Here is a 51,701-nt window from a genome sequence, read left to right on the forward strand (position 1 = left end):
TGGGGTAGAGGAAGAAGTTTTAATTGTTCCTGTAACATCAACATATTTGTCAGAGGCAGTGATGTAATATGTAGCACCTTTAGAGTTCTTAACTTTATATTGATACGCAGATCCGACTTTAACTTTCTCAACAACTGTAGGAAATCCAATGCCTTTATTTACTGTGCCGACAACATCTTTATCTTCCCAAGATGGTTTTGAATAAAAGCGAAGACCGTCAACTTTTGATTTTAGTGAACCACTTGCTGCTGATGAAGAGGAAGGGGAGGAGGTTGTTGGTTTAGTTGGAGAAGCTTTTGAAACAGATTTGCCTGACATTTTTGCCTTTACTCGATTTTTAAAGTCTACAAATTTTTGGCTATTAGATACCCATGGTGCAGGGCAATTCTTATGGGTGATGTCATAATGACGAACAATATCATCAATAGGATCTAAACCAAACTTATTACACAATTCAACGAACACATCCTCAGTTCTTTCAACTGTTTCCGAATGGAATGAACCGTCTTTTTCAAGGCACATCTCAACCCCAATAGATAAGAAGTTAGCGTTAGGTTTCAGTGCAGCTACTCCTCGATAAGGATTTCCGGCACTATCTCTTTGCTGAATATCATTTGCATGGTAAGCTACTTCATTTAACGGAATAATACAAATTGCTTCGGTTTTATCAACGAAAATGTGAGCTGATGCATAAACTTGCGCATTGCTGAAGTATCTTCGGTGATTGTCTGCGCCGGCACCCGGATTGGCTGTATAGTGTAGGACGCATTTTTTCACACCATTTAACTTTAAACCAGGTCGAGTATACTTGTTTACTGGAATGTAATTGTTTGTATAAGCTGACAAATAACATCTCTCCTATAAATTAAATTTGAGCACAAAAAGAGAGAAGGGGACAAAACCCAATCTCTCTTTATCTCACGTATGCTCTTGTTATCTCTGTCTTTCAAGTATGTATTTTGAATAAAATCTATATTTTATCTAGAACATAACCACCTCCTAAAAGGTTGTATTATGAGTTCTTAAGCACTGCTATTTCTTCTGCTTGTTCTTCAACCTTAGCAGAAAGCTCTTGAACTGCTTTTATTAGAGGTGCAATAAATTCAGTGTAGCCAATTGACATTACATCTTCGCCACCATTAACTTCATGGTGTTGGAATCCTCCGAAATCCACTCCTGTTTCCTTAATAAGGCTTTCTACTTCTTGGGCTATTACACCATGATGATAACGATCTTTCTTTTTGGAACCATCTTTTTCAAGCTGGATAACATTATTGTCTTGATCAAAAGTTACATAATCGTCCCGAATATCCCATTTATAATCAACAGGTCTGAGTTTTTTAATAAAATCTAATCCCAATACAGTGTCTCTAATATCAGCTTTATCTCGCAAATCTGACCTGTTTTGAAGCGGATTGAATGAATAAGGAGTTGCGTCGCCATTACCTAGTTGAATTTGATTACTCCCTGATACTCTTGAATTAAATCCGATACCAGTTGAATTTGAAATGTCTTTTAATTCTGCGCCACCTGTCATAAACCTTAAAGCACCGTAGCCTAGAGCTGTATTGTTTGTACCTGTAACATTGCTCGCAAGTGCTAAGTAACCAACTGCAGTATTTCTATCGCCACCATTTTTAGAAAGTGAGAATCCGCCTAATCCTGTATTGAAGTTTCCGCGAGTTGCTTGATACATGCTTTTAATTCCGACTGCAGTATTATCGTAACTTTTAGATACAGATGTAGTTGTACTGTACTCTTTCATTAACAAGGTACCTGTTTCGGGAGTTGAGGCTTTAATATTTGTAGATACTGTGAAGGTGTCTGTGGTAGCGCCAGTTACTGTAAAATATATTGCTTCTCTATCGTTAACTGACAATAAAACTTTGTAACCAGACTTCAGACCATGTTTTGGCATATTTACTGAAATAGTTTGGTCACGCCATTCATAGGTTCCATATAACTCTGAAATAATTCTTTCATTTCCTTCAAAAGAAACACCTTTTTCAAACGACTCCATAGCATAAGCGCCTATAGCAGTATTGCGATCTCCTTTTTTGAGTTCTTTTGCAGCATTTGCGCCAATGGCGGTATTATCATTTCCGTTTGACATCGATAAAGTGTTTAACCCTACGCCAGTTGAACACACAAATGATTGAGGGGTGTTGTTAACAATAGAAGAACCGTCGAGGTCTAGAGGGGCATAGCCAGACATTGAACCAGCGCCTAAAGCTACATTCCATTTACTATGTTCATTTGTCTGTAGGGCATTTCTACCCATGGCAATATTTAAATAACCGTCTTTGTTAAACATTAATGTGTGATCACCAATGGAAACATTTCTTGTGCCAGGAAACTTTTGTCCTTGAACACCATTGGAGGAAGATTGACTTTTCTGTCCTATTGCAATGTTATAAAAACCGTATTCATTAGAACTTAAAGCGTTTAAACCAACTGCAATCGAGTTTTTAGAATTTTGGCTGGCAGCAAGCATTGCATTATCACCGATAGCAATTAAATTATGCCCGGCTACTCCAGTGTATTGATCACCAGGCTGGAAGTTTTTTGCTGCATTGCGCCCAATAATAACATTTGAATTACCTGATTGTATGATAGAAACGTAACCGGAGTAGAATGTTTGGGGGCCTATCTTGAAATAACCATTAACATATTTATTTTTTCTTGGAAAGGAAGAAACAACATAGGTTTTGCCAGCTAAATCAAAAGTTTTATCCTGATAATTTGACTCAATCTCAGAAAAGACAGTTGAATCATCAGTAGCACCGTCACCTTTCGCACCTAACCAGGTAATATTTATCCCTCTGTAGTTAAATTCATTTATAATTTTTTCAGATAAAGAGCTTCCTTCTGCTTTAATACTATCAACATTACCAATCTTATTGTCTGTTGTAATGAACTTTTGATTAATATCATCAGCTGTGTATCTATTATTATTTGATTTTAAGCCAACAGCATCTACAGGTATCCATTGTTCTTTCTCTTCATCGTAATACCCCATTGTATTTACTGGAATTAAATTATTGCTCAATGTATGTGTCCTCCTTTATTCCTTACGAATCCAAATCATGCTACCATCAGGTGTATTCACCGATGTCTTTACTCGTTTTCTTACAGGAGCATTGTTCGTCCTAAGCCATATTGTTCTTATGTTATAGGGTTCAACATAACTGGAAACTACATCGTAACCATCATATTGATCTGAAATACTAATATTAATCCAGTCAAAACCGTCCCAACGATATTCAATACCGGTTTCTCTAACAGTAACAACCCATCCAATTTGAGGATTTGGATAAGTGTCCATTAAATCTTGATATGTATAAACCATCGGCAAATATATTTTTCTAGTGTTCTCAACTACATACTCATAATCAGAAGTTGCTTGTCTACACCAGTTTGTTATTTCGATACATCGTTTTGTTACTCGTTCACACTCGGCGATTCTCTCATTCATCCGTATTATTGCATCTTCAGCATCATCAATAAGTCCTTGCAGAGTCTCTACAACCATGTTACCTTGACGTTTAATCCAAATTCGAGTGGCGGGGAAGAAGGCAGCACCTTCACCACTATAATTAAAGGTGAGTGATTTTCCTTCATTTGAAGCATTAAAAAAGACAACTCCCATAAGGTAATCAACCTTAAAATAATTGTCTTCAAGTTCACCATCTTCAATTTCTCGCCATTCCTTCTCATCTCCAATAACTTCCACGCGAAACTCTCTGTTAGGAATCTCAGTTAGGAGTGCTCTTCCGTTGTATACAGTTAATGTCTCGCTATAAGTCAGATATGGGTCTTCAACAGAACCTACTCTCTTTTTACTTAAAATTGGGTCATTATATAGTTCAGCAAAATCAGCCAGTTAAATCACCTCCATTAATTTTGTTGGTATGCTTCCCAGATATATTTAACGTTTAATTTATTTCCTCTGCAGTTACTATCTGAGCCTGTGAAAAAAAGGTTGTTTCCCAAAGCACCATAACTTAAATCTCCTCCAATAAGGGAAAGTCCAGTTGAAGTAACTTGATAGGCATAGCCCCCCAATTGACTTTCAATTACTAGCTGACTGTCTTCAGGTGAAATCGGGGTTATTTTGACTAGATCTGGAGTAAAGGAGAGGGGGATTTGTTTACTTGGAGTACCGTCTCCTATATAAACACCCTTTGCGAACTTAGGAGGTAGGGGGATATTATCAGCTAATGCATAATCTGATGCTGCTCGTCCACCTAACAACTCTGCATTACCGTCTATTGAACCACTAATAATTCCTAATTCATTGCGCACTGGTATCGAATTTGGTGAGGTGGTTGTAGATGCTTTAAAACCATTCAAGGAGTCTGCTGAACCTGCAGATGAGACAATCCATTCTTCTCCGTTATACAGTTCTTGTTTATTGTTCTGGGGATTGATCCAAATTGTCCCTGTCTCTGGATCTTCTGGCTTAGTTTCTGTGGAGATTGTATAGAGACCATTAACTTTTCCATTAAGACTTCCTTTAACCTCAACCGAATTAGAAGGGAGGTAGGGGTTCTCTGAGGGGAATTGGGGTTGAATAATGTCGGAAAGTATACGTCCGCTGCTATCAATAGACGCTTCAACAGTCCGGTAGGCCTGAATTCCAAACGTATAATATTTATTTGAAACCTGTCCTGTAAGGGTTGCAATTCTCTTATCATAGCTAACTGATAGATATTGTTCAGATGACATCTTTGATCCAAATATATAGGTGTCTGAAGATGTATCTGAGTAACAGTGGACAAGGAATCCGTCAATATTGTACTTTTCCTCTTTAGAATTTGGGAACTGCCATTCAATGGAGATATCAACCGATCCATTATCGTTGACAACATGAGTTATTGCGGTTCCGTTATTAAGAATAGTTGGATTTGCCACAGGAGATGAGATACGATCATTACGTGCATTGTAATTAACAAGAAGTGTATCATAATCAATTTTTTTCTTATTAAATTCAGTGGATGCTTTCTTAGCTGTGTACAAAGTATTAGCAAATTCCTGTTCCAATGATCTGGCTCTTTTCCCGTTTGAAAGTGTAACCTGTATACTCTGTTGATCAAAATCGAAAGTCATCCCTGAAAGGGTTGCTTTGACATCGGTTCTGAAATTCTTATTAACTACCCTGATTATATCTCCGAGATAAATTCTATCCCAAAATGCCTTTTCGCTATTAACATTAAATAGGTTTACGATGTTCGTTCTGATATCGACAGGGGGAGCGTTTCTATTGCTCAGTTCCTCTAACCCTTTTTCATAAAGCTCTGTCTCATCAAAGATACTGTCATTAGCCCAATCATCTTCAAAAATAAAATAAGACAGTTGCCTCTTAAGTTCCTCACCAAGAAACTTGTCCATCGATAAACGGTCTTTTAGTTTTTCTATTTCCTGAGATATGTTTGTGATTTGAGAATTTATTCTAGATATTTCAGCTTTTTTGGCGGTAACCTCTAATAGTTTTGCATCTCTTTGTTTAATAAGATCTTTTGTGTCGTCACCGGCTTTTTTCGCTACGGTTATCTTATCTAAAATTTGCTGTAGCTCAATGTTTTCAAGAGTGAAGAGTTTATTTTCTTGAGTCGTTTTTTGGGTTTCTAAATCCCTTTTTTGGTTTAAAAGGAGGCGGAAAGAAGAGCCTTCTTTATTGACAAGTTCATTATAATCCAAAATCGCATGACATAAATCATCATCCATGTAATCACTGTGTTTTATTACATTTCTGTTTTCATCACGTTTAAAAGGATATAGAAAATAAGAAAAATCGTCCAAGTAACTCTGTCCAGTAGGGTTTACCGAATTAATCACAATTCCGTCTTTACCTGTGATGTTTAAACGTGTTACGACTTCATCAATATCAATGGTATCTTCCATATCAATCATAAATCGTTCAGGGGAGAATTGGACACCTTTGTACTTGGATACTGTTTCTTTCTTATAAAAAGAGACAGTGTTCTTTACAGTGTCGAAGACTGGGACTGCCTCAAAAGTTTCCCATATTGTTTTTAAAAACTCATATCTTGTTGAAGTGACATCAAATGATCGTCTTTTTTCATTAAATGAAGGATCAATATAACCGATATTGAGCCTTGTGCCTTTAAGACAATCAGTGGCCACTTCCTGTAGATTCTTTGAAACTCCTTGATAAGACCTTATTTTGTTTTTATGAAGGATGTATGGTAGTCCTTGACATCTAACTTGTATTGTTTGCTCCTCATTCTCTGATTTTGTTAAACCGGTTATCACAAACCATTCAACTCTGTTTAAGAATTCTGCCTTGATAAGATACCACTCACGCATTAGTTTTGCCACATGGTTGGGCTTCATCAAAAAATTGTACCTGGCTTTGAGTGGAATATTAAAAGATAGATCATTTAAATCAGCAAAGCTTAGATTAAGAGATACATTTGAGAAATCCGAAATATTAGCGATTTTCTTTTTATTTGGTTTTGCTAAAGAAAGGAGGATTTCGCCTGGTTTAAACTTATTTAACAAAATACATCCTCCTATAAATATTTGTATCGGTATTTTAATCGAATATAGCACTCACCATTTATTTTAATTCTGTTTTTACCTCTTGTTAAAATCACATACTCTTCATTTACTTGGTCATAACATTCATAACCCGAAACACTTGAAGTGATCAATTTTTTATTGGAATCAACATGGATAACTTCATGATGTTTTATTCCCGTAAACTTCAGAGGTGTTCTATATAAAGTTAAGTTCTCAACAGTTATGTCACCGTTGCCTATCTTCTTAAATTCAAGCGATAACGGAATGTCGATATCCCCTATGTTTTCAATTTCAATATTTTTAACACCTGAGGTGACATCAAACCAATGAGTTATTGTTTCTTGCCCATATTTATAGGGGAATACCTTCATTGTGAGCTTCACATATCCATCGTTAGAACAGTTATGAACTAAATCTGTAGCGTTTATTGGTAAGGCAAAATAAATTATGTCTAAATTTCTACTAAAAGAAAGTGGTTTATAATCATCTACATTTAACCAACGAGCAACTCTTCGAACATTTTTTTCATCTAGATGGTTTTCTATGTAAAAATTCAAAGGGATCTCATACGGCTCAAGTTTGACATTGTCTACATATGGTTCTGAAGATAGCCTAGTGTATGTTTCATTTACTGTTCTATTTGCAATAAACGACTCCTCTAAAAGTCCTCCTTCTGTATTTACATTTACGGCTCCTAATTCATAAGAAGGGATATTATTGAACATAAAGTATTGACTTTCTCTAATCATGAGTTTCCACCTCAAGTTAAGTTAAATAAAGAGTCTGCAAAAGCAGACTCTTACATGCTACCATTTAGTTTTACAACTTCGTTTTTAATGCTTTCAAACATAGATCTCGCTCCCGATTCTCCTCCCATTAGCTTATCAATGTGGAAAGTATTTGTTAGATTAATTGTTTTATCTCCAGAAGAAGCAATTGTTTTTGAGGGGATATCAATCTTCTTTAAATTCGGAATTAAACTGTTTGATAACATTGATTGATTAACGTTAGGAACTAATGAAGGAATAGAAGTAATTCCTTTTTTAATAAGGTCTGCTAATTTTACTCCTTGACCCCATTTTGGAGAATTGTCCACAGCGGTTTCACGAACAGCTTTTACCGTATCAAGGATGTTGGCTGTGTCAGTTTTATTTAAGATCAGTTCTTTGTCATGTAGGAATGCAAGCTTACCAGCACCTAATCCTGTTCCAGTGTATCCTCCAGAAGCGAAAGAGGATACTTTTTTACCTGTCGTGTTGCCTTTGACAGCAGTATTCAGTGCATTAGATGCTTCTTTGAGCTTATCAATCAGGTTGTTTGAGATACTCTTTCCAATGGACTCCATATTACTATTAATAAACTTAGAGAACTCATTGAGCTGCTTTGCGATATCGGTGATTTTCCCGTTCATAAGCTTATCCTCAAGATTCTTAAAGGCTCGTTCATCATTTACAAGATCATCGTATTTATTGTTGATTGACTCCTCATCTTTTTCGAGCTGATCTTGGAGTGCTTCTTTCCGTTTGTTGCTTTCGCGATCCTTTAGAAAATCATCAAGGTCTAACTGTTCTTTTTGAAGCTGTTCAGTTAGTTCTTTGACTTTTGACTTTCCGAATTCAGAATCATCAAGAGAGTATTGATTAATTTGGTCAGTCAACTTTTGAATACTGTCTTGTCTTTCTTTTAATTCTTTTTGAAATTTAGCCTCGTCATCAGTCTTGTCTATCTCATCAATCAAGTCTTGAGTCGCTTTCTGATGCGCTTCTAACTCAATATCCCGCATTTTTTCGTACATCTCTTTGTAGATGGATACAACTTCATCAGCCAATGATTTATAGATATCCTTGATCGATTTCTTGGTGTTATAAAGCTCAAGGTTAAAATCTTTCTGTTTATCTTTCCAGTTTTCGATTTCTTCAGTGATCTGTTCCTGGATGTCAGGGAAACCTTTCGCAGCTTTCTTTTGCTCTTCAAGCTGTTTGATATATTTTTTGGCTTCCTTTTGTTGTTGCTGAATAAGCTTTATCTGTTTGCTATAGTACTTAACCTTGTCTTCATCTTCTTCAGTCATTGATATTTTATTATCAACATCTTTAATTTTCCCTTGGGTTTTAGAAGATGACTTTTCAATTGACTTGAGTGTCTCATCAACTTTAGATTGGACAAGTTGTTTCTGTAACTCACGAACCTGGTCTTGAACAGAAATTAAATCTAGCTTGGCTTGTTTAAGCTCTTCTTGAAGCTGTGCACGTTGAGCAGAGTTCAATGCTTTATTTGTTTTTATTTCTTTTTGAATCCAATTAACTTTTTGTTGTTGGATTTTAGCTTGCTCTGCCACAGCTTTTTTCTGATCAGAGGTGTATTTTCGGAACTCCTTGCTGTCAGAAGTGTATCGGTTAGCCATTGATTCATCTTTAGCTATCCGAACATCAAAATCCCCAATTCTTTTATCAAACTCATCGAGTTTGGATTGAACTAGTTCATACTGAAGTTCTTGAATCTGATCATTGACTGAATCGATATCTCCTTGAAGGGAGAGAAGATCAGATTTAGCCTGGGCTATCCCTTGTTGCCGTTCTGCCTCAGCTTGTGACGCATCTGAAATAGAAGTTCCAATACCTTGCATGTACTTTTCAGGGTCAATAGTTTTTCCGTTTTGCTCAATTTGTAGATGAAGATGGTTCCCAGTTGAGTTCCCTGTGCTACCAACTTTACCAATAGTTTGACCGGCTTTAACTGATTGACCTGTTTTAACAGAAGGAGTGTTAAGCATGTGCATGTACTTGGCAACTGTTCCATCATCCTGTTTAATAACAACCCAGTTACCTGCAGTTTTACTGTAGCCAGCAATTTGGACTTTACCACTTTGAAGAGATTTAATTGCTGTACCTGCTTTTGCAGCAAAATCAGTTCCTTTATGTGGGGAGGAGCGGAGACCGGATTCCTGTTGTCCATATTTGGAGCTTACCCTAAAAGCGCTATTATTTGTATAATAGCTGGCGATTGAAGAAGTGGCAGAGGAGAGGGATTTGCTGTAGTTGGTCATGATCTTTTTGACGTAATTCTGTGTTTCTTTAAAAGGAGGGATGCCACCATATTTAATTACGTTACCAGGCCCAGCATTATATGCAGCCAATGCTTTTTCAACATTACCGCCAAACTTTTCAAGCTGTTGGGCGAGGTACTTTGTTCCACCCATAACATTTTGATAAGGATCGTAAGCGTTATTTACTCCTAAGCTTTTCGCTGTTGCTGGCATCAGTTGCATTAATCCCATGGCACCTACACCAGATCGTGCTTTAGCATTAAACCCTGATTCTTGCTGAATTACAGCTGCAATAAGGGCAGGGTCAACATTGTATTTACTAGCTGCTGAATTTATGTAGCTTGAATACTTGCCTGAATATGAGCCACCAGTTGAAGTAGAGGTTCCCCCAGATGAAGATGTAGTGGTTACAATACCGTATTGAGCAATGTTACCGGATTTAATTTGATCTTTAAGTAGCTTAGCTTGTTCCTGCATAAGCTTTTTCTTTTGCTGGAGTGCTTTAATTTCTTTCTTAATTGCATCTCGATATTTCTGAGAGTATTTCGGATAATCATTGACCTGCTTGTTGTACTTGTCAATCTCAGCATTAACTTTTTCTAATGCTTCCTTGTATTTATCAACAACATACATCGAAGTCTTGGTTTCTTCATTGGCTTTTTCTTGTTGATCTGTCCAATTCTCTAACGATGTTCCAGCTTCAACAAGTGCCTGCTTATTCATTTCTTGTGTACTGGTGGCTTCTTCAGATGCAGAAATATAAGATTCTAAAGCTGATTTAACGCTTTGCATTGCTTCAATTTGACTATTGGAGTATCCACCAGGTTGAAGCATTTTCTCTTCAAGCTTCTTAAGTTCTTTTTTTGCATCTGCAACATTATTAATTGACTTAACTTCTAGGTCAGAAAGTTCAGCCTCAGAGATATCAAGCTTTCGTTCTTTTCGTAGCTTTTTCAGGCTGTCAATCCGTAAGGTATCAGCGTTTAAAGTTTTGATAGCGTTGTTAACTTCTGTTTTCATCAATTTGTTGCTATAGGTAACCATGTCGTTATAAGCATCAAGTTTAACTTTTCTTTGTTTGATGACTTCATCACGGTTAATTTTCACAACGCCGTTTTCGATGCTAATAGCCTTGGCAAGTTCCTTATCTTTTTGAATAAGGGTATTAGCTTCGTTTGCAGAAATACTTTTACCTTCAGCCATTTTTTCCAGAAGATCATTGAGAGGAGCCACTTGATCTTTGGTGTTATTGAAAATATCCCCATTTAAGGCATCTTGAACGGAATCAAACTGCATAGCATCTGACATTTCTTTAATAGCTGCCTTAATATCATCGACACTATTTGCATCCAGAGCTTCTTTTAGCTTCTTACCAAACTCTTCTGCCTCGTTACCTGCTTCTGCCAGCGTCTCACCCAAATCACCAACTTCAGATTTGACGGAAGATAAGCTCTTATCTCCATCTTTTATGTTCTTCTGTGCTTTGTCGAAGCTCATTTTAAAAACATCAATAGAAGAATCGGATTTGGAGTATGTTTCTAAGAGACTTTGAAGATCTTTTTTTGCATTATCGAAAGCTTTTTCATCACCTGAATCTAAAGCTTTTTGCATTTTTTCTTGAAGCTTTCCTAAAGAAGAGGAGAATTTTTCTAATTCTTCAGGATCTAAATCGTCTTTTAAGTTCAGTTTGTTGACAACATCACTAATACTCGTCTTTAAAGTATTACTGATATCAATTGAACTATAAGCATTTGCAATTGAAAGGACGCTATCTTTAACTTTAGCATTTCCACTCTCAATGTCAGATTGAGCTTTGAGCATACTTTGTTTAGCTTTATCAGCTGCAACCTTATAGTCATCGTCATCTGCAATGAGATCCCATTTAGGTCTACCTTTATCGTTGTATTCAGCTATTTGTTTATACTGCTTTAATTCATCCTTAGACTTTTTAATTTCCTTAGAAGCGTCTTCGAATGTTTTCTTTGCGCTGTCTCTTGTTTCTTGTTTCTTTAAAGCCAAATACTCTTTAGTATTCTCAATTGCTTTTTCAAGTTCTTTATTTGTCTTAAGAATTGCATTTCCTTGAGAATCATAGCCTTTAACTAATGCAGGGAAAGTTTGTGCTAATTGCTGAGTGACTTGAAGGTATTCTTGCTCTTCATCTGAAGTTAAAGATCTTGACTCTTTAACTTTTTGAAGCTCTTTATATTGCTGTATTAGTTTATCAGTAGAGTCTTTATTGGTCGTAATTGCTTCGACATTGGTTTGCTGGCTCTGCTCAAAATCATCTTTAGCTTTTTTAGCTTCTGCAAAAGAAGAAATTAATGATTCTAGCGCCCATCCTAAAGCAGCAAACGCACCGCCAACTAATGTTGAAACAAGCAACCCTCGAAGAGCAGTTTTTAGAACTCTTGAGGCGACTGCTGCACGAGTCATACCAGCTTCTAGCCCAGCAGTTGCTAAAGTTTCTTGCCCCATTGCACGTGTTCCCAAAATTAGGGTGGTGGCTAATGTGCGGGTATTTTTACTGAGCAAAAGGGTTGCAGTGCTTACTGCAGCTAAAAGGGGAGGTAGGAACCCAACTGATTTGATTACTCCTGTTGAAGCGTTAAGCAAAGAACCTGCTGCTTGAGTAAATTCAATTAATCCATCGCTAATAAAAGCATCTGAAGCTGCAATAGCAAATTCAGTAAAGTTATTTTGAAGCTTATTTACCCTAGCTTGTAGACTATCTGCATACTTTTGCTGCTCACTCCAAGCACTTCCTGTTGAATTAGCCGCAGTTTTAGCCGCATTCTGAGCAATAGAGAAGTTGTTCATCATTGCATTAAAACGGGATAATTGATAAATACCAGCTACTCCAATTGAAGTATTTTGTTTCTGAGCATCAGAAAGTGTATCCCACTTACCGGCAACTTCAGTTATTAAATCACTTGCTGATTTAGCTTCTCCACTAGCTGTTTTGACAGAAATACCGATTTCATCTAACGCTTTAATTGAGCTTTGATTATTCCCAATTCGTGCGAAAATTGTCTTTAGAGAGTTGCCGACGATATTCCCTGATTCACGTGTTGTACTAGCGATTGCGGTTGTGTAACCAATAAGATCATTTAACTCGACCCCGAATGTAGAAGCAGTTGAACCTGCTTTACGGATAGAATTCGCTAGATCGAGGGTTGTAACAGCATAGTTATTATCAACCTCATTTAATTTATCTGCAATTGATATTGAATCATTGGCTGCAATATTAAAGTTGAGCATTGCTGCCGTAAGAGTATTAACTGTATCATCGGGAGTTAAATCGGAGACATTTTGAAGAACTTGAGCAGTTTTCGTTAACGTGGAGAGTTCACTTTCATCGAAGCCCATTCTCCCAAAATCGCCTGTCATTTGGAGAATATCTGTTATTTTATTTGAAAGTGTATCACCTAAGTCAATAGATTCTTGGAGAAGTTCATTATATTTATAGTCAGGCTCATTCATAACACGGCGAATATTTGTCATGAGAGTATCAATTTCAACAGCCTGGGATACCATTTCTTTAAGGCCGGAGATAGCTCCATAGAATAAAGAACCGGAGATTAAATAGGTGGACATGCTTTTGAAGGTTTGGGTTAGTTCTGCTCCAAAAGAAGAAGCTTGATTAGCAGCTGCTTGAGCGCTGGAGGCTAATTCTCTAAATTGCATATTCAAGCTTTGAATTTGTGATCTGATATTATTGCTTCCAGTGCTTACATTAAGACTATTTACTGCATTCAAATAATCTTGAACAGCTTGTCTATTATTAGACCCCATTGAACTACCATACCGTGTATTGAGGTTTTGGACATTCACTTGTGCCTGTCGCTGATATAATTCAATGGTTTTCTTTAATTCGTTGTTCTTTGCAACTGCCGCAGATTTATCGTCTAGCATCCTTATCTTATTTTGCAGTGCTTCAATTTGTTGAGCGGATTGAGCTGTGTTTATTTTTCGGCCAAGAGATGAGATGGTCGTATCAGTAACAATCCCTTGCTGTCTAAGCTTCTCTAGATCTTGCTTAAGTTGCTCAATTGCTCTCCTTTGTTGGTCATAATTAGTTGTAGTTTTTGAAGAGGTCGAATTAGTTTTAGGATCAGTTGTATAAACTATATCATCGAATCCGTGGCGATTTTTCTGCACAACCTTTGTTGGTTGTCCTTGCAGATTTCTCTGCTCGGTCTTTTTTTGAACCTGACCTAGTTTCTCAGTGGCCTGTGTAAGCTTGTTAACCTCTTGAGTTTCTTGCTTTAGAGCAGTATTGCGATTATTGATTATTTTTGTTTCACGTTGAAGTATCTCACCATTTTTCTTATACTGCTGGGTGAGCTTTTCAACTGATCCGTCAGCATTCTTAATTACTGTTGAGGTTTCTTTAACTGTTTGATTATAGGATTTTAGGTTTTTTTGATATGTATCGACAGCAGAGGAGAATTCTTGAAGAGCTTTTAAGGTTGTAGAATCAATATTAGTATTGAGCTTGAGGGAATTGAGTTTCTTTTCCAGAGATTTAATTTGCTGATTTAACTGTTCGACAGTTTTGGATGAGGTATCAGCTTGTGGGGTTAGTATAATTTTGAGGTTTTGACTCAAGTAAGAATCACTTCCTTTCAGTAGGGGAGAGGACAAAGAAAAAAGCCACTCAGTTATTGAGCGACTTTGTTTGCTTTCTTAATAATTACATCCATAACACCATGCCAATATTCTGCATTCTTAAGTGCTTGTTGAATGATATTGCTATCTTTCTTATACCCCTGAGTATTATACCCTTCAACTTCTTGTGTGGGGAGAAAATCGATGTAATGGATAGGTTTACTTAGGTCTTCAACAGTAATCTTTAGAGTGACGGATTTGACCATTTCATTTTGTATTGAAGAGGCAGACAACCCTCCAAGTGCAGCCCCAATGCCTCCAGCTAACAGGCCTCCAGCTACGATTCCCGATTTTGATACTTTAGAAATTATTTGATTGTCCAAAGCAATTTCGGATTCAATAATATTAGAAAAAGGGATTGTGTATTCTTCAATATGTTCATCTTTATTAAGATGATATATTTTCACAAGGAATTCTGATTCCTTAAAAGCAATTTTAGTTTGATAAGTATTAAAGAAATTGTCTGGATTAAAACCACCGTCGAAGTGCTTAAGTTTTTGCGCATTTTCTTTTAGTTTATCTATATTTTTTTGGGCTTTAATTTTATAGGGTTCAAGTGCTAATAGGGCTAATCCTGCAATTATTAAGCAAATTCCCATGCCTCTCCAGCTATCCATTAGCAAAAAGAAAAGACAGAATAAAAAATAGCCACCATAAGCCATTAACTTATATCCCATTCAACCACCGCCGGTATCATTTTCCTACATTATATCACTGTTTCCAGTCATGGAGAACTATATAAATGGAAAGTGAAATCATTGGTTCTTTTCTGATTTTATCTGAATGAGCAGTTCTTTAAGATAATCTGCAGTTGTAGCATTTTCTTTATCTTTTAAAATATTACGAAGTGTCCATAAGCAAATTATGATTGTGATTAATACGTAAATTAATGCATTCAATCGGTTTCCCTCAGTAATTTTTGATAGATTCACACCAAATAATACTTGAAATCCTATAAACGATGTTCCCAAAATCAAACTTCCAATTCCCCAAGTTTTAGATGGATCATATTGCGATTTTATTCCTTCCATCCTTGCAATGGCAGATGATAATTCAGACGGGCTTAAAGCTTTTATTATTTGGACTTTCCTTGCATGTGTATGATAATCTTGTCCATTAATAGGGAATTCGTGCTTGATAAACTTTATTAATTCTTTGGGATTCATCTCAACCAGATTGTGTTTTAGTACTTTTTATTTAACATTTTCATCACCTCTCCATATTATCGACGAATATGTAAAGGATTTTAATGGAAATTAGATTTCCAAGGGTACGTTTCTCTAATTCTCGATGCAAAAGTAGATTTGCCTAATAGCTAATTTTAAAATCACTTTGTCTTTATAGGGGGAAAAAGTGATTCTTTGTTTTATACATAAGCAAAATCCCTCAAACGAGGAATCTTGATTCTGAATAAAAGAGGGATTTTAACTAAACAAATATTTGATTCTTTTCTTCTTCAAAATCCCGTAAATCATAGTGCTTGATTGTTGTTGAGACATCTTCATGATGAGCTACATATTTGCTTATCAATTCAATTTTGATTTTCTTAACTTCTAGGAGATAAGTGATGCACGAAGCTTTAAAGAGGTGGGGGTTTATACGTCGACCAAGGATATCTGATAACACATCAGAGCAAAAATAATCAGCCCAAGACTCTGACATCTGTTTAGGCTCTCCGCCATACTGAGTAGTGAAGAGGTATTCATGATCATAGCCACGTTTTTCATGCCATAAACGCAGGTACTCCAGTGCTTCTGTGTTAATCATGTACTCAAGAGGTTTTCCTTCACCTTTACCTTTTCCAAATACCTTATGACTCATCACGTATGACTGACCCTCTGGAATAGGGTAATCTAATATTTCTGTTTTTAACTGTATGAGTTCTGCCCTTCGCCCGCCAACATTAAAGGCAGTAGCAAGCCATGCCATCCCCAAATAATTTTCGTCCTCTTTTAGGGCGTCCATCATCAGTTTATAGTCATCATATGTAACTTTAACTTTTTCATATGTAGTGGTTTTTGGAATAGCTGGCAGCCCACGAGTGAAGTTTCTGAATTTCTCATAATTATGATCATCTTCTGCAACAACATTTTCGATATAATTATTTAACGAGGATACACCGGCTTTTTTTAAAGCAATCCCACTTGAAGACATCCCACGATTCTTTAAGAAACTTTGATACCTAATGAAATCACGCTTTGAGATCTTATAAAGTTTTTTCCCGTTAAGAGAGGTATGTACCCACCAAAAGAATTGGCGAAGGGAGGAGTAATACTGCTTTCGTGTTTTATTTCTAAATGAATGAGCATCTAAAAACTCTTGAGCCAAGCTTCTGTGCTCTTCGTCTACTTGCTCCCACATTGATTCCGTGACCTCGGGGAGTTTTATTGCTCGAGATCTGAGCATATTCTTTTCAATTGATTTGGCCATTAATTCACCGCCATTAGTCTGTTTTAATTCCATCTGCTTTTAAATCTTTTTTTAGCGCTGCAGTTAATCGTCCATCTTTTAGTGTCTCAGAGGTATTCTTCATAAAAGGACGAGGTTTACCGTAGCCATATCCATATGAATCAGGGTATGAATAACCTTGACCGGTTTCAATGACTGTAGCAATGTCTTTTCCATCATCATTTCTAATATTGTCCAATGACACCCCGTTACTTTCGTTGGTGGTTATAAAGGCATCTTTAACTTGTCCTGTGCGTTCATAAAGTAGGGGATCATATGCACCGTAAACATCTTCATCAATGTGCTCTTGTCCTGTTTTCACCATAATTTGTTTCACATTAGAGGAAGACTTATGAATTGATTGAATTGCAGCTTGTTCAACCATAGCTTTGATATCTTTAATTGTTTTCGCCACTAACTTCACCAGAACCAGTCTCTATTTCTTCTACCTTTTCTAGAATAAGTTTGTTGATTTCCTCTTTGCTCATAGTTAACAAGTCATCAGTGATTTTTTCTAAAGCTTTTGTTGCATCTTTAAGCTTCTTCATACTTTCTTTTGGATAACTGTTAATAATCATAGGGAAGAATTCGGAATCCACAAGCTTAAGGTACCATTTAACTTTATTTTTGATGTCATTTGGAATCCCCAAATCTGAAAATTCTTTTACAATTGAAAAGAATACCCATTGAACAGTGTTGATTTTACTAAAATCAATACCTTTATCTTCGGCTTTTTGTTGATCAGAGATCATTTCAGTTAGCATTTTTGTTAACCGAGAAGGGGAAAAGTATGGGTAGATGAATACATGTACATCATCGGTTAACTGGACTTTTTCTTTCTTGTCATACTTATTGACACTTTCCTCAATTAAACTTAAATTCAATTTTTTTGATGCCATTTAATATCCTCCTTTTATATCCTCTATAAAGCACAAGACACCTGCCAGATAAATTCTTATCAAATTACTGTTCTATTGGACTCGAATCAGTAGGAGCGTAGGGCTCTCCAACTATTTCTTCATATTCCTCAACAGTAATAATATTATTTGTTACACCTTCTTGTAGCTCGTCTTTAGATACATCATTATATTCATAGGCTTCTTTTACTTGAGAAACTGTTGCCCAATCTTTACTTAAAGCAATAACCCAAAAATTACTCAAGTTGCTACCCCGCCTTTCAGCGTTTCTATATCAGACTGCATCGTAGTTATAGTTCTAGCTTGTTTTAAAATAGTGATTCTTGCCTCTGTTAGGGATTGACCTAAGATATCAATATCTGAGGGCTTGATATCTGAATTTTTTAGGCTGTCGATGTAATCTTTGTTTGCAGATTCAACCCATGACTGATCCTCAATACTGTATTTAGCTAGATATAGACCAGGTGGAGGGGGCACTTTTGTGCAATTTATTGGCAGTTTATCAGATTCTTCGTATTCGACAGGTTCAAGATATAGGTGCGTTTTTGGATCATATTTATAGCAAACAACTGTTGTCAAGGTGAAATGTCACATCCTAAATGTAGTAGTGTATATTTTCTAGATTTACAATGCCGTTAGCTGTATTCTCACCTGAGTATAGAATTGAAACATAGCCTGAAGTTTGAGAATACGCTTTTGCTACCCCAGCTTCATTCATTAGTCCAGTAGCGAAAACTATATTTGATAAAGAGCGAGAACCTGTAGGCATTGTGAAAGCGGGGATAAAGTTATTAGCAGAAGTGCCAATTGTACCTCCTTGAATAGCGCCTCTAAATACTACATGACTTCCTATAATTGCATATTGAGGAGTTCGATCACTGTATACAGTCCACCCGTTTTGAAGCGTAAGGTTCTTCCATGTTGGAGCCAGTTGATCTTTTGTAATTATTTCTTTCCAACCTGACCAAGTGTTGGCTCCGTTCATCGTTTGTGTAAATTTTTTATTATCAAACCATCTCGTAGCTTCTTGCACTATAACAGTATCTGACATAGCTATTACTACAATTGTATGAAAACTTGCTTCACTTGGAGTGTTTACAAACTCTTTGCCATAATAAATTCCTGTCTTTGTAAGAGTTCTAGTATCTACTCCTGAACCGAGATTTGTTCCATAGCCGGAATCTGTTGTAAGCTTCACTAATTGAGCACCATTCCACTTGTTTCTTTCTGAAGATGAAATATGAACAGTTGAGTTTCCGATGTGAATATCAAATTCAGATTTAGTTGCTTGCTTATCATTTGTAAGGTTTCCTAGACCAACTTGTGCAGCAGTAACAGCATGAGGATTAGCTTTATCAGCAGTATGAATATCTACGTATGATTTTGCATCACTTAATGCTTTATCAGCCTTTATTTGTGCTCCTGAAGTAGTTTCTTTGGAATTCCATGCTTCTCTTTCAGCAGTTGATACATGAAGACTTGTATCTTTGACATGTGAGTCAAACTCTAACTTGGTTGCCTGTTTATCGTCGGTAACATTAGATAACCCAACTTGGTTTTTAGTAACCTGATGCGGATTATCAAAGTCTTCTGTGTGTTTTTTTAGCTCGAAGTTTTGATATTCCATAAAATCATTGACGGTATCAGTAAGCTTTTCCTCGTGATCGACCATGTGTTTTTCAGTTTTTGCAGTGGCTGCTTTTAAATTATTAATTTGAAAGTTGTTTTGTTTCAATTGTCCAGCAAATTTACTGTTGCTCATTTAGCTCACCGCAATTCCTTTAACAGATACATCACCGTTTACTGCTATAACCTCAAACAATACTTTAAATACTCCGCCAATATCGAAGTCCCAGTATTCATTTGTATTTAAAGTACTGGTTGCTAGCTGTAAGTCTGTTTTGTTAGTTCCACTTAAGGGTGTTTTTTCGCCATTTTCATCAACTGCATAAAATTTTATTTCACGTGAAGTTGAGGAACCAGAGATCTTAACAGTAAGTTCCCGAAAATGATCCACTGCAAATTCTTCACCTTCAGACGGGGCAGTTGTTGCTTCATGAAAAGTAAATGAAGTTTTGTCTGGAATTGTGGTTACGACATTTTCAGTCGTTTCTGTCAACAACTCCACCTCCTTAATTTGTATAAAAACTGTCTTTTATCTAGAAAAATAAGAGGGGAGGACTTATTCAAAAAGCCCATCCTCTTGTAGCTTATTCCATATACCTTCCCAAGCTGGGGTAGAAGAAGGGGATGACTGAAGCGAACTTAAAGGTTCGTACTCATTGAAGTCGCCTTCAAAGCGTTGCTTGAAATCATCAACACTGATATAGGAACCATCTGATAGCAATAGGAATTTTTGTTCCAAACCATCAAATTGTTTGAACAGACCACATACTTCATCAAATGTCATTATTCCATCCCCCAAACAACGATTTTTAACCCAGTTAGATCAACTGTACCGGCTGCTTTAACTGTCAGATGTATTTTTGGAGCAGTGAAAGTTAATTGTTTTTGCAAAGGGTAATTCTGAACAAAAGCAATGCTGTTGAATAGAACAGAATTATCGTTACCTGATGTAGTTGCAGAATAAAATGGGATGTTTTTCGGTACGGAATAAATACTTGCTAAAACTTTGCTGTTTGAGCTGTCTGTTTGAGTTGTGTACATAGCAATACCGTAAGTTCTGAAAACACCAAGTGAATCGATTAGATCAACTGTATAAGACTTAGTTGCACCTGTAGCTACAGTATCAGCATCAGTAACAACAAATTCAGAATAGGATTTTTGAACTTGGGTTTTAATTGCTGCAGTGTTTTTAACCAAAACAGGGACAGAAGCCGTATTAGCTATATTTACATCAAGTGATGTATTGGCCACATTAACATTAAGAGGCTGGTCATTATTAAGACCAACCTCCAAAGGGACAGTGGAACGTTCAATTGATACAGCAGTTATGGGATTACCTGTCCCATCATCTTTTGCAGAGGTGTATTTATCACCGTCCTGGTTTAAAAAAGCAATAATAAACGCCTCCTTAATTATTCAGTTGTTCCGCCAAGATCTGAGCTTTGAGTTGAACCTGTTGTATCCTCAACCGGAGCTGCAGTATTTTCATCTCTACTTGCTTCGATTACTACAGCCATTTCGTCTGTATCTGTATCTGCTAATGCTTCAAACTTAATTTCTGGTGCTAGAGCATTTCCATTTTCTAATGACATTTCAAATTCCCCTGAAGGAGAAACGTTAGGGAACTGGATATAGATGTCACTGTAAACTTCTTCTGTATCAGGATTATAGGCAATAGTGCGATATTCAACTTCATATCGTTCTGAGAACTTGCTGGCTTTAATGGCTAAACGTCTACCGACTTTTTCAATTTGATACACAGCTGTTAGTTTGTCTTTAGCAGCTGCAAATGCTGTTGGAATTGTATATGTACCATCAGTTGAAATAGCAATCTTATATGTTAAACCTTTTTTGTTATAGAAAGTTACATCACTTACAGGTTTTCCTTTTAGAGTAACTTTGTTTGTATCATCTACAATCAGTCCATGTTCTCTATCGAAAACCTTTACTTTTGTTTCTTCCTGAATTGTTTCACCCTGTGTCATTGCAAGCCATTCTAAATCAAAGAAAGCATTTTTGACAGTTAGGTTAATTTCCTTCTCAGATTTAAGAATGTAAAGTGGTTTATTTCCGATTCCACCTCTGAGTTTTTCTTCAGAGATTGCTTGGGAGAATGATGCTGTTTGTGCCTCGGCTGTGAATACAAGCTTACCGTCAGATTTTCGTTTGAAATAAACGTCAGCTGTATCTTGAATAACTGTTTTCATCTAATTGTTGCCTCCTTAAATAATAAAAAAGACAGCTATGCGCTGCCTTTACCAAAACCTTTAGTTTGTTTCATGAAACTTTCTCTACTTATGTAATGCTTTTCTTCTTCAAATAAGTCAATATGTTTTCCCCAGCTTTCCATGTGTTTGGCTGCATCAGGTGAAACGGTCGCAAACAGGGTGGAGGTATCGTACTGTTTGAATTGACCTACTCTGTAGTAAGTCATGTATAACTGAAACAGAGTCATTTCATTTATATCTTTGTACAAATATCCGGTGTGAGTAGCAACACTACTTATGATGTCTGCCATATCAACCATATCTGATTCCTGACTTTTCACTCTTTTGCTGCGCTCGTTAGCTCGCTGTATCTCTGGGTTAGAGCTGATTTTTTCCTCTTTTAGACAAGACATTCTCAAGACCAATTCTCTTAGGGCTTCGAAGTTTTCCGGTGTAAGTTTTTCTAAAATTTCAACGCCATTAAAAACTGTGCTAAATATTACTTCATACGCTTCTTTAAAATTCGGAAGGATACTTGTAATTTCAAATAAAGACAGTTTTTTAAGTTCGGCAATAAGACCATCTAATTGGCCAAATTGATTATTTTCCTTTTTGCTGTAAGTATAAATAATCTCTTTCTTAGACATCTTAAACCAGCTGAGGTACGGAGTTAAAAGTGCATATTCCTTAACTTTTATAAATCGACAATCGCCAAATTCAGTAGGGATTGGCTCACCGGTTATAAAGAATTCACTATCAATCATTTCATCGCCCCAAAGGTATAAATTAATTTATATCCGAGGTAACCATCAGGAGGATTAGTGATTAGCATTCTTTTATAAGAGTTTGTCTTACCAATGCCAGCAAAATTCTGATTGAACAAGAGCTTATTAATTCTGTCATTAATCTTAAGATTTCTAAATTCGGTTTCTTCAAAGGTGTTAATATGGGTGAAAACATCAATCATCAAGTCTTGATCAAGAAGCATCGCACTTTGGTTGGATGGTTTTGGTAATGCGTTCCCTAAATAAACACACATTCTACATAATGGTGAATCCGATAGATCATCTGTTTTAGGTGCTCGCTTGAATATGGTATTGATTATAGCGGGAGAGTCATTTGTGGAGTCATAATAATTTTCGAGTGATTGAACATCTGGATGAGAAGGGGAGAGAGGATCAGTTTTGTAATACAAGAGCCGATTCAGTTCAACATCATCCATAACTAATCTGAAGACTTTTGTCATCTGTTCAACAGTCATGCTCATGTCTTTTCACCAACTTTCTTTTTGGCAACCAATTTTATTGTTCCGTGGTCTCCATAAACTTTAGAATAGTCTATATCATCGACTTGATAATCTTCGCCAAAGAAGGAGAGGGTAAGTCCGATTTTTAATTTTTCATGAACAAGATAAGGAATTGTAATGTTTGCTTGACCATCTGGAAGATTTACCGCCAATTCAGTGCCTTTTATTGAAGTTGTCCTTTCGAATATGCAGGGGACTTCAGTTTTTTCACCAGGTACTTTTTCATAAATTGGCTTACCAGTGATTTCGTTAATTTTGCCAGTATCTATTAGCTTGTCTTCTGAAGTAAGAAAAAATGATGTTCCACATATTTTTATCTCAGCCTTTTTGTAAATCTTATTACTGAGAGGGTGGGAGGTGATGAGCCATGTTTCATCATTAAACTTAACAACTCCGCCACGATAAATGTCAGCAATTTCACCTAATATATATCTTGCAGAACCATCGCCACTAGAGTACTTAGAGGTGATCATTACTGTTTTTTCGATTCCATCTATTGTGACTTTTTCAGATTCAAGCCCCTTAAGGCCTTGTTGGAAAATAAGCTTACCATCATGAAGAAGTTTATTATTAATGTTAATCTTGTGGTAATTACTGTAGTCCTTCATTCGAATCACCGTCTGTTACTAAGTTATCCCTAAGTCTGCTTAATTCACCACTTACTGTTAAAATGGTGTCCCTGATTTCTGTGAGTTGAGGATCGCTTAGCAGCTTTTTATTAAGGTATTTCTCCAATTTGAAGAGGACTGAATTGTTTCTCTTACACAGTTTATTGCAAACAATATCTAAGTCCTCAAGCTTTATTTGTCCATCTTTATGTGCCGATTTAACTTTAATTGCACTCATAGATAATCCACCGCAGCGTTCAATATCAAACGTTCAATTTCGTTTTTCTGATCTATTACACTTTGTTTAAGGGAATTGAGTTGTGTACCAAAGTTCTTGATTCCCACGTCATTCGTGAAGGGCTGCCACGTATTCTCAAACAAGGTCTTTTTATTTAACAAAAAGATGTATCTCAAGAAGTGTGCAATAATAAGCAGATCGTCCTCAGATAAATCTCTATTTACAGTTTCTGTTGAATCATCAGCCTTTAAATTGTCTCTGAGCCTGTTATTGAAATGAAGTATTGCATTTCGAATTGATTGATAAATTTGTTCTTCTGTTTGAGGAACATCAAAATCAGATGTCTCGCAGTTGTTTAAAAAGGTTTCCCATATTTGATCATAAGATGTCATAAAAAATCCCCCCTCTTAGTCAAAGAGAAGGGAAGGATCAGCGACTCCCATCCAATCAGCCAAAACTTTCAATTTGCCTGCAGCAATGTCATCGCTAAATTCTGAAGCAACGTCAATAATAAATTGCTTCTCAGAATCCACTGTGATTTTATCGAGCTTATTTTTTAGTTGAGCAATATTTCCCGATTTAATCATCTTTTCAATTTCTTCTTTGGTATGGATGTTATTTTTATAAGCCTCCGACTCAACAATAGAATCTTTAATTTCTTTGGTTGTCTCATTATCTTCAACAATAACTAATTCACCTTTATCGAAACAAACGCTGTTCATTGTGAGCCATTCAACAACTTCTTTTGGAACTTCTTTAATATCAGCCTTCCCATTTTTACTTCCAGCCCAAGTGTATTGTTTATGTCCACCATCGCTGATATACCCAACAAAATAAGATGTACTTCTGTATCGTGCTAACTTAATTTTTTCAGTCAAATTTATATCCTCCTAAAAAATCCTCATATTTTGATTTAGATAGATACTGCAGCTTGTTCTTCAATAATTCCGATTGCTTCTCCAAAAAGAAGGTTAACAGACGCATCTTGAACAATTTTCATTTTGATTCTTTCATCTTCAATGTCTTGTTCTGTCAATTGACGCAGTCCACCATACTCAACAACAGAAAATGGTTTTTGAGAAACGCCGCCGGCAAACATATAGCCTTTGTTGACAGGAAGTTCGACTTTACTATTTGTATCATCTGTAAATGGGTTAGTGAGGTTAACAGCAGTTGTTCTGCCGATTGTAGCTGGATTTAGGGCAGTAAGGAGCTCTCCTTTTACTTCTTCAGTTAAGAAGTTCTTAAACGTGGAGTCTGTTCCTTGTTGGAATGCGAAGTAGTCGATAAGAAGGGTATCAGCTACGAAGATAGGTTTTCCACCATAACGTTGAAGCACAGAAGCTACTTTGTTGTATTGTTGAAGAGTAAGGTTTGAGCCTGTTTGAACATTTTTTGCAGGGATTTTACCAGCTGTAATTGCGCTTGCAGTTAATTGATGGATTTTATCGAGGTACAAACGGACTTTAGCATCTGCTATATCATTCACCAATTTATTGAAGTAAACAATTGAATCTGTTACGAGATCTAGGGGTTCATAATAGAAACCTGTTGACATAGTTTTCGGAACAGCAGGAACTGTTTCTTGTCCTTCAACACGAACTAAATCAACACCAGAGCCTGTAGCAGACCAAATGACTTTTGCCTTATTCTTTTTCGGAATTTTAATTTCTTTAATATTGCCTCGTTTTTCTTGTTGGACATTGGCCAAAAGGGAGAGAAGCTGTGTTACTTTTGGTTTCGCAATTTCATCTGCTTGTTCAACGACAAGGTTATTAAATTGATGGAGCATGGAAGGGTCAGGTGTAGTACCGCCATCACCAAACACTTTCTTAATGTAAGTTTGGATATCAGCTTGGTCTGTACCGTCCATTTTGTTATTTAATACACGGCTAAACAAGCCTTTGATTTTCACAGTATCTAATTTCATTTAAAATACTCCTTTTATTGAAATTTATTTGTTATGTACTAGGCCTCGATTACTTCAAGGCGAACAAGTTTTTGTCCCATTGTGTAAACAAGGTCATCTTCATTATTTACAACGAGGAACTTAGCAGAAGAATCAGCATAATCCTCATGAGGTGAAGCAGGATCACTGAGAATATACTTTTGAGTAGCAATATCAAAGTGAGCTACTTGACCTTGTTTAACCTCAGTCACTGCTGTATTAAATGAAAATGCAGAAACATCAAAACGAGTATAAGCTGGCTCAAGGATAACAATTCGAGCATGTTCTCCTACACCGTTATAGAAGTCTCTCATTGATTCACCAAGATAGCGTGCTTCAGGAGATGCAATTAAATATGCTTTTTTTGTTTTATCTGATAGTTTCGAAGCTGTTCGGTTCCCCTCAGCATCAAAACCAAGTTCAACAAGCATAAAGTTATCAATGTCTGAACCAGTCACTTTTGCACCGTGAGCAACTGTTTTGATTTTTAAAGAATTCAAGTTTCCAGTAGTATGATTACCTACTTCAGTAAGGGCTTTTTGTAATCTTGTAGCCATATTTTATTCCTCCAAGTTTAAAATTTATTGTGAAAAGCGTGATTCAAAAGAGTCATCGTTAGGGATTAAATTTTCCCGTTTACTTGAAAATTCTCTAATGGTTGTATTTGTTTCAGTAGGAACACTAACTAAATCAACTAACATTGTGTTAAGTTGTAATACAGCTTTTTCTCCTTCTTCATCTTGTTTAACCGAAGCATGGATAAGGTTTTGTACTTCTTCTGTACTGAATTTTTCCTCAGCATTTAAAGCTTCAAATTTCGCTTTATAGAATTCATTTTTCTCATTTAGTTTTTGCTCTAATAAAGTTTTCTCGTGTTTTTCTTTATAAGGCTTCAATTGTTCCACTTCAGAATTTAATTGCACAAGCTTTTCACTAGCAGTGTTGAATTGCTGTTCAATATCTGCCTTATTCTTATTGATTTGATTTACTTGTTTCGTTAAATCTTTAATCTGTTCATCTTTTTGGTTAAGTTGTGTTTGAATAGGTTCAGGAACAACTTCCTCCCAGTTACGTGTCATGAACACCTCGGTTTTACTGTCAAAATCAATTGAAACAGTATCGCCTGTTCTTGTGTAATTGAACTTAAAGTATTTGTCGTAGCTATTTTCATCTGACCAGCTATACACGTTTACGATGAAATATGCATCATATACATCTGCAATATAAGATGCTGACTCCTTGTCAAGGGTTGGATCTAATTGGTTATAAAGAAGTGTTCGAACATCAGAATGAGACAATTCAAACACTTTTCTAAACTTATTCATTTTTTCACCTTCCTCATTATTTTGTCTTGTAGCTGCTTGAGCAACTAATCTTTCAAATTGTTGAATTTCATTAAAGCTAAGAAGTTTGGAAGAATCATAAGCGGGGAGGACAATGTCATGCTCTCCTCGTTTCTCTGAATTTAAAATAGCATGACCTTCGAAATAGATAGGGGACTGTAGGTGTTCAATGCCATCTTGCATAGTGTAATTTGAATAAAGGATCTCACAACTTGTATTAATGTTAATACCCCGACCATACCATTCAAGTAAGAGTTCACATGCATCTTTAAATCGGGAGTTCCAAAGTATTGCATCTGCTGCCAATACTTCTTTTTTACCTTCTGGAGTTTCAATTTCAGTTATGTATCCCTCAGATGTAAAGACACCAATTGGAGCAGTATCTCTTTTTACTTCAAGTTCTCCGTGCTTGTCTGTGTCTAGATAAGCTTCATGAGTTCCCATTGCATCTGTAGAAGTATTTAATTCATCAACCTCGTAATATTTTGCAACAATCGGTTTATTAATTATTGTTGAAGCAGCTTCAAGAGCAACATCCTTAGAAATTACTGCGTTATTGTGAGAGACATCGAAATCAAAAATGACAAAGCAACATGACAACTTTGTTGGGTCATCTGATGTTTTAATCTCATTCAATTGAAGTTGGCATAGTTTTTTCTTTTGCTTCTTTGTCAAATAATTTCACCTCCCTTCAAAAGTGAAGTTTTAAATAGGATTGTCATTACCGTTGGATGTGGCGGACTTCACTGTGTTGTCGTTGTTTTTATTTCCTTCATTTGGGCGACCTGATTTATTCCCAGTGAAGGTATATGAAGTTTGATAAGGTCTAATTTTTTCTTGGAGTTTCAGTTCTTCGGTTTCATATAGAGTTTGTTCAAGGTAACTTTCCCAAGACACTCCTGCCAAATTATCAACTACGTGCTTAATAGACCAACCTTTATCGTTTAGTTTAATTAAGATGTCCATTTTTTCTTTAAGAGTGAGCGGCTTGTCTTTATCGTAATTCATATAGTAATTGTCTTTTTGGGCAGCAGGCAAAACAAGGTTGAATAACTTTTGATAAACCTCTTGTTCAATATCCTCCATTAAAACGCCAATACGCTTATAAAATGTATCCAAGTTTAACGACGAAGTTGCATAGTTACCCCCATCACCATTTAAAAGGGAGCCGGATAAGCCGTAAGCAGATTGAATGTCGCTATTGATATGGTCAAACTTTGCTCCATCTAATCCATCTGCTTTAACATCTGGAAAGTTGATGTCAGCAAAGTCAGGGATTGATACTACAGTTACTCCATCTTTTTGGTTCTTCTCTAAAGCTGCTTTAACTCCACCATGAATTTTTTGTTTAACTGCTTTAGGCAGCTTCATGTTTGTGTATTCGCCATTACCTTTATCTGTACCAATGGTTAGAACTGCAACAGCGTTAATAATTTTATTTGCAATCGATCTTTCAACATCTTTAAGTTTCTTTTTATGGAGAACGTCATATAGACCTGGGGTAACCCAAGATGTTCCCAATCCTTGATTTCTTTTTAGCGTCCCTGTGCGTAGTGGAAAAGTTCTTTCTTGTGGCAATTCCTTAAATCGGTATTTCTCTCGATCTTTCATGAAGTTTTCATAATCGCTTTGTTTAATATAAGGGGAGAGGCTTTTTAACAATTCATTTCTGTGATCATCTTTATATTTAGTGAACAGCTCCATGTCAACTACACATACCCAGTCCCCATTTCTCCTAAAAGAGGGGAACACATATTTAATCTCATCAAAGATAAACGGATAAGGACTCTTAGCATCCCCAAGCCATAAACCAACAAGAGTACCAGCTGTAGCTACTTGTTTTAACAGATCCCTAGTAAGTCTTTTATGTTTGACCTTATGTAAGGATTTATTCAGAAGAGAAATGTGCTTATCTGAAGACTTAACTTTATTAAAGGAGTCAATTTTATAGTTGAGGGTAGGAAGGGCTTCTATCAATTCAAACAATTGGTGAATCTCTGCAGTCGAGATATAAAAATACTCAGCAAGATCTTCAATTTCCTCTTGAAATTGATCGGGGTTAGAAAAATAATTCTTTAATTGTTCGGCCTCAATTTCCGTAACAATCCCATTGGAAAACATATTTGAGATAAAGCCGGAAGCAAATGTAGAAGTATAAGTTGAATAGTCATTCAGCATTTGCTTATACTCTTCTGATTCAATATCAACTTTGTTTAAGGTTACCATGTTTCACCTCATTTCTTTAAAAATAGACAAGTTCATCATCTATGTCGTACTCTGACTTTTGAAGGTTTTCACCTTCTAAAACCTTTGCGAGATAGTTGCCATAAGCTAAGGAAGAATACCTATCCTTTCTTTTCCCTGACTTTTCTTTAATTCTGATATAACCGCCCACAATATCATGTTCAAGGTTAACTAATTCGTTAACCAGTAACGTAGTTTGGATGTATGGTGTTTTCATTCGGACTTTATCTTCAATGCTTGCATTTTGATACCCTGATTTATCCGACAAAAAGTCACTGCCTTCAATTTCACTAATGAGTAATTCAATATTAGAACTTTGAAGGTTTACACGTAGAGTTGAAGCGATTTCGTGGTTCAATTTACCGTTGGCCTTAATTGAGAATACAACAGGAAGTGGATTAGGAGTTTTGGCTCTTTGTCTCATTTCCTCATCGTTAAATGAACACCATGCATCATATTCAACATCTCGTTCTTCATCGTAGTTAACTTTAGCCAAGGCATCATAAATCGACATACCGTTGCCATGAGTATCAAGTGCCACATAGCTAGCTTGAAAATCCTCAAATAACTGTTTAATTCTAATTGCTTGATCGTCTGTATGATTACCTTCGATTGTCTCTATGTATGGAACTTTACGTTGATACTTGTCTCCATTGGGTAGGAGTCTAATGCAAGTAATTACGGTATTATCGTTTGCTTCTCCCCCCATAAGCGCAACGTCAACGCTTAAGATTCGCACTTCGCCGTCTTTTAGCTTTTCTTTGCGCTTGTTTTTATGAATAGAGTAATCAATATTCTTTATAGGATAGAAGGGTTTTTTTAGTGTTCTGTTTTTAGTAATATCGTTCAACTTAAATAGGGCGTTGGAGTTTTGCCCATACATTAGGTTTTCATATTCCATCATAAAAGAGACTTCATCAAAATCAGAGCTTTCACGTTCTTTGTTGATCCGTTCTTTAGAAAGAAGACCGTGATAAATAGAGGTTAGATAGTCCAATGAAAATATCATTGTATCTCTACCTTTTAGCATTGCATCCCTTGCTGCTTTCATTGACTTCCACATCCAATGAGACGTGTACCAAGCAGAAGAAATGTATACTTCAATATTCTCTTCGGTTAGATGACGGTATTGTTCTTTCTTTAGGTAAGGAGGTTGTCTGTAAACGTTTAGGAAGGGTTTTAAAACAGTCTTTAAGATGTTTTCATCGATCATGCGGAATTCTTCGAGGATTAGGATATTGCCGCGATAGCCACGTGAATTTTCACTTGAAGTAACAGCTTCAATTGTTGATCCGTTATGAAAAACAACCATTGCTTCATTTGAGGAAGACCTTATTTGTTTAATTTCACGGGCAAAATTAGGATACTGCATTAGTTCTTTCTCAATTTTCTCAGTGATTATCAATTTTGCCTGTTTCTTCACTCCAGATGCAATAACTACTTTGGTGTTTGGATATAAAACACATCTTGCACAAGCAAAAATGGCAATCATAAAAGATTTAGATAAACCCCGAGCAGCGACTAGCATAAAAAATGTATTCAGGTTCATGAAGAAAATAAGAATCTTTTGAAAGAAGAAAAGGTCAATTTCAAAATAATGCTCTACAAAGCGATGCATATTTAATCTATAAAAGGTTGTCCATTTTTTCATCTGATTTCTCAAGCGATCATTTGAGCTTTGCTTTTCTTTAACTTTTGATACATTCGTGGTTTGTTCTAGGTGGTTTTGCCCCTTAGAGGCTTTATTTCTTTTGATTTGAAAGTGTCCCATTAATCATTCACATCGAAATCTTTAGAGATATTAAAGATATTTTTAAAAGGTCGAACAAACCATCTTTGAATATATGTGTTGAACTTATCATAATCCTCGTATTCTTTTTTATGCTCGAATGCTTCACATGGTTCAGTTTGCTCAATGGTCTTAATCCATAATCCATAAGAAGACAAGCCTTTGTCATCATTTGCTCCTGTGGATTGTATCGGCTTAATGTTTCCGTCATTGTGCAACTTAGATGACAACTCTAAAAGATCTTTGTACTGCTTTATACTGCCGTTAGCCAATTCCTTATCTGCCTGCAAATGAACTTTTGCTATATTTCTATAAAGGTTAACTTGCACTGGAGTGTCAGTTGCATAGTTTTCGCTGTAAGAGCGATAAAAATTGTTTAGATAGTCTAAATCTTGTTTAGAGAATCCCTTGCCCCAAATTTTATCTTCATTGACGTTTTTAGGTTCTGATGTATCAACCTCCTGATTCGGATCATTAAATTCGCTATCTGCCCAAGTTTTCGATTTGTAATCTTTCATTCCGATATTTTTCATATAAGTTCCTAACACATTACCAGATGATTTTTTCTTAGACTCTGATTCGTTAACAGCGGAAACCCACAAGTCATAAACAAATGGACGGTCAATCATTCTCAAGATGTTTTGCACATTCTTTAAGTTATCTTTGTCTTTTTGGAATTCATTTTGGAGACAGTTCTTACATACTGACAGCTTGCCGGTTGCAGAATTGAAAGGAGATTCCGAGATATAATATTGATTGGCGTTTTGTTCTTTGCCGCAGCATGAGCATTTTATTTTTTCAGCAGACATATTTCACCTCCATAAAGTTAGTTGATGTAAACACGTTTTATAAAACGCCCAGCAATAGCGCGGAAGGGGAGAACCGCAATCATCACTGGGCGTTCTAAAAAGGTGCTTAAACTAAAGAAGAGAGGATTTCATCGTGATGAAATCCTCCTTTGATCTCAATTCCTAATTTTTTAATTGTTTTGAGTTGATCTTTAGTAACAGTACAATCGATATAAACACCATTCGGAAAATGATTACCTTCTAAATAGTCGGCTGAGAAAATAGTACAACTAATGCCTTTTTCTTTAGCCAAGTCTTTATAAATCTCTTTATGTGCACCTACAAGTAAAGGGATATTATTCTCTTGTGATAACCTAAGAAGAAGAGTTGTTTTGCCTTTACCTCTCTGAGAATCATTTACCAGCAGCATTTTGGGTGCATTTTTATGAAACTTTTCTTGTAGTGATTTATCAACGTCATTAAATACAACTGAGAAATTAACCCAATGACCACTTAATTCGTTAAAAAAATTTTTGTCTTCATTTGATTTTACTCCTTCTTATTAATTCAATATGTAATCGTACTGAATAGTCCGACCTTTACCAGATTCATAAATTGATAAGTTTGCTCCAGCTTTGGCACCTGTCATTAAGCTGTCACTGTATTCATCGGAACCCATTACAGAAGGGAGTTGTATAACTTGGATATTATGAGTGGCTGCTTCACCTACAGTGAGCATGTTTCCGTGGTGGAAGTGGGAGATGTACATGTAATCGTAGAATTTTCGTTTCATCTGTGAGATGTCACGAATGGCATTCTTTTTGTTTTTAATCTGGTGTCCGTGACAAGCAACAATTTCAAATTCAAGTAATTTAAAATCCACAATTCCTTCGTCGTATAAAGGAACTTCAATTCGCTCATTGTCTTTGAGTACGTCATGGATATAAGTAGCGATAATACGCTCTACATCTTCTTTAGGCATTTCCGAGCGATTTGTATTATGTAATCTTAGTTCAGTATGATTTGCAGAAGGGATATGTATGTACTTAATTTTGACGTGCTTAGAAAGCTCTAAAAGCCATTCAGCTTTGTACCTAGAGTATTTAATCACTTGGTCAATAAACCCGTACTGAAGGGCAGTTAATTGCGATACGCGCAATGCCATACCTTCAACACTGTCAGCACCATTTAACACGACCAGCTCATCTAAATTTTCTTTTTGAATGTACTCAACAGTTTCAGAAAGAATCTGATTCATACGCTGCAAATAAATCTGTTCGTTGTATTCATTGTTGTTGCTTTTAAATTGCTTCCCGAAGTGTTCATCTCCAAACCCTAGAACAGCAGCTCTTTTTCTTTCGCTCTTATTTAATGGATAGAAGGAAGGGGGAGGGAGAGTGCCTACTTTCTCAATTGCTTCAGTTACATTTTCATATAGCAGCTCTGTTCGACCTTTGACACGTGTGTTTTTATGTATTTCATGCTTTACAGCTTGAAGCTTTTTTCTCTCTTCCATGATTTCAACCTTTTTCAGTTCCAATTCAATGAGAGAATTATTTGATTCAGCTGACTTTGCTTTTTGGTATTCAACTCCTTCAATGAAGTTGTTGAACCATTTTCTATAAGCTGATTCGCCTTTAGATTCGCCGGTTTCTTTGTTGATTAACTCTTTGATTTCTTCCCAGTTAAGATTATAAATGTCTTTATTAGAGCAGATTCTTATTTTCCATTCTTTAAGGTTTTCATCTGAGTGACGCTTCGTTTGAATAGGATCAATCATTCAGTCACCGCCTTACTCAGCATCTTTCACTGGTAATTCATTTTCTTCTTTTATTGTGATTGAAACATTTTTTCCATTAAACTCGGAAAGAATTTCTTTAAAATCATATGTATATTCATCATCTTTTGTTTGTTCGATAACTTCCATTACGTCCATATCGAAAAAGCCTTTAACATTAATTTGATGTACTTTTTTGCTTGCCATTTAAATTCCTCCAATAATTTTCTATTTACGTACAATAAGCTCCTTCGGAAGCCCGATGATCCGAAGCATCGGTAACCTCCGAGAAGGGGATATAAAGGAGATGAAAGATAAGTCGGATAGGCGTTGGGGAAACGCCCGAAGGAGATTATTGATAACTTTCGTACATATGTATTACAGACCCATTCCAGTTATCAAGAAGCACTTTGTGTGGAAAAATAATCCACAATAGGTATAATGAAGTGTAGATGAAATTTGAAAAAGAGGTGTTTTTTTGTTAGACAAAGTTTTGAATGCCTTTATTATAATAGGTGTTTTGTTGATAGTTGGAGCGGTTACTGTTTTTAAAGATTTTGAATATCATCAATATCTTCGTTTTGGTGGGGCAGCATTGATAGCTTTTGGCTATATGTTTGGTTATGATAAAGTAAAAGCTACAACAAAAAAGAGTAAATGACTTTTAAATACTATTGTTCTAGTTATTTTCTTACCCCCCCCATCTTACCTACAACAGTAACTCGCGTAGGAACGTAAGCCTTCGGATCAACAGGGAAATCTGAAAATAACAAAAGACGTCATTATGACGTCTTCAGGAACTCCTTGTACAGCTTGGCACATGAGTTAAATTATTGGAACAACAGAGAACAGAGTATATTTTTGATTAAAATATCACTAATAAAGGTTTGCGTCCGTAAAATCGTAAATCTCGTAATTCGTAAGCTGTAAAATAATCCGTTTCCAACCTAGGAAATAAATGAGTTTTGGTACTACAGTTTAGATACGCTCTAAACTAAAGCGGCTTTCTACTTCTCTGTTGTCCAAGCTGGGCAGTTTTACACCCAGCTATCAAGATAAAAGTGATTTTACCCTCATAGCTAAGTTAAAACCTTAGCTTTTATAGATACTTATCTGCAGCTTCAAACTCAATTTCATAATTATGATTAGCTTTTTCAATAGAGTTTGAAAGACGATTAGCCATTCTTTCTAACTTTAATCCTTTAGTTTGCATCTTGTCAGGATCAAACAAGGCTTCACGATAACTAATAACATCAGAATAAGAATTTACTCGTTCAGTTTTCTGAGAACGACCGTAACTTTTGAGTTTATTCGCTTCACCTCTAAGTTGCTGTGCTAATTCAAGCGCTTCTGTGATCGATAATTCCTTTTCATCCCACAAAACTTTTGCATCCAGGTTGGCTTTAGCGATTAGTACTACCAATTCACGATAATCTTTTTTAGTCGATTCCAGCTCAGCTGTGATTTGGTCTACAGTTTTTGTTGGTTTTGTATATTTTTCATCTTTATCATGTTCAACATATGCAACACTATCTCGTTCCTGTAACAGTTCCTGAATACGTTTTGAGATTGCATTTCTTAAAGGTAAAGCTTCGAATAAAGCGATTTTTGACATTTATTATCTTCTCCTTTAGACATACATCTTTTATATTCTAATAGATTCTTAAATAAATTGCCAATAAAACAATTTTTATCCTTAGTTTTAATCAAAAGTACGAAAAGGTAAGACCCCTATAACCCTTTTCAGAGACATTCCTGTCTTTTCTTGTCAGGTCACACACCTTATCTACATACAATGCGTGTAGATCGCCAGTCTCTTATTTTGCACAGTTTTCTCTGACCTGTGTAAGGAGGTATGTGCGTGGGAAAATAATGCATAGTCCAAAAAGGGTATCAGGTTAGTTCATTGCTTGGTCAATGTTATTTAAAGTGAATTTGCTTATAAATCCCAAGTTTTTATGTTGCCTGCCAACGCTCAGCGCCCGAAGTCTGAGAATGAATATAATCCTTTTCTGTGAAATGGGAGTGGTGATCAAGCGCTCAAAAACCATTCCACTTATTTTACGAGTATAGAAGACCCGCTCACCCGGAAAAATTTTGTTGACCGCATAATAAGCATCAAAGCTTACAAGGGCATTATTTAAAGGGAAGGGAGACGCATCTACCTTCCCTAAGTGTAAGCCGAAGCAGTACACCGCAATTAATATTCAGGCTACATGTCACCCATAGTAAGACTGTGATGGGATTCACCCTACATAAAAATTTGAGTAGCAAAGGTCTTACCGACATGTTTAGCCCGATAATAGCCATTTACTTGTCTCCTTAAGATACAAACATCCGAGTTAACCTCGCACCCTCATAAATGACTATTATCCGACTAGCTGCAATGACCAGCCGCAGTTTTGTGTCAGAATGATACATAAAATAGGGGAGTAGATATTGTTTAATCGAGAAAAGCTAGTCCACACAGGAGAGGAATCTCCACTAATGTTCATTCAAATTAGTCTGTATCTTCATAAATGAACATTAGTCGAGAACTGATATCCCAAACATCAGTAATCAACTAATTATTGACGGCACCTCCATGCCACCAATAAACAACTCTAATTAATTAACCCGGAGATGAAGATAAGCGAAAAGAGGGGAGGTCGACAATTTCCTCCATAACTTCTAACTCTGCCACTTTTAGGAGCATAAGCTCTTTGTGACAAAGCGTGCAGGTAGCCTTTCCTGTCGTCCTCATTAACTGATTATTTAGCTTTGACTGCGTCTTTAAGTGCTTTTGCCGGCTTAAATGCAGGTGCTTTTGTAGCCGGAATATCAATTTCCTCTCCTGTCTGGGGATTTCTCCCTTTACGAGCTGCACGTTCACGAACTTCAAATGTTCCGAAACCAGGAATACTTACTTTTTCTCCACTTTTTAATGCCTCTGAAATAGTGTCAAAGACTTTTTCGACACTGGGAGCTCCTTCTTTTTTAGATACCCCTTGTTTTTCTGCCACTTTAGCGATTAGTTCTGTTTTATTCATAACCAATTTCCTCCTAAGTAAATTTAAATTTATTCTAAATGAACAATAAAGATTGTCTTTTATATAGACGGGGGGAAACGTACTAGCCCTTTTATGTGGAAATTAGCTTTCTGTCTCCCTTATGACGATTATCTCCAAAAGTGCTCTCAACCCAGCAGCACCAAGGGATAAAGGCACTTTTTTGTTGAAGTTTTTTCGGTAAAATCGCTGTACACCTTGGGGGAGTAAGGCTCAAGGCACTTTCTAACGGTGGTTATTTCTCTTTTTGTTATATTTTTTGTATTTGTCACGTTCTTTTTTCTTTCCACAAGACTGACAGTACTTCGCTTTGTTAGATGTTGGCTTAAAAGCTTTTCCACAAATACAGCATCCTTTAAAGGTCTTTAAATTATGCTTAATATTCTCCAGTACAATATCGCCAAAGCACTCCCATAGTGTCGACTTAAATTTACTTTTTTTCTTATATAGATGTTTTACCAATACATCTGTAATAAATCTGTCATCATTATGTATTTCCAATAGTTTTTGTTTGATAATCTTATAGACATAAAGTTTTTGTCCTGGTTTAATGTCTTCATCATTCATCAGCCATTTCTTGTTCTGGTCTAATCGTTTGTATTCACTAATAATTGCATCGTCCACTTTAATCTCCTTGTTCTTAAGCAGGAAACGATAATCGAACTTTCCTGCAACAGCTGCGAAATTAATTCGGTCGGATGGGATCATTGAGTCTAACTTATTTACTGTACTTTCATTAATGGATTCTACGCTATGTTCTTCTTTATCCTTTGCATTGATGAAGAAGTGGGGCACTTTATTTTTTATGTAATCTTTGATTTTCTCATCAACGTGATCAGGGCGGGTGGGCATGAATAAGGTTTTTGCAAAATCGATAGTAAAGTTATTCTCCATGCATAACCATTTGATAACGTCCAGGTTTATATTGTCACTGTTCCATATCTTAGTGATATTATTACTGTACTCCCCGATATTGATCCCATAAGCAAGAGTTAGTGCTTCATAGATGTTTCTACTATTAATCTCTTGTTTCTGGGCTACTGACATTTCATAATACAAAGGAACGATGTTCTCCATATTACGCTTGGCAATATTGACGATTAGCTCATCAGAAATAATTAAGGCCTTATCCCCGTCGTTATCAAACTGCAGCAGTTTCGATATCGGATCATGAATGCTGGTATAAACACCTGGCGTAATGAACCACTTTTCATATTCCTCATCTTTTTTGTTCCACCTAACACCATGCTCTCTGAATAGATGAGGGGAGCGGAGGATATCAATGTGTCCTTCATCATATAAAGAACAATAAACATTGCTGCCGGTAAGAAGTCCTTTTGGATTCTCAATTCCAAGAAACAGTCTTTCACAAAAAGCATATAGATCTGGGCACAAATACGTATAACGAGCGTCACTGACAAGTAATTTTCCTGATTTGGCGTCCTTAATCATACTCTTCTTCTTATTCTTAATGATTTCTTTGGTATGATCATCATTTAACAGCTCTGGGTATATTAGTAGAGCTTCTTGAAGGCTTGTCTTATGTTTATTTTTCTCGGTAGCACCCAAAACTTTCATCATGGTTTCTTTATCAGTGCCTAATTGAGTAATCTCTCTAACAGTCTTTGAGCTGATTTGTTTCAATTCCTCATCTGTGATATCAGTGAGTGTTTGTAGCATCTGGTAAGTTAGTTTTCCCTCAACAGAAGGATCTTCTTCATTTAACTTAGCTCCGAGACATCCATACTTTTTAAATTTATAGCGATAGTCATCCCATGAATCATAGTACTTCCACATCTTAAACTGGCTTTTCGTAAAAATAATTTGGATATCATCTTTAATAATGTCCCATTCTTTACCGTAGACGTCCTTAACTGTAAACGAACTGTGTTTTTCAGCAAACTTTCTAAAATCAAATGGAACTAGTAGACCCTTAACCCAAGGCAATCTGACCATAAAGCTTTTCTGGCTCAAACTAGGAAGCATCATTCCACAACCATCTGTATGTTCTATAGGAATATCCATAATCTTGCGAGTGATTTCATATGTATCACGGTCAATATAATCAACCAGGCTGGAAACGTTTGTTTCTAAGTCATTTACGACAATTGCTTTATCAATATCAATTTCCCATGGACTACTTGCGCTATTAGATAAGGCCATGTAGCTATTCCATTTGTTTATGCTGCTTCCACCTTGAGCATTGATTTGCTCCACACTAAGGCCACAAGTTAAAGCATTTTGATACTTATCTAAGGTGCTTTGTTTGATAAAACAAGATTTTTTGGTTCGTATTTGACCGGCACTGCTAGTGAAATAAACGTATTTCTCATTGTTATGTATGAATCCTTTATCAATAATGTCCCTTAAAATTTGAAAGTGATAAGTTTGGACAACCATGATCTCTTCAGAGAGAGAGTTTTCTTTGATTCCCAACGTTCGAGTTAAGACTGAATCAAATAATGAAATCACATTATTATCTTTCAGGGAATCTGTTCTAAGTGTCCTTATTTGATTATGATTGTTAAAAGCGTTATAAAGATTTTCTTTTAAAGAAATAATCCTTTGCGTTATGTACTTCTTATGTTTTTTATCAACATGTTCAAGTTTTTTGAGATGATCTCTGTACCTATATGATTTTAAAATCTTGTTATGTAATTTGTTTTCTTGATCATTATAAAAAGCAGAAGTATCAATACTGTAAATATGTACTTGCTTATTTAGACCGTCTTTTTTTCCTTTCAATAAATTCTCCCCTTATTACTTTTATGCATATTTTTTATTTTAATAGTCGCTTTTTAGATACTTATGTACAAGATTTTTGTATGTATAGCTCTGTTTATCGATTGTTCCGAAAAGTTTATAGTCCTCATAAAGAATGTTTTCTTCTTGTAAAGCAGTTCCTTCAATAATAGTAGTCTCTAAAAATCCAATTAAATTACTAAACATGTACGTTACTTTCTTTGAATCCTTTTGCATTATCTCACCTCCTCTTATGAATTTATTATATACATATTATTTGTCTTTGTCCATTATTTTTTCGCTAGTGTGTTAACGGCTCTGGAGATGGAGTGAATATCGTAATCTAAAAACATGCCTATCGTAAAAAATATTATAGAGTTCAAAAAGCCAGTAAACGTAAGGGTATTTGCTGTATCGAAGGGTGATTAGGGGATAAACGATCGTAAAACATAAGTGAGAGTAGGGGGAAGTGGTTGTATTATCTAAATATTGAAGAAATCGAGTAAATTTAAAGAGGGAAAAACGTTGATACAAAAGGTTTTTACGATAGCGATTACGATGTGAAAAAGGGTGATTTTGAGGGGGAATTAGGAAAATGAAAATTTGGATAGGGTGTGGAAATGGAAGTGCTATGGGTACATTTGTTCCCTTTATTTTGCCATTAGATGTAAATATACCCCCATATATTGGTATTGTAATACGTGTATAAGGTACATTATACGTGCATTTCATGACTTGGGTAGGTCTGCAACAGCGCTAACATAATTCCAGGCTAAAAACAAGAATAAATTTTAAAATAATAAATTGATTGGCAATTTAAAAATGAATTTCCATTCATTAAAAATAATCGTATTTATAACGAATCCGAGGGAATCGAAGACATAATTTATTCTTATCCACTTACATTACTATATCATATCTTCATATATAACCCTTGTATTTACTGACCATCTCAGCTTTGAAAGGTAGTCAGCAACTTGTCTTTAACTAAGGTTCTCTTTTTCAAATCAACATCTCCTTTTGTTAACAGTTTGTTTCTACACTGTTAACAATTAAAGAAACCTTTAGTTTCTTCCGATATATTTTATGAAACCTTTTGCTTCTTTTTGTTTACGAAACTATTTGTTTATATAATAATTGTCAAAGTGAGGAACCTACTATGTTTGGAGAACGTTTAAAAAAATGCCGTACCTCCAAAGGATATAGCCAGCAACGGATGGCAGATTTCTTAGGAGTTACGAGACAGGGATATGGAAAATATGAAATTGGTAAGGCTGAACCTGATTTAAAAACCCTTACTAAATTAAGCAATATATTAGGAGTATCTACTGACTTTCTTCTAAAAGGCACACATGCACAATTTGACCTCGATGAGATCTTAAATGATCCAGAGACTTTAATTGCTGGATGTAATGGAATGATCTCGGAAGAGCAAGCTAAAGAGCTACTGTATTATCTTTTAAAAAAAGAGTTCGACGAACATTAGTAGCTATTCTTAATTCTTTAATTCTTCTGGTAAAACATTTGTTAAACATTTATTAAACAAGTGTTTAACAAAGTGTAAAAGTTAAAGTTTTGCATCCCCCAAAAAAATAAATATATCAAGGGTTCATACGGGGTTTATACTATAAAACAAATTGTTTAACATACATTAAGTTAAACGAAAGATAAAGAAAAAATAACTGAGTAAAAAGGGGAGCTAAAATTGTTTAAAAAATTGGGGACTTTACTATTAATCACTTCACTGATATTGCTCGCAGCATGCAAAAATAGTGAAGAGTCTTCTACATCATCAGAAGACACAAACAATGCAACTGATACCAACACATCAGAAAGCCAAGACATCTCTACTAATGGACCTGAAAAAGTTGGGGATGTATATGAAATTGAGAGCGGTACAGCCAAAGTAATGGCCATCAGCAATAAAGAAGCCACTGCGAAAACTGGCCCGATGCAAGTAACTGTAAAAAAAGTAATTGCCGCTGTGGCCAACGAACAAACACCTTATATTGAGGTTCAACTTGAAGCGGAAAATACATCAGATAAAGTAGTTTATTTCGGCCTAGATGATGCAAAATTAGCAACAAGTACTGGGGTACAAATCAATGAGGCATCTACTGTCGAAAATGAAGATTTTCTTGGAGAGTATGTGGGGAAAGTAAACGATAGTGGATCTGTATTTTATATTTTTGAAAACGAAGAGGATATAAAAGATTTAGATTCAATTCGGCTGAGATTCAATCTTCCGGTTGATGAGGACGCACATGCTTTAGATGACGATCTTGATTTAAAAATTAACTTAGAGCATTAAAAAGAAGCCCTATTTTGGGGCTTTTCTTTAGAAATCAAAATCGAACATAGGTTTGCATTTCGTTAGTAGGAGGCTTCACCTTGTATCATTTATCACTTCTTGAAGAAAGAATACGGACAATTTACACCGGTATCGGTATTAGCGATCCGGGCTCATGGGACATAGAACTAATTGCAGATAGGTTAAAAATAATAGTTCATTATAAAAATCAAACTTCAGTAGCAGTAAACCTGCTGGGAATGGCTTGCATTATTCTTGATTCACGAATATCCAAAAAAGCATCTCTTGTTAAATATTCCTAATCCAGTCATCCAGTCATCCAACCTAATCACACTCTCTCAAAATCAATCTAACGCCTCTCTAAGCCTTAATAATCAATTCCCAATCCAATTGCATTACTGTTCACTCAAACAGCACACAAGGCATCTTAATACCATCCATCAACACATAAATAACTTACCGCAAATATAAAAAATATGTATATAAAAATCATGAATTATGTTATAATAGAGTCATAGGAAAGGAGGTGTACATAGTGCTTGAGAAAGTGGGTATCATAGTTGCTTTCCTCATATCTTTAACGGTTCTTACAATCAACAGTCTAACAATAGTTGAGAAGATAAGAAACCTAAAGAATGGGGCAAGCAAAAAGAAAAAGCGTATACACAAGCGGCTCCGACCAAAGAGACAACGCCAACGTATACGCCGATGAGAGCTAAGCTAAAGGGGAATGAACTTCTCCTTTAGTTCCTACCCATATTATAACATGATCAAGCACATTGCAAACATGAAACGATTCTCATTATGGTTTACCCATATCACTTTCATTGGCTTATTCTTAATGTTTCAACTCATTAAGGATTACTTCAGCAGCGAAGCACAAACACTAATCAATACAATCTTTGTAGTCACATGTATCATTGCCATACTGTTATGGATCATCTATTTTGTATTCCTTAAACTAAGAAACAAGTCACGCTAATCATATAGGCCTCATGGTATAATTAAATCATTGAGGTGAGATGATTGGAGAAAAAATTCCTGGATGCTATTCAGCAGTTCACTAAGGAATTGGAAATGCTCAAGAAAGATATTGACTCCATCAAGAAAACAACTGACAGAATTAATTCAGATCTTTTAGAGTACAGAGAAGAGATAAGCAAAGTAAAACAAGATGATTCAGTATTTATCATGCAGCAACATAAGGATAATTAAATATGCGTTATAAATAAGGGAGCGGTAAGGCAATTATCGTTCCTTATTTTTCGATACAAAACTAAAATATAAGGAGACTATATGGGAAAGGTTAAAGTAATTGATTCTATTATGGGTAGCGGTAAAACATCTGCAGCAATTGACATGATGAATAATTCAGGGACAGATGAAAATTTTATTTTCATTACACCGTATTTGGATGAAGTGGATCGTATTAAGAAGAGCATAAACAGTAAACAAATTTATGAGCCTAAAGTAAAGAAGAAAGGTGACAAAACACAATATAAGTTTGAGTCATTTCATGAACTTTTATCTCAGAACAAAAATATTGTTGCTACACATAATCTATTCAAAAATGCTAATGACGAAACAAAGGAGCTGATCCTTTCAGGCAACTATACATTGATATTAGATGAAGTTATGGAAGTAGTTGAACAGTTACGCGTTAAGAAGCATGATCTTACTACACTATTTGAATCAAAGTTAATATACGTTGAAGACGGATTTGTCAAATGGAACGAAGAAAAAAAGGACTATGAAACACGCTATGATGATATACGTGATATGGCTTTAAACAATAATCTGATGTACTTTAAAGACAATATATTGATTTGGAATTTTCCTGCAGATATATTCAAGTTGTTTAAAGAAGTTTACATACTCACTTACATGTTTGATGCTCAAATACAAAGATATTATTATGATATAAACAATATCAAGTATCAAAAATACGTTTCTGAATTTATAGATGGGCAATACAGGTTTACAAAACATAATACTGAATATGAGAGTATTCTAAAGGCTCAATTAAGAAATAAAATAAAAATATATGAAGGTAACTTGAATACAGTTGGCCAATTGGATTATTCATTATCATCTAATTGGTATAAAAATAAATCACCGTATACGATCAAGAAAGTAAAGAACAATGTATTCAATTACTTTAACAACATTGTTAAGTCATCAAGTGATGAAGCTATGTGGACGACTTACTCAGAACATAAAAACAAAATAAAGGGGAATGGATATACAAAAGGGTTTGTATCATGTAATGCTAGAGCTACCAATGATTTTAAGCACAAAAAACACTTGGTGTATACAATAAACAGATACGTTAACACTGTTCTATATAATTATTTTAAAGAGAAATATCAAATATCAATTGATCAAGATGCATTTGCATTATCCGAATTAGTACAATGGATTTGGAGATCTGCAATAAGAGATGGGGAAGAAATAACATTATACATACCCTCATTAAGGATGAGGGAGCTGCTAATTGGATGGTTAAATGGGTAGTTAAAGAGAATAAACCTCTTAAACTCTAAAAAAAACTCAATAATACCAAGGGTTTTCCCGTCTAAGTCTTTAAGAGAGACAAAAATAAATTAAATAATAAAATAAGAGAATGGGGGTGCTGCTAATTGTTCAAAACGGTTCGTTCCTCACCTGAACAATTTTTGCTCACACCACCCCCAAACCCCCTCATGAGCAATTAATATTAACACTATAACAAATACAAAAAATATGTATAAATGTATTGATTATTATAGGTTATCAAGATATAATATAATTAACAAATACAAATAATATGTATAAATATAATCAAAGAGTGGAGAGGTTGAAAATGAAAGCAGATTTTTATGCAGATATAGAGATTTTGGAATCTGGCTATATTTATTTAAATAGCATTAAAGATGAAGAGGATATTATAAACTCATATCAAAACCATGTAGGTTTTGTGAAAAAGATGGGAACGAGAACAGAATGCTTAGAAGGTTTTAAGAAAAAATACATTTATTTAAACGTTAAATTTGATGGAAGAAAAGGCGTTAAAAATGAAGATGTGATGGCGGAGCTTGTAAGAAAAGATCTTGCCTTAGATACAGGAGCCAAATCTATTTTTGGAAATTTTTATAAGCCTACAGAAAATCTGTTGAAACTTTTGGATGAACAGCTTAAGCAAAGAAAGCAATTGGCGGGAGTTGCTTAAGTTTATTCCAAGATAAAATGCATATTTTAAACAGAATGGAGAGGTTAAAATGAAAGACAAAATGAAAATTAACCACACAAAAGCACTAGAAGAATGGATGTTAAATATTAAAAAAGGTAAGGAATTTATTCATTTTTTACAATCCAATAATTTGAGCGAGGATGATGTTACAGTAAACACTGAAGGTGAAGTAGAGGATTCAAACGGCAACATCTTTAAAGATATAAAAGTTATCTCTTATGAAGATTTCCTTTTCCACTTTTGGAATTAGAGAACAAGTTTTTACATTTATTAAAGAATCAATAAAACAACAATCCATAAACAGAATGGAGAGATTGAAATGAAAGAACAAAACAAAAACACTTGGGGACTAGCTTTTTATAAGCTTAATCATGAAAAAAATGAAATTAATCAATTATTAGGATTGAACTTAGGTACAGAGCAGAAAGCAAAAGAAGTATTTGATCGGATAAAGAATGAATTTAAAAAGAATGAAGGTAAGCCAGACTCAATTATTGATTTGATTGATGAAAATTACAATATTATTGAAGATTATCCACTTACCGAAAATCAACTTGTCACTATTGCTTCATTGTTAGGGCATGAGATCAAGCTATAATCCTTGAATAGAATGGAGAGAAAAAGTTATGGAGATTAAGGTAGGACAATATTATGCTCTCGAAAGCACAGAAGAAGGAAGCACAGAAGTAAATATAATTAAAATCTTACCAAACAAACCTAATATGCTAGATGTCTTTGTATGTACGGAAACATTGTATATCAAAGATGGTCAAGTGTGTAATCTTTATACGAATGATTGGGTTAAAGATTTAATTCAGCGTGAAGCTACCGAAGATGAAATTCAACTGTTTAAAAAAACAAGAGAAAAAATGGGTAACCTAAGATCATGGTGGGAACTTGTAAGTTCTAAATAAAACAACAATTTTAATCAGATAGGAGAATATAAAATGACAGAAGAACAGCTTGATTTATTGGTTAATGATTTAAAAAACGATAAAGGCGAATTAAGAAATTATATAACTGAAGCTTTACCGGAAGAAACTGAAGAGCAAATCGAATTATTAGTTGAAGACTTGGACGGCAACCCTATGGAGATTAAGGAATTTATACTTAACACGTTAGAAGGTTAATTTACAAGGTGACAATTTCACCACAGAAAGGGATTTAAATAAAACAGCAGTTTTAATTAGATTTTCTTGAAACGACTCTTTATCATCGTAAATAAAAAATGTAAAATTTACCTATAGGCTTGAATTGTCAATGATATTTTGACATTCACTTGCTTGGGGGGAAGAGATTTGAAAAATAAACTTGAAAAATTGCTGCTTGAAAAAGGTGTATTGGAATCTCATATTAAGGAAATGAAGGAAACTGCAAATATAAGTGAGTATCCATATGAATTGTATTATGATGTAATTGAAGAGAGCGAAAAACTATATAGGGATGTTCCACTAAATAAAATTAAGAGTTTAGGGTTCAGGGGAACCAGTGGTGTATCTTGGTTTGATCACGCATGTTATAACGGTACAGATAATATCGACATCGGCCGGTGTGAAAAAGCTTTTGGATACTTGGAAAAACAAAGTCTAGAAGAATTTCACACCTATTATCAACACTCACCAGTGGAATTGATTCATTATGAAGATGATGACTTTTATGCTGTTTACGGTGATGGAACCCACCGTACAATTTGGGCCAAGATAACAGGATCTCCAACAATTTATGCTCTTGTAACTAGAGCAAGAAAGAATCCTTTCTTATATAAATCATTCTTAAGATTTAAAGAGTTAGAATCGCAGATTAATATCTATTTTGAGGAGAATGACCTTAGTTGGGGAGTTAAAAATAATCAATATTATTCAGAAATCCTTTACAAAGGGGTCACAGTAGCATTTTATTCTATATATCCGCCTTACTCATTTAAACGATCTTCCTACAGTCTCAACGATCAAAAGTTGGATACATGGAATAACCAATTAAATGAATTGAGGATTGAGTTTGAAAAAAGTTTTCGATATAGAAAAATTCTTCATAATATTATGAAGATGATACCCGGAAAATTAGAACACAAACTTTTTTCTTTTATTGAAAAGATAAGTGAAAGTTGGTCTGCAGCTGATGGACAGGTAAGGATTATAAAACAAGGATTCGATATGTATTGTATTGATAAAAAATTAATTTAAGTAAGTTGCTTTAAAATATGTACAATAGCATAAGAAATGGCGAAGGACTTAAGGAGAAGTCATGAAAAAGTTAATAATTATATGTTTAGGTATTATCGGGGTATTTCTTATAGTACAGTGTAGCCAATTTGACAACAATATAAAAGTTTATGTGGATACTCAATTAGAGGAAAATCATGAAGATGAAAATGAAGGAAAAAGTTATTATGACAATGATTCAAGTCAAGAAAGTGAAACACTTAATGACAATTATTTAAGTCAAGAAGAGAATGAGGAATATGACATTTACGCATATGATTTAACAACTAGAGAAATTAAATCACGTAATGGACAAGACGAATATGTTTATGGAGGTAACGTGATCTCCAGTAATCAAGCCGAAAGTTATGGTTATCACACAACACCAATAACTAAGGAGGGAGATAAAACATTTAAATTTTGGAGGAACGATGTGGATTTTATTCCGGAAAAGGGCGAGATAGTTCTGGTAAGATTTCCTAAGGGTAATCATAAAACATATATTGATATCGAGCTTATTTATAAGCCAACAGGAAAACCTAATGGAGAATGGAATTGGTGAATAATTGCATATAAGCATACGGGCTAAGACTTAGTTCCTTTTTATATTTAATTCAAAATCTTAAAACAAAAGTAACCAAATGTGAGGACTATTGATTAAATCAAATTTAAAGCCAATATTAGACGAAAGAAAGATCAGTATCCGAAAGCTATCCAGAGATATTGATCATGAGTATCCGACCGTCAGAAAGCTTTATAAATGACGAAATGGAGCGGTATCCTAGAGAGCTGTTGGATAAGGTATATACATACCTAAACATCGAGCTGCAGGAATTGCTGATATTCGAAAAAGGTCATAACCATATCGATCGCTCAGGATGAAATGGTATACTAAAGTTACAAGCATAGGAAGTAATTACAATTTTTCTAGGTCTAAATAAAATCGTACTTTTATTAGAATAGTGGGGTAATTCATTTTGTTTAATATGAATCTGTCATTTTTAAAGTTTGTTAAACAAAATGTTGATACAAATGAATATGAGATAACTTGTCTCATTAAGAAAATGGAAAAAGAAATTTTGAATTTGCAAAAAGGCATTGAGTATTCCAACAGTATGAATTATTCATCTTATAAGCTTCTGGAAGAACCATTTGTACAGGGTAGTATTGCAATGAAAACCACTGTGAACGGATTGTTCTCAAAGAATGATATAGACATTTCACTCGTTTTCGATAAAGATGAAATCGATAAAAGTCCTGTTAAAGCAAAGAAGGCATTACTTTCAATGCTAAGACCCTTTGTTAATCAATCAGAAACAAATATTGATTACCATACAAATTGTATCAGATGTGTTTATAGAGATGGCTCGCATGCAGATCTTGCTGTTTACAGAAGGTATAAACTGAATTCAGGTGATGCTGATTACATTTATGAACATGGTGGTAGTAAGTGGAGATTTTGGGAACCAAGAAAAATTGTAGAGTGGTTCCATTTAAAAAATGAGGAGTCAGGTGGTCAACTAAGGATTATTGTGAAGTTGCTCAAAATGTTCTGCAAATCCAGAAAGCACTGGAGAATGCCTGGTGGAATAATCTTAACCATTTTGGCAGTTGAAAACTATAGAGCAGTGGATCGAATTGATGAGGCATTTTATATAGTGATGCGAAACATCATAAAGCGTTTAAAGAGAAACAAAGAAATTTCAAATCCTTTAAATCAAGGTCAAAGCTTAATTCGTAAAAAAGAAGAGGAAGTTAAGGTGGAAAATTTGTACAAAAGGTTATTCGTCTATGTGACCAAATTGGACGACCTTTTTAAAGAAGATTGCACTTGCGAATTAGCCAATACCTTATGGGGTGAATTTTTCAACCATCCTTATTGGAATCAAACGCAACATAATAAAATGTTAGCTGCAAAATTTTAAATAAAGTCGTTCTTTTAACTAACGATATACCAAAAGACGGATAAATACCTTCACAAGAGGATTGCTAATAAAACTAATTATAGTAAGGAAAGGGGAATGCAGGATGTATGAAAAGGTAAAGAGACTTGAACCGACCACAGACACTAAAAGGAGGCTATATTTAACGTCTGGAAACCAATGCGCGTTTGAAGGTTGTAAAAAGATGATAATAAGCTCTGATGGAGAATTATTGGGAGAGATCTGCCATATAGAAGCAGCAATGCCGGGAGGCGAAAGATTCAATCCAAAACAAACCAATGAGGAAAGAAGAAATTTTGATAATTTAATGATGTTGTGTCTTGAACATCACAAAATAACTAACAATGTTGATAAATATCCAGTTGAAAAACTTCAAGAAATGAAAAAAAATCATGAGATAAAATTTGCAGATGCCGTATCAAAACTAGAAAGTTCTATAGAGGATCTTACAGAAAAGCAGACTATCAATTATTGTGAATCCCTAGAGGCGGCAAATAACATTTTAGAGTGGGGAAATAATGAAGAAGAATTAAGCGAAATGGTCATTATAGTTAATAACCAAGCAGACACATTAAAGAAATTGGTGCCAGACACACGCAGTGTCTTTTCTATAATGATAGAGAGGTCTGATAGCACCGGGTTTTCAGCCGTGTTTTCAGTCGAAGAAGTTCGACGTGTAGCTGGGCTGTCCCAAGATGAATTATTTCATCACTATAAAATGTTAACTAAATATAATTTAATTGATGAAGTTGAAGAGATGGATGGTGATTATATATCTTCTTTAGAAACAGTTGACGGATGGCCTTTGTGGACAGACATTAAGAATTTTTGTGATTCAGGAAGTAATTCAGTTACGGTTAACGCAATTATCAATGATTTGAATTTTAGTCTTTTAGACTAAAAAGCAATATAGATTGAAAGTGAGAACACTTTAAGCTGTTGATATTCCACAAGGGATCGTAATTAAATCTGTTGCTGAAGGTAAAATCGTTGGAAAGGATCACGATTTTTATTGGATGTTTTATTACTTTTGAAGCAAAGGGGAATAAGCATGACAATAACTATATATAGTCTTTTAGATGACAAACTTCCGTTAATTAAAAATGTTATTAGGATTTCAGAAGAAAGAGAAAAAAGCACCCAAGATTATAAAGAAAAAGAGGTTGAATTATATAGATTATTAGGGCGTATAGATTTTGAGGACTTAAAAACAATTCAAACTATAATGTATATTGGACGAGAACTTAATGGGGACGTTTATAATTCTACACTCGACAGTTTTATGTCAATGAGAAATTCATTAGGTGACAATCCGAATAACAAAGATAATGATGCATATTCTATAGCAACTAAACGTCCCTTACACAAGTATTTAAAAAATGGATTGTTAAGATTAGGATTTTTGGAATTCGAATAAAACTTCAAAAAAGATTAAAGGAGAGTTTATGTGAAGATAAGAAATAATATTAATCAAAAATTAAAGATTAGAATAAATAAATGTATTGATTTACTTGATACTGAATATAAAAATTTGAATTTCACTTTAGACCCGTATTTATCTGCTAACAGGCTAGAGTATGAAAGGAAAAACAAACCTGATTTATCAGAGGAAACCTACGAGCAGATATTAAATGGTAGGGAAGTGGTTAGCGGTATAACTTTAGGTGAAAAAAAGAGGATTAAAATATTCCTGTTCATTTATGAGAATCTCGAAACTGATGCTAATGAGGTGCTAGGGCTCATAGGCAATATATATCATGAAATTCGTCATGGATGGCAGATCGAACATGAGTTGTTTGATGATGAAATTGGTATTACTAAAATTGACGGTAACTTAGAAACTTATTTTGGACAGGTTGCAGAAAAAGATGCGTACACATTTCAATTAGAACAGATGCAAAAGAATGCAAATAAAATACTCGGAATATTCAATATTAATGACCGGGTACAGTACTATACCCTTAAAGAAGAAATAATGGATATTATAAATCAATAAAACTACGATTTTAAAGGGAAATGTGAAACAAACGGAGGTGTTGATTTGACCCTCAATCAAAAAGCGTTAGAAAGTTACGCTTATACATTGGCATTTTCAAGTTTGTCATATGGTCTAATCTTTGGTCTATATATATTTGTTTACTCTGGTTTTATGGCAATTGCGCTAGTTACTATTGGCATCATAGGGTTTTACGCTTTAATCACTTACTTGGTGTTTGCTGTCCCTTTGCAAGTGTGGATAAGAAGAAGGCCCAGAAAATTCAGTTTGAACAATTTTTTAATTTATATTGCAGTAGCCTTTTTAGCTGTGTTTTTGTTCTGGTTTGTTGATTATCCGCCAAATGCTCTTACTGTATTCAGAAGCTTAAATTATTACATTATGAGTATTGTTGCAGCTTTCATTTATTGGTTTTGGGATTCCATCTTCCTCCATTAAATTAAATCATGAATTTAACACCGTTGACAACAAGTAAGAAGACTGCTGTTCCAAACAATAAATATCCAGACAGTTTTTGTTTGCTTAATAGCGCTTCAACACCGACTAATGATAAAAGGGCTGCAACAAATAATTGCGCAACAATCAACAATAATTCATTTTGATTGAACAATGAGTATATGCACAAGACTAATGCAATGCAAGAAACCGAAATTTTTGCAACTTTTAGCAAGGTATCACTCCTTATGCAGTCATGAATTAACCTTAACACGATTACGTGTCTTAATCCGAG

General features: G+C 35.1%; 57 protein-coding genes and 3 pseudogenes. 21 read left to right on the forward strand and 39 right to left on the reverse strand.

Features of this window, described 5'->3' with window-relative positions:
- From blyA to KXD37_RS16940, 33 genes and pseudogenes are all read right to left on the reverse strand, one after another.
- A partial coding sequence (gene blyA, locus KXD37_RS16780) for an N-acetylmuramoyl-L-alanine amidase BlyA (RefSeq protein WP_263463669.1) occupies positions 1–846 on the reverse strand: 846 nt, incomplete at its 3' end.
- Between the two features lie 166 nt (positions 847–1,012).
- Positions 1,013–3,049 carry a tail fiber domain-containing protein gene (locus KXD37_RS16785; protein ID WP_263463274.1) on the reverse strand — a complete coding sequence of 679 codons (2,037 nt, stop codon included), beginning with the start codon at positions 3,047–3,049 and terminating at the stop codon, positions 1,013–1,015.
- A gap of 15 nt (positions 3,050–3,064) precedes the next feature.
- Positions 3,065–3,883 carry a hypothetical protein gene (locus KXD37_RS16790; RefSeq protein WP_263463399.1) on the reverse strand — a complete coding sequence of 273 codons (819 nt, stop codon included), beginning with the start codon at positions 3,881–3,883 and terminating at the stop codon, positions 3,065–3,067.
- Between the two features lie 14 nt (positions 3,884–3,897).
- Positions 3,898–6,525 carry a phage tail protein gene (locus KXD37_RS16795; RefSeq protein ID WP_263463275.1) on the reverse strand — a complete coding sequence of 876 codons (2,628 nt, stop codon included), beginning with the start codon at positions 6,523–6,525 and terminating at the stop codon, positions 3,898–3,900.
- Positions 6,526–6,536: 11 nt separating this feature from the next.
- On the reverse strand, positions 6,537–7,295 hold the full coding sequence (locus tag KXD37_RS16800) for a phage tail domain-containing protein (RefSeq protein ID WP_263463276.1): 759 nt from the start codon (positions 7,293–7,295) through the stop codon (positions 6,537–6,539).
- 50 nt (positions 7,296–7,345) lie between these two features.
- Positions 7,346–14,203 carry a transglycosylase CwlP gene (cwlP, locus tag KXD37_RS16805; RefSeq protein ID WP_263463277.1) on the reverse strand — a complete coding sequence of 2,286 codons (6,858 nt, stop codon included), beginning with the start codon at positions 14,201–14,203 and terminating at the stop codon, positions 7,346–7,348.
- A 53-nt stretch (positions 14,204–14,256) separates the two neighbouring features.
- Positions 14,257–14,940: an immunity protein gene (locus KXD37_RS16810; protein ID WP_263463278.1), complete on the reverse strand. Its 684-nt coding sequence runs from the start codon at positions 14,938–14,940 to the stop codon at positions 14,257–14,259.
- A 78-nt stretch (positions 14,941–15,018) separates the two neighbouring features.
- Positions 15,019–15,429 carry a hypothetical protein gene (locus KXD37_RS16815; RefSeq protein WP_263463279.1) on the reverse strand — a complete coding sequence of 137 codons (411 nt, stop codon included), beginning with the start codon at positions 15,427–15,429 and terminating at the stop codon, positions 15,019–15,021.
- A 262-nt stretch (positions 15,430–15,691) separates the two neighbouring features.
- Complete coding sequence (locus KXD37_RS16820; RefSeq protein WP_263463400.1) at positions 15,692–16,693, reverse strand: tyrosine-type recombinase/integrase; 1,002 nt, start codon at positions 16,691–16,693, stop codon at positions 15,692–15,694.
- Between the two features lie 13 nt (positions 16,694–16,706).
- The gene (locus KXD37_RS16825; protein WP_263463280.1) at positions 16,707–17,126 is read right to left on the reverse strand and encodes a hypothetical protein; all 420 of its coding nucleotides are present in this window, start codon (positions 17,124–17,126) and stop codon (positions 16,707–16,709) included.
- The gene (locus KXD37_RS16830; RefSeq protein WP_263463281.1) at positions 17,110–17,610 is read right to left on the reverse strand and encodes a hypothetical protein; all 501 of its coding nucleotides are present in this window, start codon (positions 17,608–17,610) and stop codon (positions 17,110–17,112) included. Before KXD37_RS16830 ends, KXD37_RS16825 begins: the two co-directional genes overlap by 17 nt.
- 64 nt (positions 17,611–17,674) lie before the next feature.
- Complete coding sequence (locus KXD37_RS16835) at positions 17,675–17,872, reverse strand: XkdX family protein (RefSeq protein ID WP_263463282.1); 198 nt, start codon at positions 17,870–17,872, stop codon at positions 17,675–17,677.
- Positions 17,869–18,207 (reverse strand): hypothetical protein, encoded by a 339-nt coding sequence (locus KXD37_RS16840; protein ID WP_263463283.1) that lies wholly within the window; start codon positions 18,205–18,207, stop codon positions 17,869–17,871. Before KXD37_RS16840 ends, KXD37_RS16835 begins: the two co-directional genes overlap by 4 nt.
- Before the next feature lie 16 nt (positions 18,208–18,223).
- Entirely contained in the window at positions 18,224–19,390 is a 1,167-nt protein-coding gene (locus tag KXD37_RS16845; protein WP_263463284.1) for a pyocin knob domain-containing protein, read from the reverse strand.
- Complete coding sequence (locus tag KXD37_RS16850; protein ID WP_263463285.1) at positions 19,391–19,747, reverse strand: hypothetical protein; 357 nt, start codon at positions 19,745–19,747, stop codon at positions 19,391–19,393.
- Between the two features lie 63 nt (positions 19,748–19,810).
- Positions 19,811–20,038 (reverse strand): hypothetical protein, encoded by a 228-nt coding sequence (locus KXD37_RS16855; RefSeq protein WP_009967521.1) that lies wholly within the window; start codon positions 20,036–20,038, stop codon positions 19,811–19,813.
- On the reverse strand, positions 20,038–20,649 hold the full coding sequence (locus KXD37_RS16860; protein ID WP_263463401.1) for a hypothetical protein: 612 nt from the start codon (positions 20,647–20,649) through the stop codon (positions 20,038–20,040). Before KXD37_RS16860 ends, KXD37_RS16855 begins: the two co-directional genes overlap by 1 nt.
- Positions 20,650–20,666: 17 nt before the next feature.
- The gene (locus tag KXD37_RS16865; protein ID WP_071579298.1) at positions 20,667–21,461 is read right to left on the reverse strand and encodes a hypothetical protein; all 795 of its coding nucleotides are present in this window, start codon (positions 21,459–21,461) and stop codon (positions 20,667–20,669) included.
- 35 nt (positions 21,462–21,496) lie between these two features.
- Complete coding sequence (locus KXD37_RS16870) at positions 21,497–22,225, reverse strand: hypothetical protein (protein ID WP_263463286.1); 729 nt, start codon at positions 22,223–22,225, stop codon at positions 21,497–21,499.
- Positions 22,222–22,728: a hypothetical protein gene (locus tag KXD37_RS16875; protein ID WP_263463287.1), complete on the reverse strand. Its 507-nt coding sequence runs from the start codon at positions 22,726–22,728 to the stop codon at positions 22,222–22,224. Before KXD37_RS16875 ends, KXD37_RS16870 begins: the two co-directional genes overlap by 4 nt.
- Complete coding sequence (locus KXD37_RS16880; RefSeq protein WP_263463288.1) at positions 22,725–23,375, reverse strand: hypothetical protein; 651 nt, start codon at positions 23,373–23,375, stop codon at positions 22,725–22,727. The genes KXD37_RS16875 and KXD37_RS16880 overlap by 4 nt, the downstream gene beginning before the upstream one ends.
- Complete coding sequence (locus KXD37_RS16885) at positions 23,359–23,613, reverse strand: hypothetical protein (RefSeq protein ID WP_263463289.1); 255 nt, start codon at positions 23,611–23,613, stop codon at positions 23,359–23,361. The genes KXD37_RS16880 and KXD37_RS16885 overlap by 17 nt, the downstream gene beginning before the upstream one ends.
- Positions 23,610–24,005, reverse strand: a complete 396-nt coding sequence (locus tag KXD37_RS16890) for a hypothetical protein (RefSeq protein WP_231833906.1) — start codon at positions 24,003–24,005, stop codon at positions 23,610–23,612. The genes KXD37_RS16885 and KXD37_RS16890 overlap by 4 nt, the downstream gene beginning before the upstream one ends.
- A 15-nt stretch (positions 24,006–24,020) precedes the next feature.
- Entirely contained in the window at positions 24,021–24,491 is a 471-nt protein-coding gene (locus KXD37_RS16895; RefSeq protein ID WP_263463290.1) for a hypothetical protein, read from the reverse strand.
- Between the two features lie 35 nt (positions 24,492–24,526).
- Entirely contained in the window at positions 24,527–25,543 is a 1,017-nt protein-coding gene (locus KXD37_RS16900) for a hypothetical protein (RefSeq protein WP_071579305.1), read from the reverse strand.
- A 38-nt stretch (positions 25,544–25,581) separates the two neighbouring features.
- Positions 25,582–26,118: a hypothetical protein gene (locus tag KXD37_RS16905; RefSeq protein ID WP_263463291.1), complete on the reverse strand. Its 537-nt coding sequence runs from the start codon at positions 26,116–26,118 to the stop codon at positions 25,582–25,584.
- 24 nt (positions 26,119–26,142) lie between these two features.
- Entirely contained in the window at positions 26,143–27,579 is a 1,437-nt protein-coding gene (locus tag KXD37_RS16910; protein ID WP_263463292.1) for a hypothetical protein, read from the reverse strand.
- Between the two features lie 30 nt (positions 27,580–27,609).
- Positions 27,610–29,130, reverse strand: a complete 1,521-nt coding sequence (locus KXD37_RS16915; RefSeq protein WP_263463293.1) for a hypothetical protein — start codon at positions 29,128–29,130, stop codon at positions 27,610–27,612.
- A gap of 16 nt (positions 29,131–29,146) precedes the next feature.
- Complete coding sequence (locus KXD37_RS16920; RefSeq protein ID WP_101860440.1) at positions 29,147–30,919, reverse strand: terminase large subunit domain-containing protein; 1,773 nt, start codon at positions 30,917–30,919, stop codon at positions 29,147–29,149.
- Between the two features lie 491 nt (positions 30,920–31,410).
- Positions 31,411–31,746: pseudogene (locus KXD37_RS24145) on the reverse strand (hypothetical protein); the annotation flags it as partial.
- Between the two features lie 106 nt (positions 31,747–31,852).
- Positions 31,853–32,155, reverse strand: a complete 303-nt coding sequence (locus tag KXD37_RS16930; protein WP_263463295.1) for a hypothetical protein — start codon at positions 32,153–32,155, stop codon at positions 31,853–31,855.
- Positions 32,156–32,287: 132 nt separating this feature from the next.
- A complete protein-coding gene (locus tag KXD37_RS16935) occupies positions 32,288–33,505 on the reverse strand; it encodes a hypothetical protein (RefSeq protein ID WP_263463296.1) in 1,218 nt (405 codons plus the stop codon).
- 12 nt (positions 33,506–33,517) lie between these two features.
- Entirely contained in the window at positions 33,518–33,709 is a 192-nt protein-coding gene (locus tag KXD37_RS16940) for a YonK family protein (protein WP_101860445.1), read from the reverse strand.
- A 271-nt stretch (positions 33,710–33,980) separates the two neighbouring features.
- On the opposite strand from KXD37_RS16940, the gene KXD37_RS16945 reads away from it, so the two are divergent.
- Positions 33,981–34,163: a hypothetical protein gene (locus KXD37_RS16945; RefSeq protein ID WP_229042853.1), complete on the forward strand. Its 183-nt coding sequence runs from the start codon at positions 33,981–33,983 to the stop codon at positions 34,161–34,163.
- 438 nt (positions 34,164–34,601) lie between these two features.
- On the opposite strand, the gene KXD37_RS16950 is transcribed toward KXD37_RS16945, so the two are convergent.
- The 5 genes and pseudogenes from KXD37_RS16950 to KXD37_RS16970 all read right to left on the reverse strand — a co-directional run bounded on the left by KXD37_RS16950 (position 34,602) and on the right by KXD37_RS16970 (position 39,528).
- Positions 34,602–35,117, reverse strand: coding sequence for a hypothetical protein (locus KXD37_RS16950; protein ID WP_061187729.1), 516 nt, complete (start codon positions 35,115–35,117; stop codon positions 34,602–34,604).
- 430 nt (positions 35,118–35,547) lie between these two features.
- Positions 35,548–35,697, reverse strand: a pseudogene (locus KXD37_RS16955) (hypothetical protein); the annotation flags it as partial.
- Positions 35,698–36,252: 555 nt separating this feature from the next.
- On the reverse strand, positions 36,253–36,531 hold the full coding sequence (gene hupN / locus KXD37_RS16960; RefSeq protein ID WP_004399274.1) for an HU-related DNA-binding protein HupN: 279 nt from the start codon (positions 36,529–36,531) through the stop codon (positions 36,253–36,255).
- Between the two features lie 243 nt (positions 36,532–36,774).
- Positions 36,775–39,294, reverse strand: coding sequence for a DNA-directed RNA polymerase YonO (yonO, locus tag KXD37_RS16965; protein ID WP_263463297.1), 2,520 nt, complete (start codon positions 39,292–39,294; stop codon positions 36,775–36,777).
- A 39-nt stretch (positions 39,295–39,333) separates the two neighbouring features.
- Entirely contained in the window at positions 39,334–39,528 is a 195-nt protein-coding gene (locus KXD37_RS16970) for a hypothetical protein (RefSeq protein WP_263463298.1), read from the reverse strand.
- Positions 39,529–40,450: 922 nt separating this feature from the next.
- On the opposite strand from KXD37_RS16970, the gene KXD37_RS16975 reads away from it, so the two are divergent.
- The 20 genes and pseudogenes from KXD37_RS16975 to KXD37_RS17070 all read left to right on the forward strand — a co-directional run bounded on the left by KXD37_RS16975 (position 40,451) and on the right by KXD37_RS17070 (position 51,409).
- Positions 40,451–40,777, forward strand: coding sequence for a helix-turn-helix domain-containing protein (locus tag KXD37_RS16975; protein ID WP_106019961.1), 327 nt, complete (start codon positions 40,451–40,453; stop codon positions 40,775–40,777).
- A 219-nt stretch (positions 40,778–40,996) separates the two neighbouring features.
- Positions 40,997–41,602, forward strand: coding sequence for a hypothetical protein (locus KXD37_RS16980; RefSeq protein ID WP_106019960.1), 606 nt, complete (start codon positions 40,997–40,999; stop codon positions 41,600–41,602).
- A gap of 80 nt (positions 41,603–41,682) precedes the next feature.
- Entirely contained in the window at positions 41,683–41,904 is a 222-nt protein-coding gene (locus tag KXD37_RS16985) for a hypothetical protein (protein ID WP_106019959.1), read from the forward strand.
- A gap of 233 nt (positions 41,905–42,137) precedes the next feature.
- Positions 42,138–42,314 carry a type I TA system toxin YonT gene (yonT, locus tag KXD37_RS16990; RefSeq protein ID WP_263463299.1) on the forward strand — a complete coding sequence of 59 codons (177 nt, stop codon included), beginning with the start codon at positions 42,138–42,140 and terminating at the stop codon, positions 42,312–42,314.
- Positions 42,315–42,332: 18 nt separating this feature from the next.
- Positions 42,333–42,584 carry a hypothetical protein gene (locus KXD37_RS16995; protein ID WP_263463300.1) on the forward strand — a complete coding sequence of 84 codons (252 nt, stop codon included), beginning with the start codon at positions 42,333–42,335 and terminating at the stop codon, positions 42,582–42,584.
- Positions 42,585–42,628: 44 nt separating this feature from the next.
- Entirely contained in the window at positions 42,629–42,817 is a 189-nt protein-coding gene (locus KXD37_RS17000; protein WP_263463301.1) for a hypothetical protein, read from the forward strand.
- A gap of 81 nt (positions 42,818–42,898) precedes the next feature.
- On the forward strand, positions 42,899–44,116 hold the full coding sequence (locus KXD37_RS17005; RefSeq protein ID WP_263463302.1) for a hypothetical protein: 1,218 nt from the start codon (positions 42,899–42,901) through the stop codon (positions 44,114–44,116).
- A gap of 328 nt (positions 44,117–44,444) precedes the next feature.
- Positions 44,445–44,810: a hypothetical protein gene (locus tag KXD37_RS17010; protein ID WP_263463303.1), complete on the forward strand. Its 366-nt coding sequence runs from the start codon at positions 44,445–44,447 to the stop codon at positions 44,808–44,810.
- Between the two features lie 49 nt (positions 44,811–44,859).
- A complete protein-coding gene (locus tag KXD37_RS17015; RefSeq protein WP_263463304.1) occupies positions 44,860–45,081 on the forward strand; it encodes a hypothetical protein in 222 nt (73 codons plus the stop codon).
- A gap of 69 nt (positions 45,082–45,150) precedes the next feature.
- Entirely contained in the window at positions 45,151–45,429 is a 279-nt protein-coding gene (locus KXD37_RS17020) for a hypothetical protein (RefSeq protein ID WP_263463305.1), read from the forward strand.
- Positions 45,430–45,457: 28 nt separating this feature from the next.
- Positions 45,458–45,745: a hypothetical protein gene (locus KXD37_RS17025; protein ID WP_263463306.1), complete on the forward strand. Its 288-nt coding sequence runs from the start codon at positions 45,458–45,460 to the stop codon at positions 45,743–45,745.
- A 33-nt stretch (positions 45,746–45,778) separates the two neighbouring features.
- Positions 45,779–45,961 carry a hypothetical protein gene (locus KXD37_RS17030; protein ID WP_263463307.1) on the forward strand — a complete coding sequence of 61 codons (183 nt, stop codon included), beginning with the start codon at positions 45,779–45,781 and terminating at the stop codon, positions 45,959–45,961.
- A gap of 168 nt (positions 45,962–46,129) precedes the next feature.
- A complete protein-coding gene (locus tag KXD37_RS17035) occupies positions 46,130–47,014 on the forward strand; it encodes a hypothetical protein (RefSeq protein ID WP_263463308.1) in 885 nt (294 codons plus the stop codon).
- Between the two features lie 61 nt (positions 47,015–47,075).
- Entirely contained in the window at positions 47,076–47,594 is a 519-nt protein-coding gene (locus tag KXD37_RS17040; RefSeq protein WP_263463309.1) for a hypothetical protein, read from the forward strand.
- Between the two features lie 91 nt (positions 47,595–47,685).
- Positions 47,686–47,914: pseudogene (locus KXD37_RS17045) on the forward strand (helix-turn-helix domain-containing protein).
- A 104-nt stretch (positions 47,915–48,018) separates the two neighbouring features.
- Complete coding sequence (locus KXD37_RS17050) at positions 48,019–48,957, forward strand: cyclic GMP-AMP synthase DncV-like nucleotidyltransferase (RefSeq protein WP_411910715.1); 939 nt, start codon at positions 48,019–48,021, stop codon at positions 48,955–48,957.
- A gap of 103 nt (positions 48,958–49,060) precedes the next feature.
- Positions 49,061–49,876 (forward strand): hypothetical protein, encoded by an 816-nt coding sequence (locus KXD37_RS17055; RefSeq protein ID WP_263463311.1) that lies wholly within the window; start codon positions 49,061–49,063, stop codon positions 49,874–49,876.
- Positions 49,877–50,026: 150 nt separating this feature from the next.
- Entirely contained in the window at positions 50,027–50,392 is a 366-nt protein-coding gene (locus KXD37_RS17060; protein ID WP_263463312.1) for a DUF3775 domain-containing protein, read from the forward strand.
- Positions 50,393–50,422: 30 nt separating this feature from the next.
- On the forward strand, positions 50,423–50,971 hold the full coding sequence (locus tag KXD37_RS17065; RefSeq protein ID WP_263463313.1) for a hypothetical protein: 549 nt from the start codon (positions 50,423–50,425) through the stop codon (positions 50,969–50,971).
- A 45-nt stretch (positions 50,972–51,016) separates the two neighbouring features.
- Positions 51,017–51,409 (forward strand): UPF0715 family protein, encoded by a 393-nt coding sequence (locus KXD37_RS17070; protein ID WP_263463314.1) that lies wholly within the window; start codon positions 51,017–51,019, stop codon positions 51,407–51,409.
- A gap of 1 nt (position 51,410) precedes the next feature.
- Here KXD37_RS17070 and KXD37_RS17075 read toward each other — a convergent pair whose 3' ends face one another.
- Positions 51,411–51,641, reverse strand: a complete 231-nt coding sequence (locus KXD37_RS17075) for a membrane protein (protein ID WP_032725929.1) — start codon at positions 51,639–51,641, stop codon at positions 51,411–51,413.
- Positions 51,642–51,701: the final 60 nt, after the last annotated feature.

Source organism: Bacillus sp. XT-2 (assembly GCF_025696525.1).
GTDB lineage: Bacteria > Bacillota > Bacilli > Bacillales > Bacillaceae > Bacillus > Bacillus halotolerans.

What these genes read in the sequence shown, in the direction of transcription:
- KXD37_RS16800 (WP_263463276.1), bottom strand. Translation starts at nt 7,295, where the DNA reads ATGATTAGAGAAAGTCAATACTTTATGTTCAATAATATCCCTTCTTAT.
- KXD37_RS16810 (WP_263463278.1), bottom strand. Translation starts at nt 14,940, where the DNA reads ATGGGATATAAGTTAATGGCTTATGGTGGCTATTTTTTATTCTGTCTT.
- KXD37_RS16815 (WP_263463279.1), bottom strand. Translation starts at nt 15,429, where the DNA reads ATGAATCCCAAAGAATTAATAAAGTTTATCAAGCACGAATTCCCTATT.
- KXD37_RS16820 (WP_263463400.1), bottom strand. Translation starts at nt 16,693, where the DNA reads ATGGCCAAATCAATTGAAAAGAATATGCTCAGATCTCGAGCAATAAAA.
- KXD37_RS16830 (WP_263463281.1), bottom strand. Translation starts at nt 17,610, where the DNA reads ATGGCATCAAAAAAATTGAATTTAAGTTTAATTGAGGAAAGTGTCAAT.
- KXD37_RS16845 (WP_263463284.1), bottom strand. Translation starts at nt 19,390, where the DNA reads ATGAGCAACAGTAAATTTGCTGGACAATTGAAACAAAACAACTTTCAA.
- KXD37_RS16855 (WP_009967521.1), bottom strand. Translation starts at nt 20,038, where the DNA reads ATGACATTTGATGAAGTATGTGGTCTGTTCAAACAATTTGATGGTTTG.
- KXD37_RS16865 (WP_071579298.1), bottom strand. Translation starts at nt 21,461, where the DNA reads ATGAAAACAGTTATTCAAGATACAGCTGACGTTTATTTCAAACGAAAA.
- KXD37_RS16870 (WP_263463286.1), bottom strand. Translation starts at nt 22,225, where the DNA reads ATGATTGATAGTGAATTCTTTATAACCGGTGAGCCAATCCCTACTGAA.
- KXD37_RS16875 (WP_263463287.1), bottom strand. Translation starts at nt 22,728, where the DNA reads ATGAGCATGACTGTTGAACAGATGACAAAAGTCTTCAGATTAGTTATG.
- KXD37_RS16880 (WP_263463288.1), bottom strand. Translation starts at nt 23,375, where the DNA reads ATGAAGGACTACAGTAATTACCACAAGATTAACATTAATAATAAACTT.
- KXD37_RS16885 (WP_263463289.1), bottom strand. Translation starts at nt 23,613, where the DNA reads ATGAGTGCAATTAAAGTTAAATCGGCACATAAAGATGGACAAATAAAG.
- KXD37_RS16890 (WP_231833906.1), bottom strand. Translation starts at nt 24,005, where the DNA reads ATGACATCTTATGATCAAATATGGGAAACCTTTTTAAACAACTGCGAG.
- KXD37_RS16900 (WP_071579305.1), bottom strand. Translation starts at nt 25,543, where the DNA reads ATGAAATTAGATACTGTGAAAATCAAAGGCTTGTTTAGCCGTGTATTA.
- KXD37_RS16905 (WP_263463291.1), bottom strand. Translation starts at nt 26,118, where the DNA reads ATGGCTACAAGATTACAAAAAGCCCTTACTGAAGTAGGTAATCATACT.
- KXD37_RS16915 (WP_263463293.1), bottom strand. Translation starts at nt 29,130, where the DNA reads ATGGTAACCTTAAACAAAGTTGATATTGAATCAGAAGAGTATAAGCAA.
- KXD37_RS16920 (WP_101860440.1), bottom strand. Translation starts at nt 30,919, where the DNA reads ATGGGACACTTTCAAATCAAAAGAAATAAAGCCTCTAAGGGGCAAAAC.
- KXD37_RS16930 (WP_263463295.1), bottom strand. Translation starts at nt 32,155, where the DNA reads ATGCTGCTGGTAAATGATTCTCAGAGAGGTAAAGGCAAAACAACTCTT.
- KXD37_RS16935 (WP_263463296.1), bottom strand. Translation starts at nt 33,505, where the DNA reads ATGATTGATCCTATTCAAACGAAGCGTCACTCAGATGAAAACCTTAAA.
- KXD37_RS16940 (WP_101860445.1), bottom strand. Translation starts at nt 33,709, where the DNA reads ATGGCAAGCAAAAAAGTACATCAAATTAATGTTAAAGGCTTTTTCGAT.
- KXD37_RS16950 (WP_061187729.1), bottom strand. Translation starts at nt 35,117, where the DNA reads ATGTCAAAAATCGCTTTATTCGAAGCTTTACCTTTAAGAAATGCAATC.
- hupN (WP_004399274.1), bottom strand. Translation starts at nt 36,531, where the DNA reads ATGAATAAAACAGAACTAATCGCTAAAGTGGCAGAAAAACAAGGGGTA.
- KXD37_RS16970 (WP_263463298.1), bottom strand. Translation starts at nt 39,528, where the DNA reads ATGCAAAAGGATTCAAAGAAAGTAACGTACATGTTTAGTAATTTAATT.
- KXD37_RS16975 (WP_106019961.1), top strand. Translation starts at nt 40,451, where the DNA reads ATGTTTGGAGAACGTTTAAAAAAATGCCGTACCTCCAAAGGATATAGC.
- KXD37_RS16995 (WP_263463300.1), top strand. Translation starts at nt 42,333, where the DNA reads ATGAACTTCTCCTTTAGTTCCTACCCATATTATAACATGATCAAGCAC.
- KXD37_RS17005 (WP_263463302.1), top strand. Translation starts at nt 42,899, where the DNA reads ATGGGAAAGGTTAAAGTAATTGATTCTATTATGGGTAGCGGTAAAACA.
- KXD37_RS17010 (WP_263463303.1), top strand. Translation starts at nt 44,445, where the DNA reads ATGAAAGCAGATTTTTATGCAGATATAGAGATTTTGGAATCTGGCTAT.
- KXD37_RS17015 (WP_263463304.1), top strand. Translation starts at nt 44,860, where the DNA reads ATGAAAGACAAAATGAAAATTAACCACACAAAAGCACTAGAAGAATGG.
- KXD37_RS17020 (WP_263463305.1), top strand. Translation starts at nt 45,151, where the DNA reads ATGAAAGAACAAAACAAAAACACTTGGGGACTAGCTTTTTATAAGCTT.
- KXD37_RS17025 (WP_263463306.1), top strand. Translation starts at nt 45,458, where the DNA reads ATGGAGATTAAGGTAGGACAATATTATGCTCTCGAAAGCACAGAAGAA.
- KXD37_RS17030 (WP_263463307.1), top strand. Translation starts at nt 45,779, where the DNA reads ATGACAGAAGAACAGCTTGATTTATTGGTTAATGATTTAAAAAACGAT.
- KXD37_RS17040 (WP_263463309.1), top strand. Translation starts at nt 47,076, where the DNA reads ATGAAAAAGTTAATAATTATATGTTTAGGTATTATCGGGGTATTTCTT.
- KXD37_RS17050 (WP_411910715.1), top strand. Translation starts at nt 48,019, where the DNA reads ATGAATCTGTCATTTTTAAAGTTTGTTAAACAAAATGTTGATACAAAT.
- KXD37_RS17055 (WP_263463311.1), top strand. Translation starts at nt 49,061, where the DNA reads ATGTATGAAAAGGTAAAGAGACTTGAACCGACCACAGACACTAAAAGG.
- KXD37_RS17060 (WP_263463312.1), top strand. Translation starts at nt 50,027, where the DNA reads ATGACAATAACTATATATAGTCTTTTAGATGACAAACTTCCGTTAATT.